Origin of the sequence: uncultured Roseivirga sp. (genome assembly GCF_963973945.1) — a bacterium.
Classification (GTDB): Bacteria; Bacteroidota; Bacteroidia; order Cytophagales; family Cyclobacteriaceae; genus Roseivirga.
Genome location: NZ_CAXBBV010000012.1, coordinates 1 through 57,671 on the forward strand (window position 1 = coordinate 1; position 57,671 = coordinate 57,671).

The 57,671-nt window shown below is 40.3% G+C and carries 49 protein-coding genes and 1 pseudogene (1 of these 50 running past the window's edge); 27 read left to right on the plus strand and 23 right to left on the minus strand.

Going from position 1 to position 57,671, the window contains the following annotated elements; genetic code table 11:
• Positions 1 to 99 precede the first annotated feature (99 nt).
• On the minus strand, positions 100 to 621 hold the full coding sequence (locus AAC026_RS16365; protein WP_339700281.1) for a DUF4924 family protein: 522 nt from the start codon (positions 619 to 621) through the stop codon (positions 100 to 102).
• A gap of 74 nt (positions 622 to 695) precedes the next feature.
• Here AAC026_RS16365 and lepA point away from each other — a divergent pair, with 74 nt between their 5' ends.
• The 7 genes from lepA (at position 696) to AAC026_RS16400 (ending at position 8,170) form a co-directional block, all read left to right on the plus strand.
• Positions 696 to 2,483 (plus strand): translation elongation factor 4, encoded by a 1,788-nt coding sequence (gene lepA, locus AAC026_RS16370; RefSeq protein ID WP_339700284.1) that lies wholly within the window; start codon positions 696 to 698, stop codon positions 2,481 to 2,483.
• A gap of 10 nt (positions 2,484 to 2,493) precedes the next feature.
• Complete coding sequence (gene folD, locus AAC026_RS16375; protein WP_339700287.1) at positions 2,494 to 3,375, plus strand: bifunctional methylenetetrahydrofolate dehydrogenase/methenyltetrahydrofolate cyclohydrolase FolD; 882 nt, start codon at positions 2,494 to 2,496, stop codon at positions 3,373 to 3,375.
• An 89-nt stretch (positions 3,376 to 3,464) separates the two neighbouring features.
• Positions 3,465 to 4,082 (plus strand): 7-carboxy-7-deazaguanine synthase QueE, encoded by a 618-nt coding sequence (locus AAC026_RS16380; RefSeq protein ID WP_339700289.1) that lies wholly within the window; start codon positions 3,465 to 3,467, stop codon positions 4,080 to 4,082.
• A gap of 69 nt (positions 4,083 to 4,151) precedes the next feature.
• Complete coding sequence (locus AAC026_RS16385) at positions 4,152 to 5,969, plus strand: OmpA family protein (protein ID WP_339700292.1); 1,818 nt, start codon at positions 4,152 to 4,154, stop codon at positions 5,967 to 5,969.
• 81 nt (positions 5,970 to 6,050) lie between these two features.
• Entirely contained in the window at positions 6,051 to 7,265 is a 1,215-nt protein-coding gene (locus AAC026_RS16390; RefSeq protein ID WP_339700294.1) for an NAD(P)-dependent oxidoreductase, read from the plus strand.
• Positions 7,255 to 7,920 (plus strand): deoxyribose-phosphate aldolase, encoded by a 666-nt coding sequence (gene deoC, locus AAC026_RS16395; RefSeq protein ID WP_339700295.1) that lies wholly within the window; start codon positions 7,255 to 7,257, stop codon positions 7,918 to 7,920. The genes AAC026_RS16390 and deoC overlap by 11 nt, the downstream gene beginning before the upstream one ends.
• Entirely contained in the window at positions 7,901 to 8,170 is a 270-nt protein-coding gene (locus AAC026_RS16400) for an acylphosphatase (protein WP_339608657.1), read from the plus strand. The genes deoC and AAC026_RS16400 overlap by 20 nt, the downstream gene beginning before the upstream one ends.
• A 213-nt stretch (positions 8,171 to 8,383) precedes the next feature.
• Here the strand turns inward: AAC026_RS16400 and AAC026_RS16405 are convergent, their stop codons facing one another.
• From AAC026_RS16405 to AAC026_RS16425, 5 genes are all read right to left on the minus strand, one after another.
• Positions 8,384 to 9,178, minus strand: coding sequence for a toxin-antitoxin system YwqK family antitoxin (locus AAC026_RS16405; RefSeq protein ID WP_339608656.1), 795 nt, complete (start codon positions 9,176 to 9,178; stop codon positions 8,384 to 8,386).
• 459 nt (positions 9,179 to 9,637) lie between these two features.
• Entirely contained in the window at positions 9,638 to 10,642 is a 1,005-nt protein-coding gene (locus AAC026_RS16410) for a virulence protein RhuM/Fic/DOC family protein (RefSeq protein ID WP_339608655.1), read from the minus strand.
• Between the two features lie 293 nt (positions 10,643 to 10,935).
• A complete protein-coding gene (locus AAC026_RS16415) occupies positions 10,936 to 12,087 on the minus strand; it encodes a 6-bladed beta-propeller (RefSeq protein ID WP_339608654.1) in 1,152 nt (383 codons plus the stop codon).
• 146 nt (positions 12,088 to 12,233) lie between these two features.
• Positions 12,234 to 12,743 (minus strand): hypothetical protein, encoded by a 510-nt coding sequence (locus AAC026_RS16420; RefSeq protein ID WP_339608653.1) that lies wholly within the window; start codon positions 12,741 to 12,743, stop codon positions 12,234 to 12,236.
• A gap of 108 nt (positions 12,744 to 12,851) precedes the next feature.
• Complete coding sequence (locus AAC026_RS16425) at positions 12,852 to 15,416, minus strand: M14 family metallopeptidase (RefSeq protein ID WP_339700297.1); 2,565 nt, start codon at positions 15,414 to 15,416, stop codon at positions 12,852 to 12,854.
• Between the two features lie 458 nt (positions 15,417 to 15,874).
• Between AAC026_RS16425 and AAC026_RS16430 the strand changes: the two genes are divergently transcribed.
• The 6 genes from AAC026_RS16430 to AAC026_RS16455 all read left to right on the plus strand — a co-directional run bounded on the left by AAC026_RS16430 (position 15,875) and on the right by AAC026_RS16455 (position 27,118).
• Positions 15,875 to 19,093: a carboxypeptidase regulatory-like domain-containing protein gene (locus tag AAC026_RS16430; RefSeq protein WP_339700300.1), complete on the plus strand. Its 3,219-nt coding sequence runs from the start codon at positions 15,875 to 15,877 to the stop codon at positions 19,091 to 19,093.
• Between the two features lie 131 nt (positions 19,094 to 19,224).
• Positions 19,225 to 20,019, plus strand: a complete 795-nt coding sequence (locus AAC026_RS16435; protein ID WP_339700303.1) for an alpha/beta hydrolase — start codon at positions 19,225 to 19,227, stop codon at positions 20,017 to 20,019.
• Between the two features lie 12 nt (positions 20,020 to 20,031).
• On the plus strand, positions 20,032 to 21,114 hold the full coding sequence (locus AAC026_RS16440; protein ID WP_339609472.1) for an efflux RND transporter periplasmic adaptor subunit: 1,083 nt from the start codon (positions 20,032 to 20,034) through the stop codon (positions 21,112 to 21,114).
• A 3-nt stretch (positions 21,115 to 21,117) separates the two neighbouring features.
• On the plus strand, positions 21,118 to 24,189 hold the full coding sequence (locus tag AAC026_RS16445) for an efflux RND transporter permease subunit (protein ID WP_339700305.1): 3,072 nt from the start codon (positions 21,118 to 21,120) through the stop codon (positions 24,187 to 24,189).
• Between the two features lie 2 nt (positions 24,190 to 24,191).
• Positions 24,192 to 25,496: a TolC family protein gene (locus tag AAC026_RS16450; protein ID WP_339605968.1), complete on the plus strand. Its 1,305-nt coding sequence runs from the start codon at positions 24,192 to 24,194 to the stop codon at positions 25,494 to 25,496.
• Between the two features lie 116 nt (positions 25,497 to 25,612).
• Positions 25,613 to 27,118 carry a transporter substrate-binding domain-containing protein gene (locus AAC026_RS16455; RefSeq protein WP_339605967.1) on the plus strand — a complete coding sequence of 502 codons (1,506 nt, stop codon included), beginning with the start codon at positions 25,613 to 25,615 and terminating at the stop codon, positions 27,116 to 27,118.
• Here the strand turns inward: AAC026_RS16455 and crtD are convergent, their stop codons facing one another.
• The 6 genes from crtD to AAC026_RS16485 all read right to left on the minus strand — a co-directional run bounded on the left by crtD (position 27,119) and on the right by AAC026_RS16485 (position 34,203).
• Entirely contained in the window at positions 27,119 to 28,582 is a 1,464-nt protein-coding gene (gene crtD / locus AAC026_RS16460; protein ID WP_339700308.1) for a 1-hydroxycarotenoid 3,4-desaturase CrtD, read from the minus strand. It abuts the gene before it with no gap.
• A gap of 199 nt (positions 28,583 to 28,781) precedes the next feature.
• Positions 28,782 to 30,035: an FAD-dependent oxidoreductase gene (locus AAC026_RS16465; RefSeq protein ID WP_339700311.1), complete on the minus strand. Its 1,254-nt coding sequence runs from the start codon at positions 30,033 to 30,035 to the stop codon at positions 28,782 to 28,784.
• A 3-nt stretch (positions 30,036 to 30,038) separates the two neighbouring features.
• On the minus strand, positions 30,039 to 31,037 hold the full coding sequence (locus AAC026_RS16470) for a 4-hydroxyproline epimerase (protein ID WP_339700314.1): 999 nt from the start codon (positions 31,035 to 31,037) through the stop codon (positions 30,039 to 30,041).
• Positions 31,038 to 31,126: 89 nt separating this feature from the next.
• Positions 31,127 to 31,486 (minus strand): four helix bundle protein, encoded by a 360-nt coding sequence (locus AAC026_RS16475; protein ID WP_339700317.1) that lies wholly within the window; start codon positions 31,484 to 31,486, stop codon positions 31,127 to 31,129.
• A 197-nt stretch (positions 31,487 to 31,683) separates the two neighbouring features.
• On the minus strand, positions 31,684 to 33,252 hold the full coding sequence (locus AAC026_RS16480) for an aldehyde dehydrogenase (NADP(+)) (RefSeq protein WP_339700320.1): 1,569 nt from the start codon (positions 33,250 to 33,252) through the stop codon (positions 31,684 to 31,686).
• A 36-nt stretch (positions 33,253 to 33,288) separates the two neighbouring features.
• Positions 33,289 to 34,203 (minus strand): dihydrodipicolinate synthase family protein, encoded by a 915-nt coding sequence (locus AAC026_RS16485; protein WP_339700323.1) that lies wholly within the window; start codon positions 34,201 to 34,203, stop codon positions 33,289 to 33,291.
• Positions 34,204 to 34,328: 125 nt separating this feature from the next.
• Here AAC026_RS16485 and AAC026_RS16490 point away from each other — a divergent pair, with 125 nt between their 5' ends.
• Positions 34,329 to 35,186 (plus strand): helix-turn-helix domain-containing protein, encoded by an 858-nt coding sequence (locus AAC026_RS16490; protein WP_339700326.1) that lies wholly within the window; start codon positions 34,329 to 34,331, stop codon positions 35,184 to 35,186.
• 3 nt (positions 35,187 to 35,189) lie between these two features.
• Here the strand turns inward: AAC026_RS16490 and AAC026_RS16495 are convergent, their stop codons facing one another.
• The 7 genes from AAC026_RS16495 to AAC026_RS16525 all read right to left on the minus strand — a co-directional run bounded on the left by AAC026_RS16495 (position 35,190) and on the right by AAC026_RS16525 (position 40,931).
• Positions 35,190 to 35,813, minus strand: coding sequence for a hypothetical protein (locus AAC026_RS16495; RefSeq protein ID WP_339700329.1), 624 nt, complete (start codon positions 35,811 to 35,813; stop codon positions 35,190 to 35,192).
• A 3-nt stretch (positions 35,814 to 35,816) separates the two neighbouring features.
• Positions 35,817 to 37,142 (minus strand): NAD(P)/FAD-dependent oxidoreductase, encoded by a 1,326-nt coding sequence (locus tag AAC026_RS16500; RefSeq protein ID WP_339700331.1) that lies wholly within the window; start codon positions 37,140 to 37,142, stop codon positions 35,817 to 35,819.
• An 11-nt stretch (positions 37,143 to 37,153) separates the two neighbouring features.
• Complete coding sequence (kynU, locus tag AAC026_RS16505) at positions 37,154 to 38,422, minus strand: kynureninase (protein ID WP_339700470.1); 1,269 nt, start codon at positions 38,420 to 38,422, stop codon at positions 37,154 to 37,156.
• Positions 38,422 to 38,916: a methylated-DNA--[protein]-cysteine S-methyltransferase gene (locus tag AAC026_RS16510; protein ID WP_339700334.1), complete on the minus strand. Its 495-nt coding sequence runs from the start codon at positions 38,914 to 38,916 to the stop codon at positions 38,422 to 38,424. Before AAC026_RS16510 ends, kynU begins: the two co-directional genes overlap by 1 nt.
• 3 nt (positions 38,917 to 38,919) lie before the next feature.
• A complete protein-coding gene (locus AAC026_RS16515; RefSeq protein ID WP_339700337.1) occupies positions 38,920 to 39,939 on the minus strand; it encodes an amidohydrolase family protein in 1,020 nt (339 codons plus the stop codon).
• An 18-nt stretch (positions 39,940 to 39,957) separates the two neighbouring features.
• On the minus strand, positions 39,958 to 40,323 hold the full coding sequence (locus AAC026_RS16520; protein WP_339700340.1) for a four helix bundle protein: 366 nt from the start codon (positions 40,321 to 40,323) through the stop codon (positions 39,958 to 39,960).
• 74 nt (positions 40,324 to 40,397) lie between these two features.
• Positions 40,398 to 40,931 carry a 3-hydroxyanthranilate 3,4-dioxygenase gene (locus AAC026_RS16525; RefSeq protein ID WP_339700343.1) on the minus strand — a complete coding sequence of 178 codons (534 nt, stop codon included), beginning with the start codon at positions 40,929 to 40,931 and terminating at the stop codon, positions 40,398 to 40,400.
• Between the two features lie 88 nt (positions 40,932 to 41,019).
• On the opposite strand from AAC026_RS16525, the gene AAC026_RS16530 reads away from it, so the two are divergent.
• The 6 genes and pseudogenes from AAC026_RS16530 to AAC026_RS16555 all read left to right on the plus strand — a co-directional run bounded on the left by AAC026_RS16530 (position 41,020) and on the right by AAC026_RS16555 (position 47,075).
• Entirely contained in the window at positions 41,020 to 41,808 is a 789-nt protein-coding gene (locus AAC026_RS16530; protein ID WP_339700346.1) for an SDR family oxidoreductase, read from the plus strand.
• A 9-nt stretch (positions 41,809 to 41,817) separates the two neighbouring features.
• The gene (locus tag AAC026_RS16535) at positions 41,818 to 43,263 is read left to right on the plus strand and encodes an aldehyde dehydrogenase (protein WP_339700349.1); all 1,446 of its coding nucleotides are present in this window, start codon (positions 41,818 to 41,820) and stop codon (positions 43,261 to 43,263) included.
• 638 nt (positions 43,264 to 43,901) lie between these two features.
• Positions 43,902 to 44,234, plus strand: a pseudogene (gene trxA, locus AAC026_RS16540) (thioredoxin); the annotation flags it as partial.
• A 319-nt stretch (positions 44,235 to 44,553) separates the two neighbouring features.
• On the plus strand, positions 44,554 to 45,711 hold the full coding sequence (locus tag AAC026_RS16545; protein WP_339700352.1) for an acyl-CoA desaturase: 1,158 nt from the start codon (positions 44,554 to 44,556) through the stop codon (positions 45,709 to 45,711).
• 348 nt (positions 45,712 to 46,059) lie between these two features.
• Entirely contained in the window at positions 46,060 to 46,548 is a 489-nt protein-coding gene (locus tag AAC026_RS16550) for a GNAT family N-acetyltransferase (protein WP_339700355.1), read from the plus strand.
• Positions 46,549 to 46,652: 104 nt separating this feature from the next.
• A complete protein-coding gene (locus AAC026_RS16555) occupies positions 46,653 to 47,075 on the plus strand; it encodes a hypothetical protein (RefSeq protein ID WP_339700357.1) in 423 nt (140 codons plus the stop codon).
• Between the two features lie 20 nt (positions 47,076 to 47,095).
• Here the strand turns inward: AAC026_RS16555 and AAC026_RS16560 are convergent, their stop codons facing one another.
• The 4 genes from AAC026_RS16560 to AAC026_RS16575 all read right to left on the minus strand — a co-directional run bounded on the left by AAC026_RS16560 (position 47,096) and on the right by AAC026_RS16575 (position 51,884).
• Positions 47,096 to 48,715: a class I SAM-dependent methyltransferase gene (locus AAC026_RS16560; protein WP_339700359.1), complete on the minus strand. Its 1,620-nt coding sequence runs from the start codon at positions 48,713 to 48,715 to the stop codon at positions 47,096 to 47,098.
• 174 nt (positions 48,716 to 48,889) lie between these two features.
• The gene (locus AAC026_RS16565; RefSeq protein WP_339700361.1) at positions 48,890 to 49,264 is read right to left on the minus strand and encodes a cyanoglobin; all 375 of its coding nucleotides are present in this window, start codon (positions 49,262 to 49,264) and stop codon (positions 48,890 to 48,892) included.
• Entirely contained in the window at positions 49,264 to 50,517 is a 1,254-nt protein-coding gene (locus tag AAC026_RS16570; RefSeq protein ID WP_339700363.1) for an aminotransferase class I/II-fold pyridoxal phosphate-dependent enzyme, read from the minus strand. Before AAC026_RS16570 ends, AAC026_RS16565 begins: the two co-directional genes overlap by 1 nt.
• Positions 50,514 to 51,884 (minus strand): NfeD family protein, encoded by a 1,371-nt coding sequence (locus AAC026_RS16575; protein WP_339700366.1) that lies wholly within the window; start codon positions 51,882 to 51,884, stop codon positions 50,514 to 50,516. The genes AAC026_RS16570 and AAC026_RS16575 overlap by 4 nt, the downstream gene beginning before the upstream one ends.
• Positions 51,885 to 51,939: 55 nt before the next feature.
• Here AAC026_RS16575 and AAC026_RS16580 point away from each other — a divergent pair, with 55 nt between their 5' ends.
• From AAC026_RS16580 to gmk, 7 genes are all read left to right on the plus strand, one after another.
• Positions 51,940 to 52,731: a DUF4905 domain-containing protein gene (locus AAC026_RS16580; protein ID WP_339700369.1), complete on the plus strand. Its 792-nt coding sequence runs from the start codon at positions 51,940 to 51,942 to the stop codon at positions 52,729 to 52,731.
• On the plus strand, positions 52,728 to 53,600 hold the full coding sequence (locus AAC026_RS16585) for a LysM peptidoglycan-binding domain-containing protein (protein WP_339700372.1): 873 nt from the start codon (positions 52,728 to 52,730) through the stop codon (positions 53,598 to 53,600). Before AAC026_RS16580 ends, AAC026_RS16585 begins: the two co-directional genes overlap by 4 nt.
• 6 nt (positions 53,601 to 53,606) lie before the next feature.
• On the plus strand, positions 53,607 to 55,562 hold the full coding sequence (locus AAC026_RS16590) for a hypothetical protein (RefSeq protein ID WP_339700375.1): 1,956 nt from the start codon (positions 53,607 to 53,609) through the stop codon (positions 55,560 to 55,562).
• A gap of 30 nt (positions 55,563 to 55,592) precedes the next feature.
• The gene (locus AAC026_RS16595; RefSeq protein ID WP_339700472.1) at positions 55,593 to 56,384 is read left to right on the plus strand and encodes a TIGR02757 family protein; all 792 of its coding nucleotides are present in this window, start codon (positions 55,593 to 55,595) and stop codon (positions 56,382 to 56,384) included.
• A gap of 99 nt (positions 56,385 to 56,483) precedes the next feature.
• On the plus strand, positions 56,484 to 57,092 hold the full coding sequence (locus AAC026_RS16600) for a sigma-70 family RNA polymerase sigma factor (RefSeq protein ID WP_339605935.1): 609 nt from the start codon (positions 56,484 to 56,486) through the stop codon (positions 57,090 to 57,092).
• An 11-nt stretch (positions 57,093 to 57,103) separates the two neighbouring features.
• Positions 57,104 to 57,397 (plus strand): hypothetical protein, encoded by a 294-nt coding sequence (locus tag AAC026_RS16605; protein ID WP_339605934.1) that lies wholly within the window; start codon positions 57,104 to 57,106, stop codon positions 57,395 to 57,397.
• Position 57,398: 1 nt separating this feature from the next.
• A protein-coding gene (gmk, locus tag AAC026_RS16610) for a guanylate kinase (RefSeq protein WP_339700378.1) crosses the window boundary here: on the plus strand, positions 57,399 to 57,671 show its beginning. Its footprint extends 300 nt past the window's final position; 273 of the gene's 573 nt are visible here — the first part of the coding sequence; its start codon is at positions 57,399 to 57,401; its stop codon lies off the right edge, out of view.

Consider the following 57,671-nt stretch of genomic DNA (forward strand, 5'->3'; position numbering starts at 1 on the left):
CACTGATCCACTGATCCACTGATCCACTGATCCACTGATCCACTGATCCACTGATCCACTGATTCCCTCTTTCCCATTAACTCTTCCCCTCATAACTAATCAACCCTTAACTTTTATCGATAGATACGAAAGTACATTCCCAAAGTGATCTAGCTGTACTAAGGTGTCATCTAGAATTTCTTTTCCGTTCATGCGGGCGATCAGTAGGCCCAAAATACCATTTAGGCAAGCTTGAATGGGGTCGTTGACTAAACCGTTAGACTCAACAATAGAAGCCCGAATGGCGGGGCGGGCCCGATTGAAAATTGCACGATAGTTTTCGTCATCCACCTGAAGTTGTAAACTAAGGTCAGAAAGACGTTTTACCTCATCCTGAACAAAGCTCAAATGACCTTCGCGTTCCAGCTTTTCCTCCTTCATTTGAGCAATAATGCCCTTGTACCATTCGGTCAATTCCGCTTTTCCTTCCGTATTTAAGCTTTCTTCAGGAATATTTTTCACCACATGGTTCTCAATTTTTTGAATATCGAACTCAAAATTTCGAACCAACATTTCGGTTTGGTACATGTAAACGATGTATTCCGATAGGTTCTGTCTCTTTTTCTTGTCTGCCAATAACATAGTGCAAAATTAATGGTTATGCCCACAAAGCAAATGCATCATAATTTTCTATTTTTGCACTTCTTTTAAAAACTATGGAGAGAATCAGGAATTTCTGCATTATAGCACACATCGACCACGGTAAGAGTACTTTGGCCGATCGTCTACTTCAGTTCACTGGAACTGTGGGCGATCGCGACATGCAGAATCAGTTGTTGGACAACATGGACTTGGAACGTGAACGTGGTATTACTATCAAGAGTCACGCTATCCAAATGAAATATATGCATAAGGGCGAGGAATATACCCTCAACCTTATCGACACCCCCGGACACGTGGATTTTTCATATGAAGTATCTCGATCAATTGCCGCCTGTGAAGGCGCATTGCTTATTGTAGACGCTTCTCAGGGTGTGGAGGCGCAAACCATTTCTAACCTTTATTTGGCTTTGAATCACGACCTGGAGATTATTCCAGTGCTCAATAAAATAGATTTACCAGGTGCTATGCCGGAAGAAATGACGGATCAGGTAGTAGAGCTTATCGGCTGCGACCCTGAAGACGTTATCAGAGCCAGTGGAAAAGAAGGGTTGGGTATTGAAGATATTTTAACGGCCATTTGTGAAAAAATTCCAGCGCCAAAAGGTGATCCTACAGCACCTTTGAGAGCGATGATCTTCGATTCAGTGTTCAACTCTTTTAGAGGTATCGAAGTAATTTTCCGTGTGTTTGATGGCGCCATTAAAAAGGGAGACAAGATTAAATTCGTGAATACGGATAGGGTTTATAATGCCGATGAAATTGGTATTCTGAAGCTGAAACAACAACCTGAAAAAGAAATTAGCGCAGGAAATGTAGGTTACCTCATTTCAGGAATTAAAGTGGCCAAAGAGGTGAAAGTGGGTGATACCATTACGCATCCAGATCGTCCAACCACCAATATTATTAAAGGTTTTGAAGATGTAAAGCCAATGGTTTTTGCAGGTATTTACCCTGTAGAAACTTCTGAATTCGAAGAATTGAGGGCTTCTATGGAGAAACTTCAATTGAATGATGCTTCCTTAGTTTGGGAGCCTGAAACTTCTGCAGCTTTGGGCTTTGGTTTCCGTTGTGGTTTCTTGGGAATGCTCCATTTAGAGATTATTCAAGAAAGATTGGAACGTGAATTTGACATGACGGTAATTACTACCGTTCCTTCGGTTCAGTTTCATGCGGTAAGAACAGATGGATCTATTCTTAAAATTAATGCGCCATCTGAAATGCCTGACCCTTCTTCTATTTCGCATTTAGAGGAGCCATTTATTCGCGCTCAAATTATTTCTAAGTCGGAGTATGTAGGCGGAATTATTGGCCTGTGTATGGATAAGCGTGGAATCATTAAAAACCAAGTTTACCTCACAAGCGACAGAGTAGAACTAACTTTCGAAATGCCTTTGGCCGAAATCGTTTTCGATTTCTTTGATAAGCTAAAGACCATTTCTCGTGGTTATGCATCGCTCGATTATGAGTTGATTGGCTTCCGTCAGTCTACCATGGTGAAATTAGATATTCAATTGAACGGTGAAAAAGTAGATGCACTTTCTGCCATCGTTCACCGCGATAAAGCCTACGAATGGGGAAAGAGGTTGTGCGAGAAATTGCAGGAGCTTATTCCACGTCAAATGTTTGAAATCGCTATTCAGGCCTCAATCGGTACTAAAATTATCGCCAGAGAAACCGTGAAAGCTTTACGTAAAAACGTTTTGGCGAAATGTTATGGTGGTGATATTTCGAGAAAAAGAAAATTACTCGAAAAACAGAAAAAAGGTAAGAAAAGAATGCGTCAGGTAGGTAATGTGGAAATTCCACAAGAAGCATTTATGGCGGTTCTTAAATTAGATTAAAGCATAAACGATGGCATATCAATTATTGGATGGAAAAGGCACAGCTCAATCCATAAAAGATGAGTTGAAAAATAAAGTAGCGCAGATAAAAGCTGAAGGAGGAAAAGTCCCTCATTTGGCCGCTGTTTTGGTGGGTAATGATGGCGCAAGCCAAACTTACGTAAATGCCAAAGTAAAAGCCTGCGAGCAAATTGGCTTTGGCTCTACTTTGATTCATCTACCTGAAGAAACTTCTGAAGTTGAGGTGTTGGCCACTGTTCAGAAATTGAATGAAGACCCTGAAATTGATGGCTTTATCGTTCAAGTTCCACTTCCAAAACAAATTGATGAGCAAAAAGTAGTGGAGGCCATTCTTCCAAATAAAGATGTAGATGGATTCCACCCGGTGAATTTGGGTAAAATGCTTTTGGGTTTACCAACACTTTTGCCTGCCACACCAAAAGGAATGATGCTTTTGCTAGAACGCAACGGCATTGAAACTTCTGGTAAACATTGCGTGGTTATTGGCCGAAGCAATACTGTGGGTACGCCTATTAGCGTATTGATGTCTAGAAACGGCAACCCAGGAAATGCAACGGTAACCCTTTGCCACAGCCGAACCAAAAACTTGGCTGAAATCACTAAGCAAGCCGATATTCTTATCGTTGCTATTGGTAAGGAAGGTTTTGTTTCTGCCGATATGGTTAAAGAAGGTGCAACTGTAATTGATGTTGGAATTCATAGAGTTCCATCTGATCAAACTAAGTCGGGCTTTAAATTAAAGGGCGATGTAAAGTTTGATGAAGTAGCACCAAAGTGTGAGTTCATTACACCAGTACCAGGTGGCGTTGGACCAATGACCATCGCGTCATTACTTTGGAACACTTACCTTACTTCACAGAAATTAGTTTAACCGCTTCAATGTCATCCTGTCCCGAGTGTTCGGGATCAGGATCCTTCAAATAGGCTCGCAGTTTCAACACCCTGCTTTAAAAAATTGAGATGTCAAAAACGATGAAAACCACACAGCTTCCTGTAATGGAAGCTTTTTATACCATTCAAGGAGAAGGTCATTTCTCTGGTAATTCAGCATATTTTATTCGATTGGGCGGCTGCGATGTCGGTTGCGTTTGGTGCGATGTGAAAGACTCTTGGGATGCCAGCCAATGGCCAAAAGAATCGGTCGATGAAATCGTTGCTAAAGCCTCGGCTCACCCTGGTCGTTTGGCCGTGGTGACGGGCGGAGAGCCTTTGATGTACGATATGACCGACCTAACGAATCAACTTCATGCGGCTGGTTTTCAAACGAATATTGAAACTTCTGGTGCGCATCCGCTTTCAGGCAATTGGGATTGGTTGTGTTTTTCGCCCAAGAAATTTAAAGCTCCAAAAGAAGAGTTTTATGCTGCTGCCGATGAGCTCAAAGTCATTATTTACAATAAAAGCGACTTTAAATGGGCGGAAGCACATGCGGCAAAAATGAATGAAAACTGTTTGCTATACATGCAGCCAGAATGGGATCAGTCGGAAAAAATGCTGCCCGAAATCATTGAGTATGTAAAAAATAACCCCAAGTGGAAAATATCCTTACAAACTCATAAGTTTATGAATATACCGTAGTTTAGCTATTTGAGGTTTTTCATTACCATATCCCTACTGTTTTGTGTTCTTCTGGCCAACGGCCAAGAAGTGGATAAACTTCATACCCGAAACAAAAAAGCCATTGAGTTGTACAAAGAGGCACAATCGCTAGATCATGTTGGCAATTACTATAAGTCGTATAATCTCTTACTCGATGCCTTAAAGCGTGATGATAGTTTTGACGAAGCCATTTTGTTGACACATCAGATTTTGATTAAGAGGGGAGAGCTTGAGAAAGCGCTTCAACTGTACGATGAATATGTGGAAGAGGTGGATCAACAGTTCAAAAACAGAATGTTGGCCGATGCCGCTTATGCGTTATTTTCTGAAGGAAAATATGAGCAAGCCAAAAACCTGAAAGATCAAATCGAAGGGCGTGTTGTGGGCTTAGATGCAGCGTTGTTTGAAATCGTTACTTCCTCCATTGATTATGCCCTTGAAGGAAGCGCCAATCCACGAAATATTGATTTTGAAAAGCTTCCAGCCCCACTCAATAATCGACCGCAACAGTATTTCCCTTCCATTACGGCTTCGGGTCTTTTGGTTTACACCGTTCGTTATAATCAGGGCAGAGGTGATGAAAACCTTTTCTTTAGCCAGAAGGATGGAGAGACTTGGAGCCAACCGCTAGAGATTTCTGAAAAAATTAATACCGATAGAAACGAAGGGACAGCCTCAATTTCGGCTGACGGAAACACTTTGGTGTACACAGGTTGTAATGCGCCAGACGGCCTTGGAAGTTGCGATTTGTACATCAGTTATAGAGAAGGAAGTGATTGGTCGAAGCCCAGAAATTTAGGAAAGGCAGTGAACACGATTCATTGGGAATCTCAGCCTTCGCTTTCTCAAGATGGCCGTGAGCTTTACTTCGTCAGTGCCCGGCCCAATGGCGAAGGCGGACAAGACATTTATAAATCAACAAAACAGAATGGGAAATGGATGGAGGCAGTGAATTTAGGTCCAATCATCAACACGCGTTTCGATGATTGCTCTCCGTACATTCATCCCAATGGGATTAATTTATTCTTTGCATCACGTGGCCGACTGGGCTTTGGAGGCTATGATTTATACGAAACAGAACAGCTTGGCCAAGGCGAATGGTCGGAGCCAAAGAATTTGGGCTACCCGATCAACAACCACAGAAATCAGGTGGGCTACACCATCAGCATTGACGGCTGGGCCTATTATAGCGACAACCATTTCGATGGCTCTTCGAGCTTGTATCGGTTTAAACTGCCAGACGATTTAATCCCGAAACAGTTGGTGGATTACAAGCAAGGATTGGTGCTCAGTGCTGCCGACAGCACTCCACTTTTCTCTGAAATCTATGTAGCCGATATCGCCAAAGACTCTATTCGTTCACGCACTTATTCCGACTTTGAGGGTGGTCGCTTTAATTTGGTGCTGCCCAAAGTAGAAGATGCCAACCTGTATGTAAAAAAGCGAGGTTACTTGCTGTATAAAGAAGAAGTTGATGTTTTGTGGGAAAACGGGAATGAAGCTACTATTTACCTTCAGCCCATTAAAAAAGGTGAAAAGTTGATTTTGAATGATATTCTTTTCGAACTGAATAGTGCCGAACTCAGCAAAAAGGCCACTAAGGAACTGGATATTGTGGTTGATTTTCTCAAAGACAATCCCGAACTACTCATTGAGATTGGCGGCCATACCGACACTTCTGGAGAGGAAGCCTATAATTTGAATCTCTCTACCGAAAGAGCAAAGTCAGTGCTCAATTACTTTGTTAATAAAGGCTTGCCAAAAGAGACCTTTGTTTATAAAGGCTATGGAGAAACTATGCCCATTGAAGAAGGCATTTCTCCCAAAAACAGAAGAATCGAAGTATCTATTCTAGACATTAAGTAGTTCAGGCTGAGTAAGCGACTTTTCGTAAAATAAGTCCGCCATTTACTATTTTGAACCTTCAGCTTATTATTAACTTTGAACATGCAAGAATTGAAAATCGGAATCATTAAAGAGGGTAAAGTGCCAGTAGACAGGCGCGTACCGGTTACTCCAACTCAAGTTGAAACGTTGTTGAATACTTATGATAATGTGACTGTACATTGTCAGCGAAGCGATATTCGTTGTTTCGAAGATTCGGAATATCAACAAGCGGGAGCCATTTTGGTGGATGATGTTTCTGATTGCGATATTATTTTGGGTGTAAAAGAAGTGCCCATTAATATGTTGGCCGATGGAAAAACCCATTTCTTTTTCTCGCATACTATAAAAAAGCAAGAGTACAATCGAGGTTTGCTTCAAACCATTCTTGAAAAACAAATCCGACTGATTGACTGGGAATGCCTGACCAATCTGCAACATCAAAGGTTAATCGCTTTTGGTCGTTACGCGGGTATTGTTGGGGCTTATAACGGAATTCTGACTTACGGAAAACGCTATAACCTTTTTCACTTGCGTCCGGCCAATGAATGCTTCGATATGGAAGACATGCAGAAGGAATACAGCAAGGTGAAACTGCCAGCCATTAAAATTGCGCTTACTGGTGGTGGGCGTGTTTCTAAAGGTGCTATGGAAGTGCTTACTGGTATGAAAATCAGAAAAGTGAGTCCTGTTGAATTCTTGACCGAATACTTCAACGAGCCTGTATATACTCAACTCAATACCAGGGATTATAACCAGCGCATTGGTGGCGGTTCTTTTAGCCGAGATGAGTTTTATCAGAATCCAGCAAATTATGAATCTAGTTTTGGGCAGTATGCTAAAAAGGCTGATATACTGATTGCTGGTGCTTTTTGGGATCCCAAAGCACCTGTACTTTTTACCAAGGAAGATGCCAACAGAAGCGAATTTAAGATCCGTGTAATTGCAGATATCACCTGTGATATTGAAGGTTCAATTCCTTCTACCATTCGCCCAAGCACTATTGCAGACCCTGTTTACGATTACAACCCAAGCGATAATAAGGAAGAATCTGCTTTTGCCGATGAGGGAAATATTACCGTGATGGCAGTGGATAATTTGCCTTGCGAATTGCCTAGAAATGCTTCTGAAGATTTCGGGAAGGAATTTCTCAAACACATTTTGCCAAACCTTGTGGGCGAAGACAAAGATCAAATTATTAAAAGGGCTACCATTTGCCAGAATGGTAAACTGATGCCTGATTACGCGTACCTCCAAGATTTTGTAGATGGACATTAATCATTACCTAGAGCACACCAACCTTAAGCCCACGATTACCGCAAACGATATTGATCGTTTGGTGACTGAGGCTAAACAACATCAGTTGTTTGGGATTTGTGTTCCTCCGTTTTGGGTGAAGAAGGCCGCTAGAGAAATTGGTACTGCCGACATTCAGTTGGTGACGGTGATTGGCTTTCCTTTGGGTTACCAAATGACAGAAGCCAAAGTAACCGAGATTGAAAAGGCCATTGAAAACGGTGCCAATGAACTGGATATCGTAATGAACATTTCGGCTTTCAAAACAGGTTTGCCTTGGACGAAAATAGAGCTGGCCAAGTGCGCTAAAATTATCCACGAGGCCGATTGCCTGATGAAGGTGATTATTGAAACGGCTTACTTGACCGATGAAGAAATTGTATTGGCCTCTAAACTCTGTGCCGATGCTGGAACCGATTTTGTAAAAACCTCTACTGGTCTTTCTGGCGCAGGCGCAAAAGTAGAACACATTGAACTGATGCGTAAAATTTTACCCTCAAACGTAGGCTTAAAAGCTTCTGGCGGCATTAAAACCTTGGCGGACGCTCAAGCCCTCATTAATGCCGGAGCCGATAGATTAGGCGTCTCCTCCGCAGTTTCCATTATGGCAGAATACTATGCAAGCCAAAAGAATTAGGGTAATAGGAAAAGTGCAAGGCGTCTATTTTCGAGCTTCAAGCCAAGAGCAAGCAAGGCGGCTTGGCATCAAAGGTTGGTGTAAGAATGAACCAGACGGATCTGTTTTAATTATAACCGAGGGCTCCGAGGAAAACTTAAATGCTTTGGTGGAATGGTGCCATCATGGGCCATCCAATGCCAAAGTTGAAAAGGTACTTGTGGAAAGTATTGAAGCGAGCGGATTTGAAAGGTTCGAAATAAAGCGGTAAGTGCTTATGTGCTTTTTCGCTTACTGGTTCGCACTTTCGGTGCGGGCTGATCTTATAGCTATCTATCTCAAAAAAAGCAACGTGATTACAAAAGCTGTATTTTCTGTTCTGTTTTAATTAATGCACTTCAAGTAAATTACAAAAATAGGTACTCGCCACAGACAAGCACCAGTTACCGAATTGGGCAAGTGAGCGCCAGTGGGGTATATGCATTTATTTTCTGTAGTCAATTTTGTCAATTAATACACTGTCTTTGAATATTTGTTCCTCCACTAATTGTCCAGATCTATTGAAGATTGAAAACGTTCCTTGGGCTTTTCCAGCTTCATAGAATAATCTTGCATTCAATACGCCATTATCATAAAATGTGATTAGTGAGTCATTTGTTAACCCATCCTTGTATGAGCCTCTTGATTTTAATTGCCCATTTTCATGATAACTAAAAGTTTCCCCTTCTTTAATTCCATTGATATAGTTGAAAGTTTGAAAAGTTGAGCCGCTTTCATAAAAATTCTTAACAGGTCCATCAAGTATGCCATTTCTCCAAGTTAGAAGTATTTGTATCTGGCCATTTTCATTATAAGTAGTGCCAATACTGTCCTGTTTGTCATCTATGAATTTATATAGGCCACTTACAGTGCCATCCTCAAAGAAATAGGTGGCTAAACCTTGTCTAAGACCATCTTGATAATGATAAAGTACTTCAAGATCGCCTGACTCTTTATAAATTTTCCAGTCTCCCTCTTTCTTGTTATTCATCATCGACCCTTCAGTCTTTAGCACACCTGTTTCATAATATGAAGTGGAATGACCATTCATTACTCCATCTTTGTATTGACCTTCATAAGCCAATGTACCATCATCATAATATTCCTTTCTTACTCCTTGAAAGAGAATGTCAGTATCTATCTTGTATATTAAGCCATCCCTCTCTACAATTCCGTTTGGATTATCAGGCGAGCAACAACTTATCAGGACAATTAGGACAATGAGATTTTTGATTTTCATAATGTACTACAACGTTATGTAACGCACAGTTTTGTGTGCGATATATTTCTAATAGTTTATTAAAAGTGCACGTTAGCAATCGAATAGGGTGTGCTATAGACAAGCGTTAAAACAAGTTATAAGTTTAGTGAAATTTATTTTAGAACAGTAACATTCGTTGGCTATTTAGTATTTAACAACTGTAAACGCTCAAACGAGTAAGCCAGCCAATCGGAGCATCATTGCGAACCTGCTGTATTTTTTCGAAGTGACGGTACTGACCTGAAGCAATCTCACCGCTCAATTGACAAACACCTAAGATTGCTTCGTCATAAGCCTTGCTAGCGCAACACTTATTTCTCGCAATGACAGGAAAATCAGGCTTTCACAGCAATTTTTAGCTATTTAGCCACTAGTCGTTGCGTCTCGCTGCTACTCTTTGAAATTCAAACTCCTTGTTTTGTTAAGAGTCAATGTTAGTTACTGGTTTAATTTGTTTATGGAGTTAATAATGACTCGAATCATTAACTCTTTTTCATCTGGTTTACTTAATGCAACCATCAAAGTGATTGAGGCAAGTGCATTGTTTTCAATTACCAGTTTTCCGTTTTGATTATAGAGGTGTTTGTTCTTGTTTAAATACCAAACAAACAACCATGCCGCTATTCGTTTGTTTCCATCACTGAAAGAATGATTTTTAACAATGAAGTAAAGGAGGTTTGCAGCTTTTTCTTCTATACTTTGGTAAAGTTCTTCACCATCGAAAGTTTGATCTATTGAAGCTATAGAGCTTTTAAATGAATCATCTTTTTCATTCCCAAAAAGTTTAGATCCACCAAATTTTATTCGAAGTTGATTAATTGCTTCAATCGCTTCGTTATAGTCGATTTTATATTTAGACTCTTTTGTAACCTCTCGTATTTCTAATGATTGGTTATCATACCCATCTAAAATATCAAGACCCAATGCAAAATCAGTAAGTACTGATATGATTTCTTTAGATTGATCGCTTTCTAATTCTTGAGTTGATGTCTGAATTAGTTTTATGGATTGTTTTAGTTGGTCTAGTCGATTTTGATTTATAGTGTAACCTTTTACTAAATAGTCCTTTAATTTATTAGTGGCCCATTTTCTAAACTCTGTTGCCAGAGGTGATTTAACTCTATAGCCTACAGTTATTATAACATCAAGATTATAATGGACAACTTCCCTTTGTATTTTTCTACCACCTTCTGTTCGAACCTGTGCAATTTTTGCACTAGTTGAAACTTCATCTAATTCACCTTCTTTAAAACTATTTTTTATATGTCGATTTATAACAGTTCTATCTCTACCAAATATTTCAGCAATCTGAAGTTCAGTTGCCCATAGCGTTTCGGCATTTTTATCTAGAACAACTTGATATTCAGTTTCTCCTTGAGAGGGCTTAAAAACTACCAAAGCGTTATTCCCATCGATATCAATATTTGAATTCTGTTTCGTCATTTATATTAGTTTCATAATTAACCCTAACATTATGTATATGTCACGCTTGTGGCGTATAGTTCTTATGTAATTTATTAAAACTTCCTTACAGCATTTAAATAATAATGGCTATGGGAAAGTTTTGGATGTTTGTTAAGTAAGCTGTGAGATTGCTTCACGTCAGTATAGTCACTTCGAAAAACTACAGCAGGTTCGCAATGGTGGGGAAGTTGGGCTTTCACAGCAATTTTTAGCTACAGGACTTTCGTTTAGTTGCAATCTCTCGTTCAAGCTCTTCGATTGCTCACTTTACACTATTTGAACTTGATAGAAACTAACACTGGATTTTCGGAAGACTCAATTTCTTCTAGTGTAGTACCTTCGCTAAAGGAATATTGTTCTTGATCAAGTTGTTTTAAAAGGTTGGTAAGATGGCTCGATCTTAAAGAAATTAGAAATTCATCCCCGTTCCAGTCGATTGTGTAAAAATCTAACTTCTCATTAGGCGAAATTCTCCAATCAATGCTTGTACTTCGCTTGGTTTCTCTATCAATAAGGAAATCATAGTCCATCCGGGGGCCTAAGGTGGTATATAAGTAAATGTGGCTCTCACCTATATGGTTAAGCACAAACCAAGCTTGCTTCTTTCTCTGCGATTCTTCAGAAAATCTAGGCTTTACCTCAACACCTGATTGGAAGTACCAATCCTCCTGAAAATCATAGTGGATGAATGGTACAACTGAATCAGCGGTTATTCTATAGACAGTATCACTCATACTATGTAGATAAAACAAATCATCATCTAAAGTAAAAAATGAATTACGGAATTGAGGATTTCGAACACCTGGGTACTTCTCAAATGGTAAAAGTATTTTGTCGAGTTTCATCTCATTATCTACCGTCACAAGAGAATATTTAAGTGAATCTTGAGTGTATACAAAATGCATATCTAGTGCATAACCTGATTTGTATGGGTACACATGCTCAGCTCGTTCGTTCAATCGATCTCGACTAATGAAATTGCCTTCTAAATCATATCGGTTAATGGATTGACCATAGATATAAATGGCTATTAAACCGTTCTCGAGCCAAAAATCTGTACGCCTTGAGTATTCCTCTGGGCCTTCACCTTTTCGATTAAACTTATTTAAAAACTCACCTGTTTTTGAGTAGACGTAAAAATCTCCTCTATTGTCAGGAATTATCATCTTATCCTCATGAAATTCGACTTGACCAACAGCCTTCAGCAGAGATTCTTGCGTTTCTTCTAACCGAGTAATTTTTATGGATTGAATTAGATCGGCAACCGGTATTTTATCTTCTCTAATATCCAATTTATAGGATTGAAGTCCGTTTGTAGGAACGGATTCGGATTCCGTTACTTCTTTCTTACTACCACAACCTAAACAGCACACCATTAAGACAAAGAGGGTGCAATAGGGGATTTGCTTTCTGACCTTGTTCATGACTTTTTGTTTTGACCAGTTTCAATCTACGCACAAATGTGATAATGAACCAAACAGCTAATTAAGTAATGGATGATCTTCCTCCACTGGCGACAGTATTGTGGAAATAGAAGTGGTTTAAATCAGCGAAACAAAGCTATAAGCCTTTACGCGCTTTTGCTCTCGTATTTCTGAATGCCTTTGTATTTGTAGATTTTAAGGCCGAAGTGTTCGTAGATACAAATCTTCATTCGGTTTTGGGCCAGTTCTAATCTTCGCTCTGGCGAATGAAAAACCGTTAGTTCTAAGCCTGCTAAAATAAAGTTCTTCTTTTGGCATAGCTCAGTCAAATAAGCCTGAAAGCCCGCTTTCCAGTCATCCAAATACTTGTCGTAATGGCTTCTTCCGTCAAACAATAACTCTAACTGATTTCCTTCTACCTGGTAGCGGTAAATGCCAGCTAAGTTGGCGTAGAGTTCATCAAAAAAGGAAAGGTCAGTAGGTTCAAAATTTTCTACTTTTTCAGAGAGGTCGTCTATCAGCCTTAGAGGATTAAACAAGTTGAAATAGCCTTGTTTAATTTGAGCCACAAGTTCCACCTGAAGGCTATTCTTCATGTCTTCCTGTACTTGCTTAAGGATGTAGTTTTTGTCGAGAAGAAAAAGTCTCTGGTTCAAAGGGAGTAATTTTGACAAAAATAATACTTTTTCTAAAATGATTGTCGGAAAACTTGAATAAGGTGGCTTTGTTGAGGCCACCTTATTCAAGCCGTAAACTAAGGTTATTTACTTTGCTGCAGATGAGTTTACGATTCTACCAAAGAAAATAGCGTTCATCATCAGCTTGTTCGTGCCATACCAAAATGCTCTAAAATTAGGATCGTCTACCAAAGAAACAATTCGCCCTTGGCCAAATGCGCTTACTCTTATGGTAGAAGTGCCTTTTAAAGCCTCAAGATTTGGCTTATTGATCCAGCCACTTCGCAGTGGTTCTTGGGTATATAGGCCAGGGTTCGAGAATTTATCTTTAGAAGCCTCAATCATCAAGTTGCCTCTTCTCATGGTGGGGAGTTCTTTATTGTAATAACCATAAGCCATTGGGTGCGACAATTCGAGTTCGCTCATATAAACCCCACCAGGTATGGATTGACCGCGTTGGAAATTGGAGATTTGATCGTAAGTGATTTTTTCTCCTGTGTATTGTTCCACGTCTACAAATTTGAGCTGCGTCAGTTTGTTTCTGGCCGCCCATGCCGTGGCACTACTGTTACTGGCTACTAAAGTACCTCCATTTCTGATCCATTGTTTAAGGTTTTCCATACCTGATTCTGGTAGGTCAACACCTCCTGTAATCACAATAGTATTATAACGGCTAATAACAGCAGATCCGAGTCTGTCGGCTGGTAGCTTGGTAACCCTCATGTCCATTCGGGTGTCCAATAAGTGCCATATTTCACCAGCATCGGCACTGCTTCCTGATTCTACTACTAGTGCTATTTCTGGCTTATCTATATTTATAAAAGAATTACTGCCTAGAGAAACACCATCAGTTAACCCTGTTTGTAAGGCATAAACATCAATTCCATCTAAATTTGCAATGGTTTGCATTTCTAAGTATAGCTCTCGCTCTGAAAGGCTTTGGTTGCTTACAGGCACCATAATAGAGCCATAGTCGAACTGTAATTTTTCACCGTTGCCAAACTTACTGGTAGCAGTTTTAATTCTGACGCCTTTTTCAAGCAAACGGTTTGCGGCTCTTGGAGCATAATATCCATGCCATTCAAAAACATAGGCATAAGCGCTTTGGCCGCCAATAACACTTCCTTTTGGGAATTCTGGTTTAATAACTTTATCGCCTAATTGATTTCTTCCATAATCTCGGCTGCTTAGCTCGCTATACTCAAGATCAAAAGCAAGTGGGTATGTCCAGCCCGAAATATCATAGAAGAGGCTGTCCTCAAAAGTGACTCTCTTTTCAAACATTCCTTTTATCAGTTTATAATTTCGCTGTTTTAAGGGGATGATGTAGCTGTTTTCAGGAGTGTACTCTTCGTTATTAAATTTTAAACTTCTGGAAGGTCGATAAAAATCAACCTCTTGTTGGTCTAATATATCGGCCAAATGATACGATCTAGCAGGGTCTTTTTCCGCCTTGAAAATGTAGGCCTTTATATCATCGTTATCCGCATCTCTTAATACACGTTTGTAGAAGTCTCTTTGGTAATCAAGTAACTCCTCGCGCATGTCTACGGTGGCTTTCCATGTGGAGAGCGCAGCAGTAAACTGATTTTTTATAGTGAAAGGAAATTCTAAAATTCCATTGTCACTCTCTTGTGCATGTCCTCTTGAACTTCCTTGTTCAAATAGAATACCTATTCCGCCATTGATATCGGGGAAAGTAGACCCTTTTCCATAATAAAAGTCATCATAACCTTCTTTGGTGAAATAAAGCGAACCAATTTGGTCTAACGCACTTGCATGAAATTCACCAATTTTCTCTGTAAGTTCTTGATTTTCCTTTGGGGTAAGGGGATGAGTTCTGGCTGGAACACCCGGTTGAAAAAAGAAAGTAGAGTTGGTGCCCATTTCATGGTGATCCGTAAATACATTAGGCTTCCAAAGGTGATATTTAGCCACTCTATTTTTAGACTCAGGCTGCTGAACAGGAAGCCAATCACGGTTCAGGTCGAACCAATAATGGTTGGTCCTTGCTCCTGGCCAAACCTCATTGTACTCCCTGTCATTTGGGTCGGGGTTAATGTTTTTTGATTTGTGTACGTTTGCCCAAGTAGAAAAACGATTTAGTCCATCAGGATTAAGCGAAGGGTCTAGTAGGATTACGGTATTTCTAAGGGCGTTGTCAATTTCAGGGCCTTGGGCGGCAGCCATATAATAAGCAACGAGTAAAGCTGCATTTGAGCCAGAAGACTCATTCCCATGAATACTAAATCCCATAGAAACAACAGCAGGCATTTTCTTAATATCAAACTTATCCGACTCATTAGGGTAGGTTAGCCAAACGTGATCTGTTCGTATTTTCTCTATTCCTGCTTGGTTATTAGGGTGGGTAATGGTGAGCATTACCTGCGGACGGCCCTCGTGTGTTTTCCCAATTTCTTCAATTGTAATTCGGTTGGAGGCTGCTGCGAGGGTTCGCATGTACAGAACCAATTTGTCATGAGTAACATGCCATTCGCCTACCTCGTGTCCAATTACCGACTTTGGAGTAGGTATGTTTTGGTCATAAATTATATTGGAGGGTAAATAATAACTAAGATCTTTTTGTGCATAGACAAAAAAAGACTGGCTTAACAGAGCCAATAATGAAAGTAGAGTGGTAAAAAACTTCATAGTTCACTTTATAGTGTCATTTTAATCGAAGATAGTGATAGGATTGGTTAACAAAAAATAGACTTATATTTTTTACAATCTACTTGTTGAGCACCTCGATTTTTTGAATGGTTTAAAACAATTATGGACGGAAAATTTACTTTACATTTTTTTAACATTTACTTTGTATCGTAAAACAATAAGGCAAATGCCAAATTCTAATTCGCTCAAAAATCCGCATGGTGCTTTGTTTAGAATAAATGGTTGTTATAAAGTGTTTTGGCCTTATTTAATTTGGTCAATCTGATTGAACATAGAATCAAAAAATGAATATTAAGTTTGCGTTAAGCCTGTTTGTCATTCATAGCGAAACGTTAACATTTGTTAAAAAGTCTTGACCTATCTAAAGCGTTACTTTTGCCATGAAAAACAAGTTCGATTTCTAATATCTAATCTAATCTATATTTAAAATTTCGTTTATGAAAAGATCATTACTCCGAAGTATTTTGGCTCTTGCATTTGTTGTGATAAGCACGATTGCATACGGTCAGGGAACTACGACTTCTTCCTTGAATGGAAGAGTAACAGACGCTTCTGGTGAACCATTGCCAGGAGCTACGATTGTAGCCATCCATACGCCAAGTGGATCGCAATATGGTAACATCAGTAATGCTGATGGTTTTTACAGAATACCTAATATGAGGGTAGGTGGCCCCTATACTGTTAAGGTTACTTTTGTAGGTTATCAGGAATTTAAAAGAGAAAACATTTACCTGACTTTAGGTCAATCTTTTAAGTTAGATGCAACTCTTCAGGAAACTTCTGTCACTCTTCAGGATGTTGAAGTAATTGCAGACCGAGGTGGTGTTTTTGATGGTAACAGAACTGGTGCAGAGACTGTTGTAGGTATCGATCAAATTAATGCAACTCCAACAGTGGCAAGAGCTATCGGTGACTTTGCTAGATTTACACCTCAAGCAACAATTGATGAAGGTAGCGATGGTTTTTCAATTTCAATTGGTGGTCAGAACAACCGTTATAATTCAATTTATATTGATGGCGCTGTAAATAATGATGTTTTTGGTCTTGCTGGATCAGGAACAAATGGTGGCCAAACAGGTGTTTCTCCGATTTCAATTGATGCTATAGAACAGTTCCAAATTCAAGTAGCTCCGTTTGATGTTAGAGTTTCAGGTTTCGCTGGTGGAGCAATAAATGCTGTTACTCGCTCAGGCTCAAATGAAATAGAAGGGTCGGCTTACAGGTATTGGAGAAACGAAAAGTTAGCAGGTAAAACGCCAACAGATATTGATCAAGCCAACAGAGATAGGTTAAATGAGTTTTCTTCCCAAACCTATGGGGTGAGACTTGGAGGTCCAGTTATTAAAGATAAGCTTTTCTTTTTTGTGAACTATGAGAAACAAGAAGACGAAACACCTCAACCTTTTGATTTTAGTACTTATGAAGGAGATGCAACAAGAACTGATTTGAATGCTTTGATTAGCAAACTAGATGGTTTTGGTTATGATCCTGGTGTATTTGAAAATAACCCAGTAATTCTTGATTCTGATAAGTTGACAGCTAAATTTGATTTTAATGCCAATCAGAACAACAAATTCTCTTTACGTTACTCTTACGTTAAAGCAGATAATATTGAAGCAATTAGATCTTCAACTAGAACAATTGGTTTTTATAACCGATCAGAATCATTCTTATCAAAGACTAATTCAATTTCTGCGGAGTGGGCTGCTTCTTTAGGTGCAAATGCATCTAACAAATTAACATTGGGCTATGTAAACGTGTCTGATGATAGAGACGCTACAGGGCAAGACTTCCCTACTGTGGTTATTAACGATGGTAGAGGAACAATACTATTTGGTGCTGAACCATTTTCAAGCGCTAATTTGTTGGACCAAACTGTATTCACAATTAATGATAATTTTGAGTTGTACAGAGGAAGACACACTTATACTTTTGGTATCAATGCCGAATTCTATTCTGCTGAGAACCTGTTCATCCCTTTCAACTTTGGTCAGTATACCTATAATAACCTGAATGATTTCATGACAGATCAGCCAGCAGATGCCTATACAAGAACATTTTCGAATGTAGATAATCTTACTGGTGATGGTTCAGCAGCAGCGGCTATTTTTAACTCAAGCGTAGTTGGTGTTTATGCACAAGATGAATTTCAAGTAAATGATAACTTGAAAATGACACTAGGTTTGAGAATGGATGTTCAGTCTTTCGAAGACACTCCCGAAAATGCAACATTCAATAATACAGGTATCCCTCAATTGGAAGCTGCGGGTTATGACTTACAAGGTGCTAAAGTTGGTGAATTTATTAAGCCTCAAGCTTTGTTCTCTCCGCGATTTGGGTTTAACTGGGATATCAATGGAGATAGAACATTACAATTAAGAGGTGGTGCAGGTATCTTCACATCCAGAATTCCTTTGGTATGGCCAGGTGGTGCATATAATAATAATGGATTTAATTTAGGTTCAGTTGACGAGGATGACTTTGATGGCATCTTCAGGCCAGATGTAAATAACCAGCCTGGCTCACCTAGTAATACCGTGCAGTCAGGTAATATTGATCTGTTTGCTAGCGATTTTAAAGCTCCTCAAGTAGCTAAGTTTAATTTGGCCTTAGACAAGCAGTTATCAAACGGCTGGGTAGCCTCAATTGATGGCTTGTATACTAAAACCTTAAACGCAGTAGTTTATCAAAACTTAAACATTAAGCCTTCAACTGAAAGCTTAACAGGAACGGGAGACGATAGGCCTAAGTTTAATAGGAACGATAGAGTTTTAAGTAACTATGGAGGTATTTATCTTGCTTCTAATACTTCAAGAGGTTACGCTTATAACTTAACCGGTACGTTAACAATGCCAATTATTAATGGTTTTCAAGGTAGTGCTTCCTACTCTTACGGTGAATCATATACTGTGTTTGATGGAACTTCATCTCAGAATTCTTCGCAATGGAGAGGCTTACATTCTGTTGGGGGAAGAAACTTTGATCAACCTTTAGTAAAGTCTAATTTCTCAGGAGGGCACAGAGTTATTGCTCAAGTTTCTTATAAGCACAATTGGAGCGAAAATGTTGCTACTCAATTAGGCTTGGTGTATGAAGGTCGTTCTGGCAGCCCATTCTCTTATATCTATAATGATAATGGTAACTTGAACAGAGAAGATTCTAGGGAGAGAAACTTGGTGTATGTTCCTTTAAATCGTGATGATATTGTATTGATTGATGATGCTAGTGCAGGAACTGCTGATTATCAGTGGCAACAATTAAACAAGTTTATTGCTGGTAACAAGTACTTAAATTCTAGAAGAGGTCAGTATGTAGAAGTAAATGCAGATAGAGCGCCATTTACGCATATCTTCGATTTAAGGTTTATGCAAGAGTTTAGCTTCAATATTGGAGATAAGAAGAACACATTTCAGTTCACGGCTGATATTTACAACTTTGGCAATATGTTGAACAATGAGTGGGGAAGAAGATACTTTATTCCTGCTGATTTCGAATTGTTAAACTTTGAGGGATTCCAAGGAGATAACACTACACCAACTTATACTTTTGATGGTGTTACGAACAATGATCCTTCAGCAAATAGAATTGATGATTCAGGCTTGACTAGCTCAAGATGGCAGATGCAATTAGGTATCAGATATATTTTTGGTAACTAAGATTGTATAGTTTTTAAAGAAAGCCCATCAACAATACTGTTGATGGGCTTTTTCGTTTTCAACGATTCCCATCATTTATATCAAAGGTTAAACTAAAATTAAACCTTTGGGTTAGTTTTGTCTCTAATTGCGTGGCCTTGCTTTATTATAAAACATATCGAAATAATCAATCCGATGAATGGGTAGCTTTTATCCATGGTGCCGGGGGGAGCTCTTCCATTTGGTTTCGTCAGATTAAAAGCTTCAAAAGCCAATTTAATGTGCTTTTGATTGACTTGAGAGGGCATGGTAAATCTCAAGAAGCATTTCAAAGGTATTTTTCAAATGACCACAGTTTTGAAAACATAAGTAAAGATATTATTGAGGTTCTAGATCACCTTAAGATCGAGAAAGCTCATTTTGTTGGTATATCACTAGGTACAATAATCATCCGCACACTCTGCGAAATAGCCCCAGAACGTGTTCAAACTCTTATTCTTGGCGGTGCGGTAACCCGACTAAATGTTAGGTCTAAGTTTTTAGTAGGTGTGGGCAATGCACTAAAAAGATTTGTTCCCTTTATGTGGCTATATAGGTTGTTTGCCTGGATTATTATGCCAAAGAAACGAAATGCCGAATCTCGCGATTTGTTTATTGGGCAGGCCAAACGTGTTTGCCAGCACGAATTCATGAAATGGTTTAAGTTGACAAACAACATTAATCCATTGCTAAAATATTTTAATGAGAAGGAAACAACGGCTCCAACCCTTTATTTAATGGGGGATGAAGATTATATGTTCCTTCCACAAGTGCTCAAGTTAGTTTCACATCATAAAAATGCGTGGTTAAATATATTGGATAACTGCGGTCATGTGTGCAACGTTGAGCAACCAGATGAATTTAATAAGCTTTCAATAGCATTTATAAGAACACATTCCTTATCCTAACTATTTAATGCAATGAGTAAAACATCAAGAATAATTGTAGTCTTGATAATCATTTTGGCTGTAGCAGCATGGGCTGTTTATCCGCGATTTGATGAAATTGTTGGCAGTTCAGATGCCGAAACCTCAATTCAAAATTCTTCAAAGGCAAAATCTGCACTTCCTGTAAGTGGTGTAGTGGTAAAGCCAATGCTTTTAGAGAATAAGATTAAAGTTACTGGGTCAATTTTGCCAAACGAATCTATTGAGCTTAAGAGTGAAGTTTCTGGCTTGGTGACCAAGGTCCATTTTGATGAAGGACAGAAAGTAAAGAAAGGAGCATTGCTAGTAAGTTTAAAAAATGACGAACTGCAAGCCCAACTTGAAAAACTAAAGTTCAGTAAAAAATTGGCCGTTGGAAGTGAAAATCGTCAAAAGCAATTGCTTAACAAAGAGGCCATCAGTCAAGAGGAATACGACATATCCTTGACGGCTTTGAATACCATAGAGGCAGATATTAGAATGGTGGAAGCACAATTGGCAAGAACGTCTATCGTGGCTCCTTTTGACGGAGTCTTAGGCTTGAGAGAAATTAGTGAAGGTGCATACATTACCAATAGCACTATCATTACTAATTTTTACAGCATCGATCCTGTTAAAATTGACTTTGCCATACCGGGTAAATACGCTTCAATTGTTAGTGTTGGTGATGTAATTCAATTTGAGACAGAAACATCAACAGAAGTTTTTAGGGGAACGGTTTATGCCTTCGAGCCACAAATAGACCAAAACACTAGAACCTTAAGAATGAGAGCAATTTCTAGTAACGAACAAGGAAAGCTTTTGCCAGGGCAATTTGCCAAAATTGAGTTGATTATGTCATCAGTAAATGATGCCCTAATGGTGCCAGCGGTTTCAGTTATACCTGAGCTTAATGGGCATATGTTATTTGTAGCACAAGGAGGAAAAGCACAGTCTGTACCTGTAAAAATCGGACTTAGAACCGAAAGCTCTGTTCAGATTTTAGAAGGCCTAAACCCGCAGGATACAGTTATTACTTCTGGGCTACTAGAAATACGACAAGGATCTTCGATTTCTATTTCATCTTTAACCAAGTAAAGCATGTCTAGTTTATCAACCATCAGTATAAAGCGGCCAGTGCTTGCCATGGTGATGAATATCATCATTGTGATTTTTGGAGTGATTGGCTTTAGCTATTTGGGGGTACGTGAATTTCCGAGCGTAGACCCTCCTGTAATTTCAGTTTCTACTAGTTATGCTGGTGCCAATGCTCAGATTATTGAAGCCCAGATTACTGAGCCGATAGAAGAAGCGCTAAACAGTATTGCGGGTATCAAAACATTGACTTCAACAAGCCGTGATGGTGGTAGCTCAATATCTGCGGAGTTCGACTTGGGAGTTGATTTGGAAGCAGCTACTAATGATGTTCGTGATAAAGTAGCAGGAGTAGTGAGGCGATTACCACCTGATGTAGAGCCCCCAACTGTACGTAAGGCCGATGCTGATGCCAGCCCAATCATCTTTCTAAATATTTCGAGTAAAGAAAGAAACCTGCTTGACCTCACGCTGTTGGCAGAAAATATTTTTAAAGAACGTGTACAAACCATTCAAGGCATTAGTTCAGTTCAAGTATGGGGTTCAAAGCGCTATTCAATGCGTTTATGGATGGACCCCGACAAGTTAGCGGCATATCAGCTTACACCTTTAGATGTTCAGAATGCAGTTGGTCGAGACAACGTGGAACTGCCATCAGGAGCGGTTGAAGGCACGAGTACCGAAATTGCAGTTCGAACCATAGGAAGAATTAATTCTCCAGAAGAGTTTAACAACCTAATTGTAAAAGAGGACGGAGGAACAATTGTTCGATTTAGAGATATCGGAAGAGCAGAACTTGCACCTGAGAATGACAGAACTATTCTGAAAAGAAATGGAGTGCCTATGGTGGGAATTGCAGTAGTTACCCAGCCGGGCTCAAACAGTATCGAAATCGCGGATAATTTTTACGAAAGAATCGAATTGATCAAAAAAGACCTTCCAGCAGATATTGAGTTGGGAATCGGTTTTGATAACACCGAATATATTAGAGAATCCATCAGCGAAGTTCAGCAAACTATTATAGTGGCTTTTGCACTTGTGGTGGTAATCATCTTCCTCTTTTTACGCGACTGGAGAACTACCATTATTCCAGTAATGACCATTCCGATCTCATTGATTGGAGCGTTTTTCGTAATGTATATTTTTGGTTTCTCTATTAACGTACTTACCCTTTTAGGTATCGTGTTAGCCATTGGATTGGTAGTGGACGACACCATTGTGGTACTGGAAAATATATACTCCAAAATTGAAGGAGGAATGGAGCCTGAGGAGGCTGGAATCAAAGGGACAAACGAAATTTTCTTTGCTGTAATTTCTACTACTGTAGCCTTGGTTGCTGTGTTTATGCCAGTAATTTTCCTTCAAGGGCTTACTGGAAGACTCTTTAGAGAATTTGGACTCGTGGTGGCAGGTGCGGTTGTAATTTCTTCTTTTGTTGCCCTTACGCTTACTCCTATGATGAGTGCCAAGATTTTGAGGAAGTCGGAGAAAAAGAACTGGTTCTACCGCAAAACAGAGCCATTCTTTGTTAGCCTAAACCGTGGTTATAATAATTCTCTCGATGCCTTTATGAATATGAGGTGGATGGCATTCGTAATCATTTTGCTTTCGGCAGGTATGATAGGCTTCTTTTTATCAGGGAATAGAATACCAGAAGAGATTGCTCCATTAGAAGATAGAAGCTCTTTGAGCGCTAATGCCACTGGCCCTGAAGGTGCTACTTTCGAATACATGGACCAGTACGTTGACAGTATCATCAGTGCAGTTGAAAAGCACATTCCAGAGAAAGAAGCATTGATAACGATTACTTCTCCTGGTTTTGGAAACAGCTCTATGAACTCGGCAAGAATTACCATTATGCTGAATGACCCTTCGGAACGAGAAAGAAGTCAGCAGCAAATTATGGATGACTTTACCCCAATTTTAGCACAGTATACCGAGGCAAGAACTTCGCTTTCTCAACCTGCCACTATTGGAGGTAGAAGGGGGGCTGGCTTCCCTGTACAATACGTTATTCAGGCGCCAAACTTGGAGAAGCTGAAAGAGGTACTTCCCGAGTTTATGGCAAAGGCACAGGATTCACCAGAGTTTACATTCGTGAATTTAAACCTGAAATTTACTAAGCCAGAAATCACTATTGAGATTGACAGAGAGAAGGCACGAACACTGGGTATTTCAGTAAGAGACGTTGCTCAAACTTTACAATTAGGATTAGCAGGTCAAAGATTCGGTTTCTTTATTTTAGATGGAAAGCAGTATCAAATTATTGGGCAAGTAGATAGAGATAACCGAAACGATCCATTGGATTTGAAAGCACTTTATGTTAGGTCATCTGATGGCAGATTAATACAGTTAGACAACCTTGTAAGCTTAGAGGAAAATAGCTCTCCACCACAGCTGTACCGATTTAATAGGTTTGCGGCTGCTACTATTTCAGCAAGTTTAGCCCCCAAGGTAACTACAGGTCAGGGAATTGATGCTATGGACGCCATTGCTAAAGAGGTATTGGACGAGTCCTTCACAACAGATTTAGCAGGCTCTTCTAGAGAATTTAGAGATAGTGCCAATAGCCTTTACTTTGCTTTTGGCTTTGCCCTAATTTTGATTTACCTAGTACTATCAGCTCAGTTTGAGAGCTTTGTAGACCCCTTGATTATTATGTTTACAGTGCCTCTGGCCTTGGCTGGAGCCTTATTGGTAATCTGGAGATACGAAGAATCACTAAACATCTTTAGTCAAATCGGTATCATTATGTTGGTAGGCTTGGTGTCTAAAAACGGAATTCTAATTGTAGAATTCGCTAACCAAAGGAAAGCCGATGGACTCAGCGTTCGCGATGCTGTTTTGGATGCAGCCAAGTCTCGTTTCAGACCTATTTTAATGACATCTCTTTCTACCATTCTCGGAATTCTTCCTATTGCCTTGGCCTTAGGAGCCGGAGCTGAAAGCAGAGTTTCAATGGGGGTAGCCATTATCGGTGGATTGATTTTCTCTACCGTTCTAACCCTTTATGTAATTCCTGCTGTCTATACCTATTTCACCAGTAAAAAAAGTAGACTTTCTAGAACGACTGCCTGATTATGAAAATGAAAATAGCTTTAGCACTCTTCTTTTTCGCTTTAGTAAAAGTGAGTGCACAAGAACCTCTGACTATTGCCGAGGCCGTTCAACTTGGCCTTGAACATAACCTGTCAATTAAAATTTCAAGAAAGTCGGCAGAAACCAGTGCCAATAATTCGGATATGAGTTATGGAGCGTTGTTGCCAACTTTAGGTGTTTCTGCCAGTAAATCTTATAGTAATACAGATGTTACGCAGCAATTGGCCAACAGTAATGAAACCAGAGAGATTAAGGATGCCAAAACCAATAACTTGAACATTTCTCCAACTTTAAACTGGACAGTTTTTGATGGTTTAGGAATGTTTCATACCCGAGATAGATTGAAAGCGCAGGCTCAATTGGGCGAAGACGACTTGCAAATTCAGATAGAGAATAACATTGCGCTTATTTCTAATGCATATTACAGAGTAGTGTTGGAGCAAGAAAGAGCACGTGTTTTTCAAGATGCCCTCGATTTAAGTAAACAGCGTTTAGAACTTGCTTATACCCGATATGAAGTAGGAAAGGCATCTAAGCTAGTGTATTTACAAGCACAGGTAGATTACAACTCAGATTCATCAAGCTTTTTAATTCAGCAAGAATTAATTCACAATGTAAAAGTAGAGTTGAATAGATTATTGGGGCAAGAGCTAGAAAGCGATTTCGAAATCAGTTCTGGATTTTCGTTCGATGGCTCATTGCAGTTAGATGAAGTACTTGCAGAAGCCAATCTCAACAGCCCTACAGTAGTAAGGGCTCAAAGAAGTAGAGAAGTAAACTACTTACAAATCAAAGAATTGAGTGCTGAAAAGTTTCCTACAGTGAGTCTGAATTTTGGCTACACTTACAATGATAGAAACTCTGATGCAGGAGCTGTTTTAAGTAATATTTCAACAGGTTTTAACTATGGAGCAGGGCTCAACTTCAATATTTTTAATGGCTTTGATTTAAAGCGAAGAGAACAAAATGCCAAGATTCAATTGGAGATGGCTGAACTTCAAATTCGTGACCTTACACAGTCTTTAGAGTCTGACGTTCGAAAAGTCTATGGCAATTATCAGAACAGTATTCGTCTTAATCAACTTGAGGAACTGAACCTAGAAGTGGCCAAAGAAAACTATGATATTGCACTTGAAAGGTTTAAAGTAGGTAACTCTACCGCCATTGAATTGCGCGAAGCTCAAATTAACTTGGTGCAAGCAGAAATCAGAAAAATTACTTCTCAATACAATGTAAAGCTTGCTGAAATAGAGCTTAAAAGACTTTCGGGAGGAAATGTTAAATAGACAATAACCAGTTGTCTATTTTGATCTCTCCGTTTTGTTGACTATTTTATCTAATTGAATTTGAACGATTTGCCTTTAAGGGTAGTTTAGGTTCTTGCTCACCATCAGGAGAGAATATGATAAAAAGAAAGGCAACAGTAATTTTTATAGCCCTGTTTTGTGGGCTTTTTCTACTTCCTTCGTGCCGAAAAAGTGCAACTACCAATAACGATTCAGCAGCTCTATCTGAGTTAAAAGTTGAACCCATCGATTTTGATTTCGATCAAATTAAGGAACGCGGTACCCTTACCGCAGTAGTAGACAACAGCTCTACTGGTTACTTTATTTATAGAGGCCAGCCAATGGGCTATGAATACGATTTGCTTTCGCGTATGGCCTCAGATTTAGGGCTTTCTCTCAAAATCAAACTTACCTCTGATATCGAAGAAGCATTTTTTATGCTCAATACAGGCAAAGCGGATGTAATGGCCTATCACCTGACTGTGACCAAGGAACGAACACAGCGCGTGTCTTTTACTGACAGTCACACAGAAGTAAGACAGGTGTTAATTCAACGCAAGCCTAAAGATTGGAGAAAAATGAAACTCCATGATATTGAAGAAAGCATGATCAGAAACCCTTTGAATTTAGGAGGGAAGGAAGTTCACACAAGAAAGGGGTCTTCCTTTTCAGAAAGGCTCGAACATCTGTCAGACGAAATTGGAGAAGACATTATTATTCTCGAAGACGTTGGCATTATGGACACAGAGGCTTTGATCAAAAAAGTGGCTGAAGGAGAAATAGATTACACCATTGCCGATGAAGACATTGCAATGATTAACGCTACATATTACCCTGATTTGGATGTAGAAACCGCAATTAGCTTTCCTCAGAAAATAGCTTGGGCAGTACGTAAAAATGCTCCCATTTTAAAAGATACCATCGATTACTGGTTGAATGAAGTAAAAGCAACTCCAGACTTTAATGTAATCTACAATCGCTATTTCAAGTATAGAAAATCTCAGAATTTAAGAGCTCAGAGCGATTTCAGTTCGGTAGGAGGAACTATGATTTCTCCATATGATGATCTGTTTAAATCTGCGGCTGAAAACCTATCGGTAGATTGGGTAATGTTGGCTTCTTTGGCCTATCAAGAATCAAAATTTGATCCCTTGGTTGAATCATGGGCCGGAGCAAAGGGGCTGTTGCAACTTACCGATATATCTATTGAACAGTTTAATGTTCAAGACCCTTTCAACCCTGTGGAAAATATAGAAGCAGGTACTGAATTTTTAGAATGGCTTGAGGGATATTGGGCAGAAAAAGTGACTGATCCAAAAGAGCGATTGAAGTTTATTCTTGGCTCATATAATGTAGGGCAAGGCCATGTAATGGATGCCGTAAAACTGGCCAAAAAGTATGGCAGAAACCCAGAGGTTTGGGATGGAAATGTAGCAGATTACTTAATAGCCAAGTCTACAGAAAAGTATTACACCGACCCCGTAGTTCAGTTTGGTTATTGTAGGGGAGATGAGCCGGTAAATTATGTAAAGAAGATTTTAGAAAGGTATGACCAATACAAAACCTTGTTTGCAAAGAATTTAGAAGAACAGTCGGACTCTACTTTGGTTACTTCACGCTAATTACTCAAAGTTATCAGCTACAATTTTGGCCGATAATAAGCACAAGGGAATTCCCCCACCAGGGTGAACACTTCCTCCACAGAAATACAAGCCCTTAATATGTTTCGAAAAATTGGGATGCCTCAAAAAGGCAGCATACTTATTATTTGAGCTATTACCGTAAAGTGCACCTTGAGTTGAAGATGTTCGAATTTCAATTTTTCTAGGATCGAGTATATCTTCCACCTCAATTAAAGGCTCAATATCTTCTCCTAGTTGGGTAGAGAGCTTTTTCAATATATTTTTTCTAGCCTCCTTAATTACCTCATCCCAGTCTTGTCCTTGGTTATTAGGCACATTAATCATGGTAAACCAATTTTGACAGCCTTCTGGTGCATCATCTGGCTTTTGAGTTGAAGTAATGTTTAAATAGACAGTAGGATCATTAAATACTGTTCCTGTTTTGAAAATGTGATTAAACTCTAATTGATAATCGTCAGAGAAAAAGATGTTATGGAGATCGAGTTGCTTAAACTCTTTCTTAATTCCCCAATAGAAAATAAGTGCAGAACTAGATTTAGGCTGACTCAGAAGCTTGGTGGGTTTACGTTCTCCCTTCAAGAGCTTTTCATAAGTGCCTACTACATCCATATTGGAAACTATCCTGTCCATTTTATGGAAACCAAATTTGGTGACAACCCCTTTGGCTTTGCCTTCGTGCAAAGTGATTTTACTCACAGGCGTATTAAAAACAAATTTAACCCCAACTTTCTTGGCCAACGTGTAAAGACTTTGGGTAATGTCATGCATTCCTTTGTTTGGAAAATAGGCTCCAATGCCAAATTCTAAATGCGGAATAATATTCAATGTGCCAGGAGCTTGATACGGGTTTGAGCCATTGTATGTGGCATATCGGTTAAAAAGCTGAACCACTTTTTTATTGCTGAACCGCACCTTATTGATTTGGTTCATGCTACGATTAAAATTGAATTGGGACAGCTTTGTGTAGGCCCGAAATGCATTCTTACTTAGCCATGTACTTAATTTATGCAGCGACTTATGCATAAATAAAGGCGAGAGAAAAGCATAGAGGAAGGCACTCTTGTTAAGTGCCTTTTCAATGTTCTTTTTGGGCTCTCCTGTCTTCTGATAAATTTCTTCTTTTAAGTCTTCAATGTTTGCGAAAGCATTAATTTCTGTGCCATCGGAATAAAAGTATTTACAAGTGCTATCAAGTCTTTTGTAATCGAAATAAGCTTTTGAATCCAAACCATGGAGTTCATAGAGCGCTTCAATTTCTTCAGGCAAAGTGAATAAGGAAGGCCCAGCATCGAATCTATATGCCCCTAACTGAATTTCAGTTAGCTTTCCTCCCGGATAAGCATTGGCTTCAAAAACAGACACAGTATGTCCCTTCTTCGCTAAGCGAATAGCACAAGCTAAACCAGCCACGCCAGAACCTATAATTGCTACGGTTTTTCCCACAGAGTTGAGTCTACTACTAATTGAATTGTAACTAAATGGTCTTTGAGGAGGGTATTGGGTTGTACTCAAAAAAGAATACAGCACGAAAAAATACACTTTTGTTCACAATTCCAAACCAATCTAAGAAGGAGGTGCTGATTTATGATGTTTTTATCATATTCTATGTAATGACATGTAATGTCAATATCAGGCTCTGGGTTTAAGCAAAGCGCTCAATATCTAGCAATGGAGAAACTATAGACGGTTTTTCACCCATGATTTCACTTGATAGCATTTGTCCAGTGATTGGGCCAAGAGTAAACCCGAGCATTGCATGGCCTGTGCCTATAAGTAGATTTTTATATTTCTTTGTCCGTCCAATGTAAGGTAGACCATCTGGGGTGCATGGGCGCAAACCTGCCCAAGTTTCAATTTGAGAAAAATCTTGTTCTTCGAACTGAGGCATAAATTCTTTTACCGACTTGATAATGCCTTGCACCCTTCGCTCATTAATATTCAAGCCTGTGCCTGCAATTTCCATCGTACCCGCTATTCTAAGCCCATGTATCATGGGCGTAGTGGCCACTCTTCCTTCGGTTAATATTGATGGAAGTTTTGGCATAACAACGGGGCTAGGAAGTGTAAAGCTATATCCCTTTCCTGCCTGTAAAGGAATATCCACTTTAAGCTGCTTCATCAATATGGGTGACCATGAACCAGCGGCTAATACATATTCATCTGCGGTGAGCTCTCCTTTTGAAGTGATGATTTTATCAATTTTCCCTGCTTTATGAATGATTCGGTCGAGCTGCGTATTGTACTGAAACTTAACGCCAGCTTGCTCCAACTTCTCCTTAAATTCACGCATAAACACATTGGGCGTCATCCAAGCATCGCAACCAAAATAAACCGAACCAGCCATATTATACTGTACGTTCGGCTCCATTTCTTCGGTTTCTTTTCTACTTAGCACTTCAGCATCTAAGCCAAAAGATTTAGCCATATGCACCAGTTCGATTTCATGTTGTAGCGTGCTTTCTGTTTTGCAGATCATCAAAAGCCCAGGCTTTTTATAACCTGCCTCGATATTTTCTTCACTCATGATTTTTTCATAGAGCGATTGGCTTTGTACGGTAAGGTCGTAAAGCACTTTTGCCGCGGCATCTACTTTGCTAGGAGTAGCCGATTTCTTAAAAAGTAAGCCCCATTTTATCAGGTCACGATTAAGGCGGGGTTTAATATAGAAAGGACTCTCAGAGTTGAGCATCCATTTGAGGCCTTGACTAATAATGCCCGGTGAAGCAAGTGGAATGAGGTGACTGGGAGAAACGTATCCCGCATTTCCCGTAGAGCAGTTACTATTGCCATCGGTATTGTCGATTACGGTGACTTCTACCCCTTGTTTACGAAGGAAATAAGCAGTGCTCAGGCCCACAATGCCAGCACCAATCACAATTACTTTTTTCGTTTCCATCTTCTAAATCACCTGAAAACCATAGGCGTATGGATCTTCGTCATCAATTACTATTGTATTGTATCCTGTAATTCTGGCCCAGCCTTCTATGCTTGGAATAATACCCGAATACGCGCCTAATTTAACTACATCTTCGACTTTTCCAGTAAACTGACTGCCAATAATACTTTCGTGAACGAATTGATCGCCTTTTTGAAGTTTTCCTTTGGCCGCCCATTGCGCCATTCGTGCCGAAGTGCCTGTGCCACAAGGAGATCGGTCGATGGCTTTGTCTCCGTAAAATACTGCATTTCTTGCTGTAGAATTCGGTTGAAGCGGTGCCCCCGTCCAAAGTACATGGCTTAAACCGCCTATGGTATCGTTTTCTGGGTGACTGAAGCTATGCTCGGCATTGATGCGTTCTCTTATCTTCAAACTCCAACCAATCAATTGCATGGCTGTGTAATCGGCCATGTCTCTGTAATTTTCTTGCGGGTCGACAATGGCGTAATAGTTTCCGCCATAGGCCACATCCACCTTGAGCATTCCTAAATCAGGGCACTCAACTTCGATATTCTCTTTCGCCAAATAAGCGGGCACGTTGGTTAGCTTTACCGAAGTCACTCTTTTCCCTTCTTGCTGATATTCAATTTTCACCAAACCCGCTGGAGTTTCTAACCTCAATTGCCCTGGTATTTTGGGTTGAACCAAACCTTCCTCAACCATAATTGTCACCGTACCAATAGTACCATGACCACACATAGGCAAGCAACCACTGGTTTCGATAAACAACACTCCGATGTCATTTGCAGGATCCGATGGCGGATATAGAATACTCCCCGACATCATATCATGTCCGCGTGGCTCGAACATCAATCCCTTTCGAATCCAGTCGAATTCTCTGAGGAAATGCTGTCGTTTTTCACTCATATTGGCACCTTCTAGAATAGGGCCGCCCCCAGCTACCAGTCTTACTGGATTACCGCAAGTATGGGCATCGATGCAGAAAAAACGCTTACTCATACTAATGAATTAATGAAAGAAGGGGATAATGAAATAATGGGTTCATGTTACAATGAATTAATTGGTGAGTGAGTTAATGATTTAATGTTTTAACGGTTGGTGTTTTTTCTGGCTTTTGAAACCACTTTGACTATTTCCAATGCCTCACTTTTGAATGGTGCTATTTGTTCTGGTTGTGCTAAATCCGCTTCCTCCATTACTTCCAACCAAAAGAGCGTTTCATCGGCTTCTTCGTTTACAATTGACATTTTAGCGAAAAACTCAGCTTGAGAGCGAGCAATACAGGCGGCTCTATAATTTGCTGCGGTCGATGTAACTGAACGCACTAGCTGTTTTCCAACAATGTATGTAGCGTCTGTCTTTTTTAACTTACCGTAAAACTTGATTATTTCTACTACTAGTTTTTTAGTTCTTACTTTAAATGCTTCAATAAATTCTACCTTTTCCATAACCTTTTTTTAATGAATTAAGGGAATAATGAAGTAATGAGGAAATGAACTAAGGAATAAATAAGTTAATTATCGATTGTTTTCTGATCATAATAGGTAGTGGTTTTGTGTCTTAACTACATTCCTTGATTCATTATTCCACTATCTCATTAATTCCTTATTTCATTCTTTCCTTAATTCCCTAACTCATTAATCCCTTATCTCCCTAACTCATTGTCCACCTTTCTCCAAATACCTATCGGGTTCTCAGCTTTCAATTCTATTGGTAACATTTGATCTGGCCAGTTTTGGTAGCAGATGGATCGGGTGAAACGATAAATAGCATCCGTGCCCACCGAAGTATATTTTCCATTGGTGCTGGCAGGGAATGGACCTCCATGATGCATGGCGGGACAAACTTCAACTCCCGTTGGCATTCCGTTAAAGAGTATCCTCCCCACTTTTTGAGATAGTGCGTCTACAGTCTCGGTATTTTGAGTCATGTCACTTTCGGTGGCTAATAAAGTGCCTGTCAATTGCCCTTGAAGCGATTGAGCTACTTGCTTCATTTCACTCTCATTTTCGCAGACCACCAATAGTGTGAATGGTCCGAAAATCTCTTCGTGGAGTTTTGTGTTTTTCAGGAATTCAGTAGCAGGAACGGTCGCAGTTAACCCTTGTCCGCGGTTGTCACCAGTGGCTGTAGCATTGCCGCTTAAGGTTACTCCTTTTTCTTCTAACAGCGCTTTTCTGTTGGCGTAATAGCTTTCAGCAATACCTTTATTCAGCATTGTGGAAGGAGCAGTTTCGGCCAGTGCTTGTGAAAGTGCGGCAGAAAAAGCCTCCAATTCTGGCGATTGAATTCCCACCAATAAACCAGGGTTGGTACAGAACTGACCTACGCCCATGCTGACTGAGCCTGCTACGGTCTTACCCAAATCGGCTGGGTTTTCTTTTAGTTTGTTAGGGAAAATAAATGTTGGATTGATGCTTCCCATTTCAGCATATACTGGAATAGGTTCGTCTCTTTGGTTGGCCAAATCGAAAAGGGCTTTTCCTCCTCTAAACGAACCCGTAAAACCTACCGCCTTGATTTGCGGATGCTTGACCAGTTGCTGACCCACAGGAATTCCGCCATTCACCATGGAGAAAACGCCCTCGGGCATTCCTGTTTTTTGTGCGGCTTTCAAAATCGCCTGAGATACCATTTCATTGGTGCCTAAATGTGATTCGTGTGCTTTTACAATCACTGGGTTTCCAGCGGCCAAAGCAGACGCGGTATCGCCACCGGCTGTTGAAAAGGCCAATGGAAAATTACTCGCACCAAAAATGGCGACAGGGCCAATGGCGACTTCCATTTTGCGCAAATCAGGCTTGGGCGCTGGCGCTCTGTCTGGAATTGCAGTATCGATGGTGGCATTTACCCATGAGCCTTCGCGCACCAAATTGGCAAACATCTTCAACTGATTACAGGTACGACCTCGTTCTCCTTGAATTCTACCCTCAGGCAAACCCGATTCTCCACAAGCGCGTGCTATCAAGGCATCGCCCAAAGCCATGATCTCATCGGCAATCGCCTCTAAGAAGTCTGCTTTTTTTGCTGGTGCTATGCTTTTGTAGACTTGAAAAGCCTGTGTTGCTTTGGCTACCGCGTTATCAATTTCGGAAGTGGTGGCCACCGAAAACGATTCAGGGAAAGCCTTGCCATTGGCAGGGTTGTGTGCAAAGAGTTGTGCTGTGCCTTCTTTCGAAGGGGTTGATCCTATAAAGTTTGTTCCTTTAATCATGTTGTGTTTTTTGCTGCGCGAAAGATTGGGTTCAATTTACAAATTCAAATAGTCTGGCAATTCAGGGCGGTTTTTAATTCCTGTTTCGATAATCTGAAGTACGTGATTTCTTTCTGCGCCTGAAAGCGCAAGCCTTGGTGCACGAACATTTTCGGTACCAATGCCAGTGGCCACTTCTGCCAGTTTAATATTTTGCACCAGTTTAGGGTTAATGTCAAGCTCCAATAGCGGCAAGAACCAACGGTAGATTTTCAAAGCTTCTTCATGCCTTCCAGCTTTCTGAAGTCTGTAAATGGCTACGGTTTCTTTAGGGAAAGCGCAAACCAAACCAGCTACCCAGCCATTGGCACCCATAAATAAGCTTTCCAAAGCGAGCGTGTCAACGCCAGAAAGAATTTTGAAACGATCGCCAAAACGATTGATCATTCGGGTGATGTTTGAAATATCGCGGGTAGATTCTTTTACCGACTGGATATTTTCGCATTCGGCCAGTTGCTCGAACATGTCCAAAGTCACTTCTATTTTATAATCTACTGGGTTGTTATACACCATAATGGGCAAATCGGTAGAGTTGGCGACTGCTTTATAATAAGTTACCGTTTCATGGTCGTCAGCTTTATAGCGCATCGGAGGCAGCATCATTAAACCACTGGCTCCGTTCTTTTTGGCTTTTTCCGCAGCAATAATGGCGGCTTTCGTGGTTTGTTCAGCAATGTTCATGATCACAGGAACTTTGCCCGCTACCATGTCAACAGTGGCGCTCACTAAAGTATCTTTCTCATCTTCCAATAGTGCACTGGCTTCGCCCAAAGTGCCGCCTAAAATAATGCCATCAACACCAGCGGCCAATTGCGCTTGGATGTTGGTTTCGAACATTTTTAAATCAAGTTTATCGTCATTTGTAAACTTTGTGGTTACCGCTGGGTAAACGCCTTGCCATGCTACTTTCATCGTGTTGTTTTTTTTGGCTAAGGTAGGGGGGACTCTGCTGTGCAACTTTGCGAAAATTCACCAATACTAATATTATATTTGCTACTTGGTTAACTTAGGTTTATTTTTGGGCTTAAATAATACAGGTGAAAGTACTTCCTTTTAAAATCCCTAAAACCGAAGCGTCATCGCTTTACTTGCAAACTGATGACGAACAGTATTTCTATGACATGCTTCATCAGCATCCTGAAATACAAATTACGTGGATTATTTCAGGGGAAGGAACGCTGATTCATGGCGATCATTTAGGAAGCTTTAAATCGGGGCAAATCTTTGTGATGGGCTCCAATGTTCCTCATGTTTTTCGCTGCGACAAAAAGTATTATGAACAGGAAATGCGGGTGTTGTCGAAGTCTATTTTCTTTCGTGCCGAACATTTAAGAGAAACTTCAAAGCTGTTTCCTGAAATCAGAGAACTGCTCCAGTTTATTCAGAATGCGGAAAGAGGCATTCGGGTGAAGGATGATTTTTCGCCCCAAATGATAAGCGCTTTTGAAAAGGTGTTTGAAACCAATGGCTTAAAACGGTTGAATTCATTTTTTGAACTGCTTCATTTGTTTGGGAACGAGGAAAGCATCGCGTACCTCAACGAGTTGCCCCAAAAATCAGTGAAAGAAGCTGAGGGAAGGCGACTGGATGATATCTTCCGCTTCACCCTAGAAAACTTTGGCAGACGCATTACTTTGGAAGAAGTGGCCGAAGTGGCCAATATGAACAAAGCTTCTTTTTGCCGCTATTTCAAGCAGCATACCCGCAAAACTTATATTGACTTTCTAAACGATTACCGGATTGGACAAGCCTGCAAACTTCTGCTCAATAAAGACAATACGGTTTCTCAAGTCTGCTACGAATCTGGCTTTAGCAACCTCTCCAACTTCAACCGAAAATTCAAAGAAGTAACAAGCAAAACTCCGAGGGAGTATAGGGGGATGACTAAGGCCTAAGGGTTATTTTTTATCCCTAACCCATAGAGAGTATGCCAAATCCAAATTAAAATAGGAATCACCTTCACCGCTTACCATACTTGGGGTTACGACAAAATAGCGTTTGCCCGGAAGAACTAAGCTGGCACCCAAAGATGAAGCAGTATTGCTACCTGAGAAAGAAAGTGAATAATGGGGTAGAAGATTGATTTTGTCAATCTTGCCAATTCTTTGAGATAGGTTCATATTGAAAACAAAGTCATTGACTCCGACACTACCTAGAACTAAATTATACCCTAAGCCAGCACCAATATTTGTTCCTCCTTTGGATTTGACGATAAGGTAATTTATAGTTGGTGTTATAATGTTAAATTCCGCTCGATTAAGCCAATAGCCATTAACCCCACCAGAACCACCAGCAGTTTGTCTGTTTTCCGTAAAATTGGAATAGATAATTCCAATATCTATTCTACCTCTTAAAGTGTAACCAAGAGATGTTGTAAATAATTTATCAAATGCAAAGTCAGGGTTTGATCTTGATAGAGTCGCGGTAAGGCCTCTTTGACCCTCTTTAAAGTACACACTTTGAGCATTGAGGGTACTACAAAGCGTAATGACCGCAGAAATAAAAAGTAATCTTCTATACATATACTAAAATTTAATTTTGTTCACAATCTCTTCAAAACCTAACTTCTCCCAAACCTCTTCAATATTAGGTTGGGCTAAGACCTGATCCATAATGGCTTGTTGTTTTTTGCCTAGGGCATGGGCTTCGGAATAACGGAAATCGCTAAAAGTAACCATGGTATAAAGTGGCACCCATTTTTCGGGAAAAAGCTCATTCAGGCGCTTTTCAATTTTCTTTTGCAGCACAAACATTGGGTCGGCTACTTTGTCGCGCATTTCTATAAAGTTATAAAGTGCCAAATCGGCAATGGCGTTTCCGTCAGGAATTCGCAAGGCCTCATATTCTGCAAGTAGGGCAGGATTGATTGCTCCGTGCTTCTCTAGTAATTCATTAAAAACAAAGCAATCTTCAAAACCAGCATTCATGCCTTGGCCATAAAATGGCACCAGCGCATGGGCGGCATCGCCAATCAATGCCGTATTTCCTTTCACCCAAGGTTTGCACCTCACGGTAATCAGACTCGAAGTAGGGTTTTCGAACAACTCAGTTTTCAATTCAGTAAGAAAAGGCAGTGCATCTTTGAAATTACTTTCGAAGAATTGCTGAACATCCTCTTCTGTTTTTAGGGCTTCAAAAGATACTTTTCCTTCAAAAGGAAAGAAAAGGGTACAGGTAAAACTCTTGTCTAAATTGGGCAAGGCAATGAGCATGTATTCGCCTCTGGGCCAAATATGAAGTGCGTTGGGGTCTAAAGCGAAATCGCCATTATTGGGCGGCATGGTCAGTTCTTTGTAACCAGCCGAAATATATTCTTGGGAATAATTGAACCGATCCGTTTTTTGCATGGCCGAACGTAAAGCGGAAAATGCGCCATCGGCCCCAAAAAGAAAGTTGGCACTTACCTTTTCGTTATTTTCAAAATGGGCGGTGGCGGTATCAAAATCTACATCCTCACATTTATGATTGAAGCGAATTTCAACCCCATGCGCTTCGGCTTCGTTCATCAATAACTCATTCAAACCACCTCGTGAAACTGAATTAATAAATTGGCCTTCTTTTCCGTAAGGTTGAAAACTGAGGTTTCCTTCCAAATCATGAATCATTCTTCCGGGCATTGGAATGCAGCTTTCCTGTACTCTTTCTTTCAGTCCAACGGCTTCCAGAGCTTTCAATCCACGTCTGCTTAAGGCGAGGTTGATAGAGCGCCCGCCTATGGCACCCGCTTTACGCATGTCGCTTCTACGTTCAAAAATGGTGACAGAATAGCCCTTCTTCGCTAAGAAAATTGAAAGTAAAGAGCCTACAAGACCCGCCCCCAAAATTGATATTCTTTGCTTCTGGCTATCCATGATTATTTCATTTAGAGGTTTTTCTTTAGAATGTGAGCAAACTGATACACGTCTTCGAAACGGTTGTAAAGCGGAACTGGCGCAATACGGATTACATTCGGCTCGCGCCAATCGGCAATCACTCCAGCAGCAGCCAGTGCATCAAAAAGTCTTCGGCCATCTTTATGGAAGAAGATTGAGAGCTGACATCCACGTTGCTCAGGATCTGAAGGCGTGATGATTTCGAAAATACCAGAATCACCCGCAATGTCTTTGATCAAAAACTCAAGATAGCCCGTGAGTTTCAGGCTTTTCTTCCTTAGTTTTTCGATACCAACTTCATCAAACAATTCCAAAGCGGCCAAATGAGATGCGGTAGAAATTACGTTTACATTGCTCAGTTGCCAACCGTCTGCACCGGGCATGGGCTGGAAACCCTTTTTCATTTTAAATCTTTCTTTTTCATCGTGACCCCACCAGCCCGCAAATCGGTCGAGCGAACTGTCGTTGGCATATCGTTCATGAACAAAAATTCCTGAAACATTTCCTGGGCCAGAGTTTAAGTATTTGTACGAACACCAAGTAGCGAAATCCACATTCCAGTCGTGCAATTGCAAGGGCACATTGCCAAAGGCATGCGCCAAGTCAAACCCAACTTTAGCTCCCACTTTTTGACCTGCTTCAGTAATCGCTTTCATATCGAATAACTGACCTGTATAGTACTGAATGCCACCAATAAGCACCAAAGCCAATTCATCACCGACTTCAGCTATTTTGCTTAAAATGTCTTCATCGCGCAGCGTATGCTCACCCGTTCTCGGTTTGAGCTCAATCAGCGCTTCATCAGGGTTGAGTCCATGAAATTTAAGCTGCGTTTCGAACATGTATTGATCGGAAGGAAAAGCACCTGCTTCGCAAATGACTTTGTAACGTGTTTTTGTAGGCTTAAAAAACGATACCATCAGCAAATGGAGGTTCACTGAAAGGTTGTTCATAGAAACCACTTCGATTGGTTTTGCCCCAACAATTCTGGACAATGCGTCCTTGCTGAATTTATGGTATTCCATCCATGGCCTTTTGCTCGATGCAAAATGTCCTTCTACGCCCAAGGTTTCCCAACCTTTCATTTCTTCTTCAATGTAGGTTCTGGCAGTTTTGGGTTGAAGCCCAAGTGAGTTTCCTGTAAAGTAATAGCTGTCTTTGCCATTTACTTTTGGAATATGAAAACGATTGCGATAATCTCTTAAGGGATCGTTTTTATCTAAATACTGAGCGTATGCTAAAGTGTTCTCGTAAGTCATTAAAATAAACTGGTTTGTGCCATTCCAGGCATGCTCTTTTCGTGTTTTAATAGCCAAGCTTTTTTGTCGAGCCCGCCTGCGTAGCCCGTCAAACTTCCATCTGACCCAATGACTCTGTGGCAAGGGATAATGATGGCGATTGGGTTTTTGCCATTGGCGGTTCCTACGGCCCTAATCTTCTTTATATCTCCTAATTTGATGGATTGTTTGGCATAAGTGCTCGTTACTCCAAAAGGAATGTCTTGTAGTACTTGCCAAACTTGTTGCTGAAAATCGGTGCCTTCTGGCGCTACAGGAATGTTGAATTGCTTGCGCTGCCCAACAAAATATTCGTGAAGCTGTTTTTTGCATTTACGCACTACCAACGGAATAATTCCTTCGTTCTCTTCTCCTATTTCATCCACAAAAACCACCATCTTAATGGCGTTTGCGTCTCCCACTATTTTGATGGCGCCCAAGGGCGAATCCATGTACGTGATTGCTGTATTTTTCAATGCTTAATTTAAAAATTGTTCCTTAGATAAGTTTAACCACTCCAAAGTGGCATTGCAGAATATGTCTTCCACCACTTCGTTCGATAAGCCCATTTTCTCAATAAAGGCCCCAATTTCGAGGTCGCCTAAAGGGAATGGGTAATCAGAACCAAGGGTGACTCTTTTAGAGCCCTGCATCTCTAAAATGTATTTCATCATTAATGGGTCGTGGGTGATTGAATCTACCCAAAACTTCCCAATGTATTCCCGAGGGTTTACGGTATTGTCGATCGCCACTAAATCTGGGCGGCAGTTAAAGCCGTGCTCAATTCTGCCAATGGTGGGTAAAAAGGAACCTCCCGCATGAGAGAAGTTGAACCTTAGGTTGGGAAGTCGCTCAAGTACGCCTCCAAAAATAAGGGAACAAGCGGCCCTTGAGGTTTCGGCAGGCATGCCCACTAACCATGGTAGCCAGTAACGTTCAATGCTATGAAAGCCCATCATGTTCCAAGGGTGAATCATCACGGCCATGTCCAATTCTTCGCAAGCTTTAAAGATTTGGAAGAAGCGTTCGCTGCTTAAGTTTTTGTCATTGATGTTCGACCCAATCTGAATTCCAGGCAGGTTCAATTCATGCTTACAACGGTGTAATTCCTGAATTGCCAAATCTTCATCCTGCATGGGAATAGTGGCCAGCCCGATGTAATTCTTAGGGTAGTCGCGGCAGATGCCAGCAATATGATCGTTCAAAAATTGACTGATTTCTAGCCCATGGTGTGGTTGAGCATCATAAGAAAACATGACCGGAATGGTAGAAATGACCTGCACTTGCGTTCCAAACTGCGCATATTCTTCCATTCTGATTTTTGGATCCCAACAATTCGATTGGATTTCACGGAAGAATTTACTGCCTTTCATCATCATGGCTGCCCTCTCTTTGTGGTGGTGCAGATGAATGAAATCACCATAGCCAAACTTCTCTGTCCATTTGGGCAGATGTTCCGGAATGATGTGGGTGTGCATGTCTATCTTTAAGTCAGTCATTCGTTAATTAGTCAATGGTCATTCGTTGTTGGCTGTTTTACCAATTGTTTTAATATATGCATTGAGCGATTTATGAAGGTCTTCAAGATCGGTCATTAGTTGGTCATACTCTTCTTTTGGAAGAAAGCCTCTTCTGAAACTTTTACCAAGCCAATTTTTAGTTTCTAGTAATGACCCTCGGGAATAAAAGCAGAAATTGCGATTCTCTTTATAGAAGAAGCGGCCATATCCTTCAGCAATATTTGCGCTGATCGAATCTACGCTTCGCGCCATTTGTTTGCCCATCGTGTCTTTAGCAAAGTAATCCCAGCCAATAATAATGTTCCATATTTTGTCTGAAAGAATGTCTGCTTGGTTATAAACTCTAAGTTCTTCTAGTTTCATTTTAAAGCCTTTTTAATTCTGAACAAAAGCGGTGAATTCAAACTTTCTCCAATGACCAATGACCAATGACCAATTTACTGATTAACGAACCTTGGATCCGTTTCCATCACATGGCCACAACTATTACAAGTTCTTAGTTCTTCTGAACCGTAGAATTCGCGGAAGCGAGGAAGAAAGTCGTTTTCAATATTGGTAAGCTTAAAATAGGTGTCGTGAAGTTTGTTGTTGCAGTTATCGCAAAACCACATCAATCCATCGTTATGCTCTGGTTTTCTAACCCGTTCGATGACCAAGCCAATGGAGCCTTCTGAACGCATAGGAGAGTGGGGGACTTTGGGTGGATGCAAATACATATCGCCTGCTTTTAGAGGGATATCTACTGCTTTTCCGTCTTCCTGAATTCTTACCGTAATTTCACCTTCCAGCTGATAAAAAAGCTCTTCGGTTTCGTTGTAGTGATAATCTTTTCGGGCATTTGGGCCGCCCACAATCATCACGATATAGTCGGTGCCTTCAGGGTAAAGGTTCTTGTTTCCAACGGGTGGCTTTAGTAAGTCACGGTTTTCATCAATCCATTTTTGCAAGTTGAAAGGTCGTTTTACTCCCATGGTCAGTTCAATTTAGTTCTTGGCGAATTTAACGAAATTCGGGAAAGGCTAATTCCAATTTTGTAACTTTACTCAATACACTATTGCTATGAATTTAAATTTAAAAGGAAAACGAGCATTGGTTTGCGGTAGCACCCAAGGAATTGGTAAAGCTGTGGCTGAAGAATTGGCCAATTTGGGCGCTAATGTAACCTTGCTGGCTAGAAATACTGAAAAACTCAACGAGGTAAAAGACTCTCTTTTTTCCTCTGGTGGACAAAATCATCAAATCCTTACTGCGGATTTCACCAAAGTTGACGAACTGAAGAGTATTATTGAAGCCCATATAGCGGAGGGAAATGTGTATCATATTCTGATCAACAATACTGGCGGTCCTGCTGGTGGGCCTGCTTTAAATGCGGAAGTTGATGAATTTAGAAATGCATTTGAGCAGCATTTGGTATGTAATCACATATTGACCCAAGCTTTGGTGGATGGAATGAAACACGAGACTTACGGTCGAATTATCAATATCATTTCTACCTCCGTAAAAATGCCAATCGCTGGCTTGGGGGTGTCGAATACCATTCGAGGAGCTGTTGCTAATTGGTCTAAAACTTTGGCAGGTGAGTTGGGTAAATATGGCATTACCGTAAATAACGTGTTGCCAGGCGCTACTGCTACACAAAGGCTTTCTTCAATTATTGAGAATAAAGCAAAGAAATTAGGCAAGAGCGCGGAAGAAGTGGAAGAAGAAATGAAACGAGAAATTCCAGCCCATCGCTTTGCAGATGCTTCAGAAATAGCGGCAGCGGTAGCCTTTTTAGCTACCCCAGCAGCAGGTTATATCAATGGAATCAATGTGCCAGTAGATGGCGGAAGAACGGGCTGCCTTTAAGTTGAAGCAATGGAAAGAATTCTGAATTATATCAATGGCCAATTAGTTGAGCCTGTCTCTAAAAGCTATTTAGAAAACATCGATCCCTCACGGGGAAAGGTGTATGGTGAAATTCCAGACTCAGATGAGCGCGATGTGCAATTGGCGACTCAAGCGGCTAAGGATGCCTTTCCAACATGGGCAGCAACTCCACGAGAAGAGCGCTCACGTTTGATGCTTAAAGTGGCAGACCTGATTGATACTAATTTAGAAAAGCTGGCCAAGGCAGAATCAAAAGACAACGGAAAGCCCGTGAAGTTGGCCACTAGGGTAGATATTCCAAGGGCGTCCTCCAATTTTAGATTTTTCGCCACGGCTATTCTTCATGAAAACACGGAAGCACATCAAACCGATGGACTGGCCTTTAATTACACTGAAAGGTCACCTGTGGGGGTTGCGGGCTGTATTTCGCCTTGGAACTTGCCTTTGTATTTGTTTACCTGGAAGATTGCTCCGGCCTTGGCTGCTGGTAATACGGTAGTGGCAAAACCCTCAGAAATTACGCCTATGACGGCCTTTTTGCTTTCAGAATTATGCATTGAAGCGGGTTTGCCTAAAGGAGTTTTAAATATAGTTCACGGTTTGGGACCAAAAGTAGGGCAAGCCATTTCGGAACATCCTTATATTCCTTTGATTTCTTTTACAGGAGGAACGGCTACGGGAAAACAAATTGCCGCTACAGCAGCTCCAATGTTCAAAAAGCTATCGCTGGAATTAGGGGGAAAGAATCCTAATATCATATTTGCAGATTGCAACTTTGATGAAGCGCTTAAAACTACGGTTCATTCAAGCTTTGCCAACCAAGGGCAAATTTGTCTTTGTGGATCTAGGGTCTTCATAGAACGGCCTATTTATGAAAAATTCAAGCAGGCTTTAATTGAAAAAACGAATGCCTTGAAAGTAGGTGATCCTGCTGATGAGCATTCAAATCTTGGTGCAATAGTTTCAGAAGGGCATATGAAGAAAGTACTTTCTTATATTGATTTGGCCAAGTCGGAAGGTGGAACTGTTTTGGCAGGCGGGAAACAAGTGGTTCTCGAAGGTGAACTTTCAGAAGGCTACTACATCCAACCCACCATTATAGAAGGCTTATCATACGATTGCAGAACCAATCAAGAAGAAATTTTTGGCCCAGTAATTACACTTACTCCTTTCGATACCGAAGAAGAAGTGTTGATCATGGCAAATAGCACTCAGTATGGCTTGGCTGCTACTGTCTGGACGAACAATTTGAATACAGCGCATTCAGTATCGTCCAAGCTCAATTCAGGCATTGTTTGGGTCAACTGTTGGCTGCTTCGTGACCTCCGAACACCCTTTGGAGGAGTCAAGAATAGTGGGGTAGGTAGAGAAGGAGGATGGGATGCATTGCAGTTTTTCTCTCAAAAGAAAAATGTATGTATTAAACTTCCATAATAATGTATAGTGCAAAAGCTTGTATTTGAACAGCAATCCGCGATTGTTGATAAGTTGTGTATAAGTTTTTGCCTTTATGCATAAGTTAAATTTTAATTAACAAAAAATCCTATTATGTTTGTTTAGCTGTTGAGTAATACTAAGAACTCAAAGTTTTGGTCGAGGAGAGTTCCAATCTTCTGTGGGTCTAGTAAAATTCAAGAAGATTTCAATAAGAAATAATGTCTATCGGGAGGTAGATTAAAGATAAGTCTGGGTATAGGAATCGTGAGATTCGCTATGAGTAGTTAGTTACCCAGGTGTTTAGGTGAAAGGGAGTCGCTCCAACGGGGGTGACTCTTTTTTTTGTGCCTATTCCAATAATCTCCAGCTGGAGTGAATGCTTTTCTATGGTTTGAATTTCGGTGTCGAAAATCAAGAGGCCTTCATCCAGTTCACCTATCATTCTTCCTTCCTTGTTCCATGCAGCGGTTCTTCCTGTCGCTAAGGTTTTTGAAAAACCTCCAATCGAACATCTTCTTTTTCAATTGGTTTGGGCTACACAAATTTTCATGTTAGCGGAGGTGAAGCCATTCAAGCTCAATATAATTTAACCGGCTTATTTCGAGAAGGGGACTGGGAACAATTTCTTAAGGTCAGGGGTTTTGACACTGATCAAGGAAGTGGATGTTATGAAAGGAAAATTTGAAGCGCTAATTTCTCAAGACACACCCGTGTTAGTGGATTTTTATGCAGATTGGTGTGGCCCTTGTCAAACCATGGAGCCAGTTTTAAAAGAAGTGGCTCAGGCATTTGAAGGGAAAATAAAAATCATCAAAGTAGACCTTGATAAGAACCAGCCCTTGGCACAAAAGTTCGGTGTTAGAAGTATCCCCGCATTTATTTTGTTTAAGAACGGTAAGTTGGTTTGGCAGAAAGCAGGGATGCAAACCATAAAAGCCTTGTCAGATTTATTGGCAAAAGAGGTGTAAAGAACGGCCTATCTCGATTGGCAGAAAAGGGTTTCCTCTTTTTAAATCGTAATTAGACTTATTGGAGAGGGAGTTTATATGCATTAAACACAAGCCTAACCTAATCGGCTTGATTCTTCTATTAATCTGTATTTCTGGCTTATAAATATAAGTGTGAACCTGCTTTTTCAGTGGGCTATGGATGGCTAACCCTTATTTTAATGTGTTTAAGATGCCATAAGGATGGTAAATAATTCGTAACTTGGGCGACAAGAATTGCTTGGGAGATTTAGTTAACAATATTGTCCAATCAATCCTCTCCAGCACTAGTAAATAGCCTATGAACTCAGACGTTTCAGAGCACAAAACTACTTCTTCTAAAAAGAAGTTCCAGAAAGTAATTTTTGACAAATTCACTCAAGACGGTTTTCAAAAAGATGTTAACGAAAGAGTTGATCGTTACTTCGAGACAAATAATTTATCTAAAACCGCCAATAGCGGAATGGTTTTTAAAACCATTTGGATCTTGGGTGGCTGGATAGCTACATATGCATTAGTAATCTCAGGCTTAGTAAGCCCAATCGGCATGTTCTTTTTGGCTTTGGGGCATGGTTTCTTTTCGGCCATGATCGGGTTGAATATTGCTCACGATGCAATTCATGGTTCGTACACAAAAAATCAAAAATTGAATGAGCGCTTAGGTTTGACATTCAACTTTATGGGGGCCAATGATTATGTCTGGAAGATCAGTCATAATATAGTGCACCATACCTATACCAATATCCCTGAGCATGACGGTGATATAGAGCAACCACCAATTTTAAGACTTCAGCCTAACCAAGATTTATGGTGGGTGCATCGTTTTCAACACATTTACGCCTACTTCTTATACAGCTTGGCTACGGTTTCTTGGGTTTTTGTGAAAGATTATAAGAAGTTTTTCCAACATCAGCTAGGCGGCCATTACAGAAAAGACTTTCCAAAGAAGGAGATTTTCAGACTGTTCTTTTACAAGGCACTTTATTATTCTGTGTTCTTAGTCATTCCGATGATAGTAATTGAGTTGGCATGGTACTGGATTCTTTTCGGTTTTATTGCTGGCCATTTGTTAGAAGGGTTTACCGTAGCGGTAATCTTTATGCTAGCGCATATCATTGAAGGCACTTCCTTCCCAGAACCTAAAAAAGACGGAAAAGTTGGTATGCCATGGGCAGACCTACAGATGTATACCACTGCTAATTTTGCTATTAAGAATAAGTTGGTGAATTATTTATTTGGTGGGTTGAACTTCCAGATTGAACATCACTTGTTCCCGAAAATTTGCCACGTGCATTATCCTAAAATTGCCGAAATCGTAAAGGAAACAGCGAAAGAGCATGATTTGCCATACATTGAGCACGAAACCTTCTTTGGTGCTGTAGCTTCACATACTCGCTTCTTAAAGCAATTTGGGACAACTCCAAAAGGTGTTATGGTGCCGAGAGTAGCCAATGTCTAAATATTAGATTAAAGAATTTTGAAGCCCCGATAGTCAAATGATTATCGGGGTTTTCTGTTTTAAGTGATTGGCAATCGACTCATTGAAAACCCTGCCTTTGTTGGAGTTTTCTCCAACAAGCGGATGAAGCCTGAAAAACAGCCCTTCCTCACCTATTTACAGCTTAGGCAGTAATGAGATAGTCACAACCCTTTGGTAGTTTGTGGGTGATAACACCCACAAAGGCGGTGTTGGTTGTTCTCTATTAATGTGGTTTTTTGTTTTTAAATCATTGGTCATCGATTCATTGAAAATTGATTTTACCGCTCTACATTTGCATCAATTAAAACCTCATTAGCTCATTTTATTGTGGCCGAAGAATTCCCCAAATCGAGTGCAGAAATCATTGATATTTCTGATGTTCCTGAACAGTTTTTAGAATTGCTTCCTGCTGATTGGAAGTCAGAATTGGAGTCTAACTGGGAAGAGTTTGCGCCTGCGGTTAAAGTATATGGGATTAAGCAGGGTGAAGAGCTGATTGGTGGAGGCTTGGTTTTTTCTGCTCATACCTCAGAAACCGACAATTACCCTCCAGTAGCTGAATACTATTTCGAAAATGGCTTTTTATACATTGGTTACCTCTGGATAGCTGAGAAATATAGAGGGAGAAACCTCGGTGATTTTTGGTTGAACTCAATTTTTGAAATGTTCCCTCAAAACCCATTTTGGCTCTCGATTGAAGATGCAGGGCTTGCTAAATTCTATCTGAAAAACGGTTTTACGCTTGAGAGAGAAGTGATGTACTCGGGAGGAATGGACTGGATCTATGTAAGGAAATCAGCTTCTGAATTGATTTAATACTCAAATCACTTCTTATAAGGTAAATAAAAGTAGTACCTCACTCGTGGGTTTGTTTTAGGTCAGGAATGAGATAAATTAGGAGTGTTTAACATGCACTGAATATGACTTCAAAACCGACATGGGCTTTAATTATATCGGTTATCGTACTCTATGTTATTGTCTACTTTACAGCCTATAGAAGTTCTCGGTTTTATCTAAATAATGTACTCCTTAGTGAGGATACTGTTCATGTTCAACTTTATGCGAATGGAGAGATGATTTTGGATGAGAACATTAAGCAAAACCTTATTTCACACCGATTTAGCTATTCCTTCAAACAGTATTTGAATAAGACGAATGGGATTTCCTTAGAGGTTGTGCTACCAGAGTTAAACCAAAGGCAAAAATTTGAATTTAAGCCAGAGGAAAGTGATTTTGTGTTTATCACCTTTTCGGATTTAATCGAACCTTACAATGTTGATATGATTGTAGCACAAGGCCTTTCAAGTGAATCAGTAAAAAAGAGTATGATTCCTGGGCTTTAAATGACTCAGTCAATCATGACTCAACCCTCCCCCTTAAATAGATTTACCGTTACTGTCGCCAAGTCGGAATTCGGGAATTTCCTGAATTTAGTAGGGTCTTGATGTAACCCTGCTTCGGCCAAAATTTTAACAAATACATCAACCTCAACGATGTATTGATCGGAAAAACCATGTGTGGCATCATAGGCAGTAGCAGAAGTTCTTCCCAAGTTCTTAGCCACCAAGTCTGGGGCAACGGTATGTAATTCGATCAATAGCAAACCAAACCTTTCTACATAAGGTGACCATTTTGTGAAGTGCTCTAATAGTGAGTCTTCCACCAAATTATTGTTGATGCGTTTTCCTTCAAAAGCAAAAGCTCCTGTCGAGTTGCTCACCCTGTTTTTGTTGATCTGGGTTGGCATTTCCCAAATTCTATTGTGGTCTAAGAATGTTCTTACATTCAAAAGTTCGCCAAGCTCCACTCCGTAATTTTCTTTTAGGTCTTTGGCCAATAATGCCGGTTGACCAATATCTCCCCAAATTACTTTTGCCCAAATATCCGCCTGAATTAGATTGGACTTGGTGATTTTTAATGCCGCTTCATTATAATCTACCCCAACTAGAATGAGTGGGTGTTCGTCTAGCATTTTACCCCTTAAGGTTTGCTGCTCAATTACATCAAATAGGTGCTGAAGGAAGGCTCCATTTCCACAGCCCATGTCTAGAATTCCCTTTGGCTGCTGCTCAATGGGTTTGTTGAAAAGTTCAACAATAATTTCGTCAACCACTTTGAAATAGCCTGAATGCGCACCACCACTGCCCCAAACATTCATGGCGCGGTCTACATGGTTTTCAGGCTCGCCTGGTTTGGTTTCTTTGAGCACTTTTGGATTACCGAAAATCAAGTCTTCTAACTTTCTGAAAGTAGGAATATAGGATACTGTAACACCATAGGCACTTGCCCTTTTGGCATAGAAGAGGCCCGTTTCGGTGAATTCGTAATTGCCATTAACTTCTGTAAACCAGCCTAAATAGGTGAAGATATCGAGGAGCTTCTTAAAGTTTTTAGTGTCTTTATGGAATTCCTCAGGTCTAAATTTCGCCTCCATAAAGTACTTATGGAACATGCCGTTCATACTCATATGCACAATGCTTGGCCCGATCAAAATGCCTTCAATATGAGCCAGAATCTGTTCTTGAACAGCTTTTTCTGTTGCGTTCTCAGAAAAATTGATACTGTAATTTTGCTTAAAATTCTCAAAAATCTTCTCAAGCAATCGGAATGGTTCCAACTCAAATTTTCTAGGGTGAAAGTTCTCTGAAAACTTTAAAAGCTCAACCACCTCTTTGTAAAGGTCGATATATGGAAATGCTAAAACTCCTTTGTCTGTGATGGCGTAAGTGATCTCATCTTTGGTGTTATCCACCGTTTGGGTTAACCAGCCTTGGGAAGCCAAAAGCCGAAGCCCAACATTCAAATAGCCTTCGTTTGCCTTAAACGCTTGGGTGAGTTTTTCCAGCGATGCTTCTTTATGCTCTAGAAGGTATTGAAGTACTCCTTTCTCTTTCAACACATAGGCGGTTGGGGCTGTGCCGATACCATCTAAATGTTGAAATAATCTGCTGCGTAATTGATTTTGAGATTCTTTAGAGAGCATATGTGAAGCGTTTTATTACGTTAGTCAAGATACATTTTGATCTGTATTTTGTGTGCTTTGATAAAACTTTATTTCCTCGTTTAGACCTGACAGTTTTCTAAAACCTGTCAGGTCTGTTGAAACCTTTCCAAAAGTTCTAAACTTTTGGAAAGGTAGGTTCAGTAGATATCTACCTTACTTATTAATCATATGCTGCGCTGCGCCATACACATATTCCCAGAAAGCATCTTTTTCGGGCTCGGGGAAGGTGGCTTTTTCCAAGGCCGCATGCATGTGCTTGAGCCAGTTTGTTGCTTCTTCGGTACCTATCTTCCACTGAAAGTGTCTTCGCCTCAGCATCGGGTGTCCACGTTCATCGGTGTAGGTTTGTCTGCCGCCCAGTGCTTGAATAAAGAACAGCTTGAGTCGGTTTTTGGCCGGTAGCAGGTCTTCAGGATACATCTTTCTGATCAGCTCGTCCTGCTCCAATTCAGCATAGAAATCATCCACCAGTTTGAGAATGTTCTCTTCGCCAATGCGTTCGTACAGCGTTTGACCCTTTTCAGACATTATACTTTTTCAAAAGCTTGCGCGAAATCTTTTAAAAGGTCGTCTGGGCTTTCTATCCCTGTCGAAATTCTAACCATACTTGGCGTAATACCCACAGCCTCACGGTCGGCTAAACTCATGTTAGAACTGCTCATGGTAAAAGGGTGTGAAGTGAGTGTTTCCGTGCTGCCCAAACTCACGGCCAGCTTGGCCAATTTCACGGCATTTAAAAAACGGAAAGCTTCGGCTTCGCCACCTACTATGTCAAAGGCCAACATCGCACCGCCAGAAGTCATTTGCCTTTGTGCCAGTTCAAACTGTTCGTGTCCTTCAGTAATATGCCCTACATAATATACCTTGGCCACTTTTGGATGGTCGCGTAAGAAGTCGGCCAACTTTGCTGCGTTTGAAGCCTGCTTTTCCATGCGTAGGGAAATTGTTTCTAGACTTCGGCTGATCAGCCAAGAGGTCCACGGAGAAGCCATACAGCCCAAACCACTTCGTATTTTCTTTATTCTTGAAACCAATGCACTGCTTCCAGAAATGGCGCCAGCAATCAAGTCGCTATGGCCACCAATATACTTTGTAGCCGAATACATGATTAGATCGGCTCCATGATTGATTGGTTTTTGCCAAAGCGGCCCCATATAAGTGTTATCGACCGCTACAATGGTTTTCTTGTCTTGATTTGAAAAACGAGCCGCAATGCGCACCGTCATTTCAATGTCAATTAAGGTATTGGTGGGGTTGGCTGGTGTTTCTACATAAATACAAGCCAGTCGATTTTTTCTTGGGTGGACTTCGATTAAGCTTACGATTTCTTCTTCCGTCATATTTGGGTCAAAAGCCAGCGACTGGATATCGAATTTTGGAAGGAAGTTTTTGATAAAAGCATCGGTGCCTCCATAAATAGGGAAGGACATCAGTACCAAATCACCGGCTTTACAAATTTCTAAAAGCGAAGTAGTAATAGCGGCCATGCCACTTTCAAAAAATGCCGACTCTTCAGCTTCATCCAATAAGGAAAGTCGCTTCTCAGCAGTTACTAAATTAGGGTGATTCAGTCGGGTGTAGATCAAACTTTTGCTCGATTCGTCTGCTCCAGCACCACCATACACTTTTTCGAAATAGGCTTTTCCCTCTTCGGCAGTAGCAAATTCGAAAGTTGAGGTTTGAAATATTGGGTTTTTGATTGAATTTCTAACCAATGAAGGCTCATGCCCGAAGCTCATCATTAAACTTTCGGGACTAAATTCAGAGTGATTATCGCTCATACTTTTTTCGATCTAACTTTTAGGGAGGTTCCTTCTTGGCTAATTACCGTTATTTTTTTGCCCTTTTCAACATATTCTCCACGAGTGTAGGCATCATATATTTCGCCATCGATTTCTACCCTGCCGCTGGGTCTTAAAGTGGAGAAAACAACCCCTTCTTTTCCGATTAAGTCGGTGGTGTAGAAAGACGAAGTATAGCCATCTGATTTGCGCTGTTCATCCATCAATGCCACTTTGCTAAACATTTTGGATTCTGTAAACCTGTAGCCTAGACTAAATATAAGCACCATGGCACCTAGCATACCAGCAAAAACCACCACCGCTGCTGTGCTCAGTTCACCAGAAGGCACATAGTCAAAATTAAAGAAGTCGTTATCGATCATCACGAAAATGAGCGCCATGACTACACAGGAGATGCCAACGATACCCGCCACACCAAAACCGGGAATCACAAAGACTTCCAATGCTATGAGGACAATTCCTATAAATAGCACAGCAATTTCCCAATTGGCCGCAAGTCCATTGAGGTAGTAAGGGGTAAGGTAGAAAAGTAAAGCGATGCCCGCTGCTGCCAATGGAAAGCCCACACCCGGTGTTTGAAGCTCAAAATACAGTCCGCCTACAATCACCAAAATCAAGATGCCACTTACAAAAGGGTTTAGAAAAAAGGCAATGATCTTTTCCGAAGCAGCTAATTCGTAATTGATAAGCTCATAATTATCAATGTTGTTTTTGGCAAGTATGTCTTCAATGTTGGTGACCTGCATTTCGCAAAAGCCGTTTTTAATGGCTTCGGAAGTAGTAAACGTAATGGTTTTGCCTGCTTCGGTAACGCCTTCAATTTCTATTCTGTCGTCCACCATGCCTTCTGCAATATTAGGGTCACGATTCGTTTGCTCGGCTGTAGAGCGCATAATCGATCGCATGTAGGACTGATATTTGTCTGGCGCTTGACTTCCATCTTCTCCATTGACCACCGTAGCTGCCCCAATATTGGCGCCCGGCACCATGTAAATACTGTCGCAGGCAATTGAAATCAGCGCACCAGCAGAGGCTGCATCATTATTGATAAATACCCAAACTGGCTTTTCGTACTCTAAAATTCGGGTGCGAATATCGTTAGCATCGTTTACCGCACCACCATAAGTGTCCATATCGATAATCACGATATCGGCATTTTCTTCAGTGGCTTGGTCCAAGGCTAAATCCACATAACGGTTCATCCGTGGATCAATGTCATTACGGATTTCCATCACGAAAATTCTTTTTTTTGCGGGATCTTGGAAAGGACTCCATTCCGCAAAAAGCCCTGCGCAAAACAAAATGGCGAGCAAAACCAACCCTATTCTTCTTACAAATTTCAACATCGCTTTGATAGGCCTTTGAATAGGCTATTTTTGTGTCAAAATACAAAGAAACGCATTGCCAAAGCAACTTCACTTACAGTTTTCGGAAGTATTCCCTACAGATATTTGGGAAACCGCCCTTTCCAGCGATCGGTTGCTGATTAGTTGCCGAAATGGAGATGTTATGGAAGCTACTTTTTCTCTCTTCAACCTAAGTGACCACCAGTTTGAATGGAAGGCTTTGGGTTTTGATGAAAATTGGTGGGTAACTGTTTATGCTTTTGTGGGGGAGATTATCGTTTTTCAGATTTTTAATGATTCCCAAAACATAGATGAGCGCTATGTTTTTGGCTTTGATATCAATACTCAAGAGGCTCTGTGGTCGGTAGATGATATTAATGTTCGGGGTTTGAACGGTTTTGCGCTTTCTTTAAAAACGAATGATGAAGAAGCCGAAATTTTCACGATTGATATTCGTACAGGGAATGAGATTTTGGAGACGGAAAAAGATTTTTCGGTCAAATCTATGTCGTCTGGCATAAAACTTCCGTTCCATTACACGGGCGACAGTGATCACTTTGTTACGGTGGTTCGTTTTTTAAAGGAATTTGCAGAGGTTGATTTGGTTGGCGCCTGCGATTATTTGGAGTACGAGGGCCTGATTTTTATTTCGGCACATGAAAAGCTGGAACAGAATTTGACAAATAGGCTTTATGTTTTTAATGCAAATGGCGAACTTGTTTTGACAGAAGTTTTAGCACAACATAGTAAAGGACTGGCCTCAGATACTTTTTATATCGTTAATGAACAGCTTATATTTGTCAAAGAAAAGCGTGAGGTCAAATGCTATTTAATCAAGGATTTATGAGAAAGTTTTTGTTGAGTTTGATGGTGTTAGTATTGGCGGCAACGTCAAGCTTTGGTCAGGCAGACTCGCTAGGAATAAAAAAAGAAGGTGATAAATATTTTGTAATCCATAAAGTGGCCTCAGGTCAAACGCTTTATTCTTTGGCACGAAGATATGGAACTTCAGTAACTGAGATAAAGGCCAAGAATGCAGAATTAGTGAATGATCTAAAAGTAGGTCAAACCATTAATATTCCTTACGGAAAGCCAATGGGGCAACCTGAAATACCTGCCAAGTCATCTGCTCAAGCCAATAAAAATCATACAGTTGCTGCTGGAGAAACACTCTTTTCTATATCGCAGAAATACGGTGTAGATGTAAACCAAATTAAAAAGTTGAATGGCCTAAGTTCAAATGCTTTGGCTGTTGGGCAAACACTTAAAATTGCTGTAGCAACCAAAGCTGCGGAAGTAACAACACAAGTAGCTACATCCACCGAAAAGCCTATAGAAAAACCAGTTGAGAAGCCGAAAACGATTGATTCAACCCAAGAAACAACTGGTCAGGTAACTTCAAGTATTGAAGAAATAGCCAAAGAAACTTACAATGGAAGTCCCTTCAATGAGATAGTTGAAGAGGGGCAAGCTGAGTTAATTATAGAAGATGAATCATCTACTAAGTTTTTGGCGCTGCATAAAACTGCTAAGGTGGGTACTGTGATTAAAGTGAAAAACAGAATGAATAACCTTACGGTGTATGTACGCGTGGTGGGTGAAATTCCGAATACGGCTGACAATGAAAATATTCTGATCAAACTCAATAAGAGAGCTTATGATCAGTTGAAAGCGCTGGATAACCGTTTTCTTGTCGAACTCAGCTATTTTCAATAATTGACCATGAAGTTTAGTGCCAAATCGGTATTTATCTTTTTGGCTTTTCTTATTCTGAAAAGTCCGGTACTGGCTTTTCAAATTCCATCTAATGACACCCGCCAGAGCGCTTTTCAGCTTCCTTTAGGCCCTAACGGGAATTTCTTTTCTAAAGAAGGGCAGTTTACAACCCATGCAGCCTCTGGTGATGGAACCTATTATAGTAAATGGGGTAGCAGGGCTGGTAGAAGTGTTTGGTTTAAGTTTAAAGCGCCAGCTTCAGATAAGATTATTATTACTGTTGAAGGACAGGAATCTTATATTCAATTGGCACTAGTTAACTCAAAGGATGAAGAATTGGCCAGCTCGGCTTTTGGCTACCAAGTAACTTCTGAACAACTTATGTATTCTGGACTCAGAGAGGGCGAAGAGTATTTTATTGTTGTTGATAATCCCCTTGAAGGGAAGCCTCTGGATAAATTCACTCTAAAATTTCAGAACTATCTGTTGACCAAATGCACTCAGCCTTTTGTAGTAGCATTAGATCAAAATGGTAATGGAAAAGTTACGACAGATGATTTAATGAATGAAGAGTGTTATTGGCCTTGTGCTGGCCCGGGTTGTTCTAAAGAGCTGACTAAATCTACATTTGATTGTGATGATTTAGGAGAAAATTATGTAACCATAAAGGGAATTGGAGCCAATGGAATAACTTATTACGGAACTACACTAGTGAAAGTAGTGGATAATATTCCCCCTACCATTGCCGCAAGAAACTTTAGGGCAAATATTACCAATGGAAAATATATTGAAGTTGATCCAAAAAATGTAATTCTTTGGCGATGTGGGAAAATTGGGTCTATCCCGAGTCCAGATCCAGCTCCTGGAGCTGGGGCATCTTTGTTTTTTCAAGACCCTCCATGTGCTAAGGATAATTGCGGAATAGTATCTTTTGAATTGAGCAAAAGGATATTTACCTGTGATGACCTAGGTGAAAACGAGGTGATCGCCAGAGTGGTGGATAAAGGCGGAAATGAAGCAACAACAAAAGTGATTATTACAGTAGTTGACCTTACAGCTCCCGTAGCAAAAGGCAAAAACCTCACTGTTAATTTAGGAACAGATGGATTGGCAAAAGTGGATGCAAACCTGTTGGAGAATGGTTCTTTTGCCGGTTGCGCTGGTTTTGAGAGTTCGCTGAGCAAATCGGTTTTTGATTACAATGATATTGGTGAAAATGAGGTCAATTACATTGTTAGAGATGATAGAGATAACATGGCCACAGCAAAAGTTACCATTACTGTAATGGATACAATAAGTCCTGTAGTAGTAAGTCAGCCGGGTAAAATGTATTTGAATAAAAATGGTCGTTTAGAGGTGGGCGATGCAAGAGCATTAGTAAAGCTTTGCAACGATGCACTAATAATGAAGAGGAGTCAATTAGGTGGCTTTGAACCAGATGGGAGCAACGAAAACATATTTTTTGAAACGTTTTTCAAACGAGAAGGCTGCACGAAAGACAATGCCCAAATTGGAGAAATATGGATTGAACCGAGAGAGTTTACCTCGGCCAATTTAGGCGAAAATGAAGTTAGTGTTTTCGTATCCGATATGGCAGGAAATTCGACTTCTGCAAAAGCAAAGTTGACGGTTCTTCCTTTTAACTCTACTTGTAAAAAAGAACTTTGGGCTATTAAATCAGGAGATTGGTCCGACCCGAATATTTGGTCCGATAAGGAAGGTGGCGAAGCGATTGGGATTGTGCCCTGCGAAACTTCTACGGTTAACATTATAGGCCAAAAAGTAAATTTTATTTCTGAAGAAGATGCTACTGTGAAAACGATCAACCTTTTAGAAGGAGACGACCCAACGGAATTATATATTCAAGTAGGGAGTTTGAAGGTGAAAGAAGGCATGAACCAAAAAGGAAACGTGACCGTGAAAGAAAGCCAAATAGGGAAGTTGGAAGTGATAAAGAAGTAGATTTAGACCACCAGACCCAATACTCACTTGATTTCGGATAAACTCAAAGATTTTCTAGACGCTAAAGTAGAGCAATTCAATCAGCCTAATTTTATTGAAAACGACCCGATTGTAATTCCTCACCAGTTTTCGAAAAAGGAAGATATAGAAATCACGGGGTTTTGGGCTTCGATATTGGCTTGGGGGCAACGTGTTACCATTATTAATAAATGCAATGAGCTATTTGGTTTGATGGACAATGCTCCGCATGATTTTATTATGAATCATAAGGAGTCTGATTTAAAACGGTTACTGAACTTCAAACACCGTACTTTCAACACTACCGACACACTTTATTTTATTGCTTTCTTTAAAAATTTTTACACACAGCATGATTCGCTAGAACAAGCTTTTTTAGCAGGAATAAAATCAGGAGATGCTGATATGGCGAATAGCCTAATTCAGTTTCACGACTCCTTTTTTTCACTGCCCGATGCTCCTGAACGTACAAGAAAGCACATTGCAACACCTGCCAGAAAATCGGCCTGCAAAAGGCTGAATATGTACTTAAGGTGGATGGTCCGACAAGATGACAAAGGTGTTGATTTTGGTATATGGAAGAATATTTCACCAAGCCAGCTAGTATGCCCCTGCGATGTCCATGTAGATCGAATCGCTAGAAAATTAGGGCTAATCACTAGAAAACAAACCGATTGGCGAACCGCCATTGAGCTTACCGAAAACCTTAAAACGCTTGACCCGCACGACCCCGTGAAATACGATTTCGCACTTTTTGGCTTGGGAGTGATTGAAGGTTTTGAAAAGGAAGTGGTGTTGTTTTAAATCTGTATTGTATTTACATCTACTGTTTTTGAGCTTGTGTAAGTTCTTATTGCACTCCAATTTTAGGATACCGCAATTAATATTTGCTATTTTTGCACCATGTCTGAAGAAGCTGTGAACAAAGAAAATCAGGGGACGCAAAGGCAGAAATACAGCGAGAAAGAAGCCGCTCGTGTTTTTGATCAGGAATTCATGCCACATGTTAATTCCATGTACAATTTTGCGTATCGACTTACATTCGATGAAGATGATGCCAAAGATTTAGTGCAAGACACTTATTTAAAGGCATTTAGGTTTATCAATTCATTTGAGCAAGGAACTAATGCCAAAGCATGGTTGTTCCGCATTTTGAAAAACAGCTTTATTAACGAGTTTCGTAAAAAAAGCAAGCAGCCTGCTAAGGTTGATTATAATGAAGTTGAGTCGTATTACAATTCTGATGATATTGACGAGAGTATCACGACTGACCTAAGAGTTGAGACAGTTCAACACATGATTGGTGATGAAATTACGCTGGCAATGAACAGCATTCCAGTAGATTTCAGAACGGTGATTATTTTAAGTGATTTAGAGGGATTTACATATGAAGAGATGTCCAAAATATTGGACATTCCAATTGGTACCGTTCGTTCTAGATTACATAGAGCGAGGAACATGATGAAAGAAAAACTTTCTTCATATGCAAAAGAGATGGGGTATAACAAATAAAAATAAAAACCATGAGTGAGTTCTCAGACTGGTTCAAAAGTAGTTTCAAAGAATGTTATTGCGACAAGGGCAACTTGATTGATGAAAAGAGATTTTCAGAGATTATTCAGCTAGTGTTAGATAACGAAGCAGACGAAGAGTCGCGGGCTATCTTTGAACAGAAAATCAGAACCTGTGTAAAATCAAACGGTAACTACGAAAGGGAAAAATGCGTGCAAGAAACCATAAAGCAAAAGCTTTGTGAGCACAAACAAGAGATTCCCGAAGACTTAGCCAATACCATTAAAAAGAGCATAGGCCTATAATATGGGTAAAGGAAAAGCATTTATTTTTACTGCACCCTCAGGTTCAGGCAAGACTACCATTGTTAAGCACCTACTTTCAGTAAACCCGAACCTTGGGTTTTCAATATCCGCCAGCACACGCGATAAAAGAGGTCGTTCCGAAGAAAATGGAAAAGATTATTACTTTCTGAGCAAAGAAGAGTTTCGTCAGAACATAGAAGACGATGCCTTTGTGGAATGGGAAGAAGTATATACAGGCAACTATTATGGCACTTTAAAATCAGAAGTAGAACGC

Bases quoted from the DNA above. Each gene is read 5' to 3' on its own strand.
- AAC026_RS16365 (WP_339700281.1), bottom strand. From the start codon at position 621: ATGTTATTGGCAGACAAGAAAAAGAGACAGAACCTATCGGAATACATC.
- lepA (WP_339700284.1), top strand. From the start codon at position 696: ATGGAGAGAATCAGGAATTTCTGCATTATAGCACACATCGACCACGGT.
- folD (WP_339700287.1), top strand. From the start codon at position 2,494: ATGGCATATCAATTATTGGATGGAAAAGGCACAGCTCAATCCATAAAA.
- AAC026_RS16380 (WP_339700289.1), top strand. From the start codon at position 3,465: ATGTCAAAAACGATGAAAACCACACAGCTTCCTGTAATGGAAGCTTTT.
- AAC026_RS16390 (WP_339700294.1), top strand. From the start codon at position 6,051: ATGCAAGAATTGAAAATCGGAATCATTAAAGAGGGTAAAGTGCCAGTA.
- deoC (WP_339700295.1), top strand. From the start codon at position 7,255: ATGGACATTAATCATTACCTAGAGCACACCAACCTTAAGCCCACGATT.
- AAC026_RS16400 (WP_339608657.1), top strand. From the start codon at position 7,901: ATGCAAGCCAAAAGAATTAGGGTAATAGGAAAAGTGCAAGGCGTCTAT.
- AAC026_RS16405 (WP_339608656.1), bottom strand. From the start codon at position 9,178: ATGAAAATCAAAAATCTCATTGTCCTAATTGTCCTGATAAGTTGTTGC.
- AAC026_RS16410 (WP_339608655.1), bottom strand. From the start codon at position 10,642: ATGACGAAACAGAATTCAAATATTGATATCGATGGGAATAACGCTTTG.
- AAC026_RS16415 (WP_339608654.1), bottom strand. From the start codon at position 12,087: ATGAACAAGGTCAGAAAGCAAATCCCCTATTGCACCCTCTTTGTCTTA.
- AAC026_RS16425 (WP_339700297.1), bottom strand. From the start codon at position 15,416: ATGAAGTTTTTTACCACTCTACTTTCATTATTGGCTCTGTTAAGCCAG.
- AAC026_RS16430 (WP_339700300.1), top strand. From the start codon at position 15,875: ATGAAAAGATCATTACTCCGAAGTATTTTGGCTCTTGCATTTGTTGTG.
- AAC026_RS16440 (WP_339609472.1), top strand. From the start codon at position 20,032: ATGAGTAAAACATCAAGAATAATTGTAGTCTTGATAATCATTTTGGCT.
- AAC026_RS16445 (WP_339700305.1), top strand. From the start codon at position 21,118: ATGTCTAGTTTATCAACCATCAGTATAAAGCGGCCAGTGCTTGCCATG.
- AAC026_RS16450 (WP_339605968.1), top strand. From the start codon at position 24,192: ATGAAAATGAAAATAGCTTTAGCACTCTTCTTTTTCGCTTTAGTAAAA.
- AAC026_RS16455 (WP_339605967.1), top strand. From the start codon at position 25,613: ATGATAAAAAGAAAGGCAACAGTAATTTTTATAGCCCTGTTTTGTGGG.
- AAC026_RS16465 (WP_339700311.1), bottom strand. From the start codon at position 30,035: ATGGAAACGAAAAAAGTAATTGTGATTGGTGCTGGCATTGTGGGCCTG.
- AAC026_RS16470 (WP_339700314.1), bottom strand. From the start codon at position 31,037: ATGAGTAAGCGTTTTTTCTGCATCGATGCCCATACTTGCGGTAATCCA.
- AAC026_RS16475 (WP_339700317.1), bottom strand. From the start codon at position 31,486: ATGGAAAAGGTAGAATTTATTGAAGCATTTAAAGTAAGAACTAAAAAA.
- AAC026_RS16480 (WP_339700320.1), bottom strand. From the start codon at position 33,252: ATGATTAAAGGAACAAACTTTATAGGATCAACCCCTTCGAAAGAAGGC.
- AAC026_RS16485 (WP_339700323.1), bottom strand. From the start codon at position 34,203: ATGAAAGTAGCATGGCAAGGCGTTTACCCAGCGGTAACCACAAAGTTT.
- AAC026_RS16495 (WP_339700329.1), bottom strand. From the start codon at position 35,813: ATGTATAGAAGATTACTTTTTATTTCTGCGGTCATTACGCTTTGTAGT.
- AAC026_RS16500 (WP_339700331.1), bottom strand. From the start codon at position 37,142: ATGGATAGCCAGAAGCAAAGAATATCAATTTTGGGGGCGGGTCTTGTA.
- kynU (WP_339700470.1), bottom strand. From the start codon at position 38,422: ATGACTTACGAGAACACTTTAGCATACGCTCAGTATTTAGATAAAAAC.
- AAC026_RS16515 (WP_339700337.1), bottom strand. From the start codon at position 39,939: ATGACTGACTTAAAGATAGACATGCACACCCACATCATTCCGGAACAT.
- AAC026_RS16520 (WP_339700340.1), bottom strand. From the start codon at position 40,323: ATGAAACTAGAAGAACTTAGAGTTTATAACCAAGCAGACATTCTTTCA.
- AAC026_RS16525 (WP_339700343.1), bottom strand. From the start codon at position 40,931: ATGGGAGTAAAACGACCTTTCAACTTGCAAAAATGGATTGATGAAAAC.
- AAC026_RS16530 (WP_339700346.1), top strand. From the start codon at position 41,020: ATGAATTTAAATTTAAAAGGAAAACGAGCATTGGTTTGCGGTAGCACC.
- AAC026_RS16535 (WP_339700349.1), top strand. From the start codon at position 41,818: ATGGAAAGAATTCTGAATTATATCAATGGCCAATTAGTTGAGCCTGTC.
- AAC026_RS16545 (WP_339700352.1), top strand. From the start codon at position 44,554: ATGAACTCAGACGTTTCAGAGCACAAAACTACTTCTTCTAAAAAGAAG.
- AAC026_RS16555 (WP_339700357.1), top strand. From the start codon at position 46,653: ATGACTTCAAAACCGACATGGGCTTTAATTATATCGGTTATCGTACTC.
- AAC026_RS16560 (WP_339700359.1), bottom strand. From the start codon at position 48,715: ATGCTCTCTAAAGAATCTCAAAATCAATTACGCAGCAGATTATTTCAA.
- AAC026_RS16565 (WP_339700361.1), bottom strand. From the start codon at position 49,264: ATGTCTGAAAAGGGTCAAACGCTGTACGAACGCATTGGCGAAGAGAAC.
- AAC026_RS16570 (WP_339700363.1), bottom strand. From the start codon at position 50,517: ATGAGCGATAATCACTCTGAATTTAGTCCCGAAAGTTTAATGATGAGC.
- AAC026_RS16575 (WP_339700366.1), bottom strand. From the start codon at position 51,884: ATGTTGAAATTTGTAAGAAGAATAGGGTTGGTTTTGCTCGCCATTTTG.
- AAC026_RS16585 (WP_339700372.1), top strand. From the start codon at position 52,728: ATGAGAAAGTTTTTGTTGAGTTTGATGGTGTTAGTATTGGCGGCAACG.
- AAC026_RS16590 (WP_339700375.1), top strand. From the start codon at position 53,607: ATGAAGTTTAGTGCCAAATCGGTATTTATCTTTTTGGCTTTTCTTATT.
- AAC026_RS16600 (WP_339605935.1), top strand. From the start codon at position 56,484: ATGTCTGAAGAAGCTGTGAACAAAGAAAATCAGGGGACGCAAAGGCAG.
- AAC026_RS16605 (WP_339605934.1), top strand. From the start codon at position 57,104: ATGAGTGAGTTCTCAGACTGGTTCAAAAGTAGTTTCAAAGAATGTTAT.